The following is a 55,096-nucleotide window of genomic DNA, read 5'->3' on the forward strand; positions in this document are numbered from 1 at the left end:
GCCGGATTCCCGTCCCTCATGGGCATGGGAGGACTGGGAGCGATCGGCGGCATCGGAGCGACCGTCATGGGCGCCCGCAACCTGATCGACGCGGGCCTGGGGAAGCCCTTCGGCCTGGGCGAGCCGACGACGAAGGCCCAGGGCTTCGCCGGCCTCGCTCAGGCCGGATCCCGCGAAGCCTACTCGACGATCCTCCGAACCCGCTACGGCGGCGAGAAGGATCCTGTCGCCGAGAACACGCGGAAGGTGATGAACGAGCTGGTGGGGCTCCGGAAGGACTTCAAGCAGGGCTTCAAGATCAAGGAAGGCATGCCGACGAGCCCCGAACTCATCGAGATCTGACCCCGACGACCAGGTCGTCGACGACCACCACGGCCGGGCCCGCCTCGATGAGGCGGCCCAGCCGTTTTTGCTCGAGACGGTGTACCGCCACGATTGCGAGCAGTCCCAAGGGCTCCTAGAATGCAAGGTTGAGCCAATGCAGTCTTCTGAAAAAGGTTTGTCGATGGAGGGTGGGGTGGCGAAACGAGGTGTACGAGAGGCGGTCGTCTCCAACCTGTTGGCTCTGGTGATCGCGATCTTCATGGTCGGTCTCGGAGCCCTAGCGATCTACTCGTCATCGTTCGTGACCGAGGACGCCCACCCAGCCTGGAATGCGGTGTTGACCAACATAGGCGGCGCGATCTTCACGACTGGAGCCATCTCGATCCTCTGGGATCTTTTCTCAAAGCGAGCGTTCGTGTCCGAAGTCTTCTCGATCGCGAAGCTGTCCGAGGACATCGAGAATTCAGGCTTGTCCAGGATCACGACGAATTTTCAGCATGACATGGAGTGGCCAACACTGCTCAGGGGCGCGAAGAAGATGGCCATCTTCTTCGCCTATGCCCGGACATGGCGACAATCTAACCTGAGTTCTTTGGAGAATTTCGCAGGACAACCTGGGAATGAAATGACTATCGTCCTGCCTGACCCAGACGATGATCGGGTCATGGCGGAACTGGCGCGACGGTTCCAGACCGACGTCCAAACTGCGCGCCAGCGGATTGACGAAGCAAAGAATGAATTTATAAGAATCTTCACGCACACAAAATCAAAAGCAAAACTCAAGATCTGGTATGTCAAGACGTCTCCGCTCTTGAGTTTCTATCGGATCGACGGACGGTATGTTGTCGCGGCGTACAGGCATCGCCCAGGCCGAGGGGATATCCCGACGTTCGTGTGTGATCGGGAAGGAGACCTGACCAGGTTCGTTGACGCCGAGTTCGCGGCGATGACCGACGATAAGGAACCGTGGACGCGATGCGTCTACCCTGAGAACAAACCAAGGGCCGTAATCCCCATGGCTCCGTCGGCCTAAGTGAGCATCAACGACCAAGTCACCGTTCTCCCCGGCCGGGACCGCACCAGCTGCGACATCCGGCCGCTACCGCCCTACGAAGGGAATTCGGTCTCGACGTCGCCTGCGCTGTGCTGGGACACACCTCTCCCGTCGTGACGGAGATCTACGCCGAGATGGACCAGGCGAAGGCCCGTGAGGCGATGGAAAGGGTAATGCGGTCCGATGTCCGGTGTCACGGCCGACTAACGAATTCGTAGAGCCTCTGACCTATCCCACTTCCGCACTCACGGTCGCGAGGGCGACAGGTTGGCGCCGAAACCCTCGCGGCCCACTTCCGCCATTCAATCCGTCGCTCTCGCGTCGAGCATCCCCGGCTCGGCCTGTGGAGGATTTTTATGTCCCCAGGGCGACCGCCCTGATCGGCGTCACCGCGGCGGGGCCGGCTCGTCAAACCCCTTCGCTCGCAGATAGTCGACCAGGGCGGCGTCGATCAGCTTCGCCACGTCGGTACGGCAGTGACCTGCCCCTCGCTCGACCCACTCTTTCCACTCGGGGGTGCCCCTGAGGGTTACGGCGATCGACTTTCCACCTCGCTCGATCGGCATGGGCTTCGACTTCTTCGCCATTTTCAATCCCCGCGTGCGAGGTCGACCCGCTGTCTAGTTCCGACTAGTCTTGACTAGACAAGTCTAGCAAAGACTAGTCGGGATCGCCACGTGTGCTGCAGCACGTCTACACGTCGTCAGGACATAGGCTTGACTTGTTGTCTATACAGCGACTAGACTGCCGTTCGTCCGAGTTCGAAAGCAAATAGGCCCGGCCGGATCTAGACCATCCGACCGGGCCCAGGATGATCCCGCCGTTCTGCAACAGGAGATCTACAAACATGGTACGTCACGACCTTACACCCGACAACACCGGGCCCGCGGAGCTGCGTCACTTCCGAGCTCGGTGGGGAGGTTCTGGTTTCCCGGTGATGGAGCGGGACATCGTCGTGAGCCCGACCGATGGTGCCGACGAAGCCCTCGGCGAGTCGGGCGTGAGGCATCCGGATTCCTACTGCCGGATCAACGTGCCCACGCTGGGCGTTGTTGTCTTCGTGGAGTGTCCCTGGAGGCGAGGGGAGTTGGAATTTGCACCCGGCTATCTGGCTGGGCTGGCGGCTTTCGACCGCGCGTTCGAGTCGCTGATGGACGATGCCCAGGTAGTCGACGATGAGGGCCGATTCGATGGATGACTTCCCAGCCGACGATCGCCGTCATGAGTGTGATGTCGCAAATTTGCGACATCAAGGGGGGGGGCGGCGATCACCGCTGCGTTCGCCGAACCTCGTCGGCCCCGCAGAGCCCTCGCCCGGGATCTTCGGCCGACCGTTGACGCGACCGCGCTAGGTCGTCCATGGCGGCGACGCAGTGTGAACTGATCGACGTTCGTTTGCGTGAGTTCTTTGACAATCCGGCCGTCGAAGACCTTGCACGCCCGGGGCTTTGCGGGTAATACCCACGGCCCCGGGCGTGCTGTAGACGGATGCACTAACCTGCGGGTACTACCCGTTTCGAGCGGTTGGACCCACGTCGCGTAAGGTGTTGCGGCATGGGTTGCACCCGAATGGCTTCGGAGATGGTCCCGCAAGTCGTTTTCACAGAAGGGATTCCGCAGATATAGTGTACGTCGGAACAGAGCCTCCGGAGCTAAAGGTTACAGGTTCAAATCCTGTCGGGCGTACTGTTTAACTCTTGCCATGGCCCTCGGTGAGGGCTCTCCCGCCTGCGGGTGGCGACCTGGCCAAGAACGGTGGACTGCCGTTTCTGGAGTCGTCACCATATCCTGGAACTCTGGCCGCCCCCCTTTCGATCGCCTCCACCAGGCGTCCGGCCAAGCCGTCGTCCTCAACGGCGGCCCGATCTTCCTCGGTCGTCACAGCTCGGAAGAGAGCAGGGCCGCCTACGTCGCAGCACCGCCGAATGGCTCGCCAACGGACGGTGGATGCCCCAAACGCGAGCGTCGTCACGATTTCCGAGTCGGCGGACAGCTGCCGCTCCAGAAGCACGCCTGTCGGCGATGGTTTGCAGGGAAACGGCGTGCCAGACAAGAGGAGTCAGGTGTAGCACCCTCCTCGCTTCATTCGGGTCGCCTTGAATCGGCGTTCAAGGGCATCCATCCTTCCGCGGGACCAAATTTGGTCCGCGGGTGTTTCGATTGTCGGCGTGCAATCGTCGGGACGGAATCTCCATTATTCGCTACACCGCGAGTGACGCTCGTGTTTAATGTAGCGGCGTGGGTGTTGTTCGGATGCGACGCTTGGGAATCGAGGCTGAGAGCCAAAAGGAGACGCCGATGTCTTCCCCATGGCCGGAAACCGACGGCGAGCCGATCCTGACGGGATGCACCGTCTGGGCCGCCTGTCTCGCCGTGGCGATTACTGCCGTCCTCGTCGGCGGGGTTGCGGCCTATGCCCTGAGGAGCGATGGCCCGACCAAGCGGCCCGGCCACAAGAAATTGAGGCCGATTGGAGATCACGATCGAGGATCGAAGCGGACATGCCTCAGGACATCTAAGGCGAGGATCGAGAGCCGTCGCAATTCCGCCGTAAGACCGACAAGAGGGGGCTCCGCCGCCGGCTCATCGTCGACCTGGTCGGCGGCGAGGCGTGCCGCAGCCGATCGACCCACGAGGGATCGGCTGATTTCCCGATCCCGTCGAATGGGCATGTAGTCAGCCCCGATCACCTCCCGAAACGCCTTTGCATCGCAATCGCGACCGGCACGGCGAGGCAGGCCAACCTCAGCGGCGATGGCTCGGGGACGGCGGTGGCGGAGATCTTGAACACGGTCCCCAGGTTCGACGTCCCACCTTACGAGGTCGTGCCGTAGAAGTCGCCCTGGCCGTCGGCCAGTAGCCATGAGTTGGGCGTGAAGCCCTTCAAGCCGGGTATGTCGATCCCAGTCAAGCGTAATTCGAACCGGTGCCGGCGTAGCCCGTTCCGTAGAGATGCGGCCTCCGTGTAGGCGTCAGAGAGAGTGGGGTCGAAAGCGATGTCGTTGTTGGGGGCAGAGTCGGGGTCGAAGTATCTCAGGTCACCGTCCATGAGATCGACGGTAGCCCGCGAGGAGTCCCCCGACAACTCCGATGCCTCCCATCACGATGGAACTTGGCTCGGGCGTCACGATCGACCGGAACCGCACGGTGGACGTTGACGTGCTGAACACGCCGATGCCGCCGCCGGTCGGCCTAAGGGTAATGCCCCCGCTGGGGACGGATACGGGGCCGGCGCCGCCGTCGTAGGTGGTCTTCAACTGGTAGTTGAGGAAGGGTGGAGGCGCGATCGCCGACGTTGAGAACAAGTCTGTTCCCCCGCCGACGTTGGTGTCGACCTGGAAGACGCCCGAGTACGCCTGGTAGACGATCCTGGCGTCGTAGTAGGCCGTCCCGCTAGGCCCGCCGGCTATCGCGTAGTCCAGAGGACCCTGGAAGGAGTAGAGCGGCCCAAACCGATTGAAGGACTCCCCGACGTCGCGAGTATCGCCGCGGAGGGTCAGCGTGATCGAGCCATTGCGGAAGACCTGTGAGCCGATGCCGATGTCGACGTTGGTGTAATCGAGGACGTAGGTGATCGGCTCGGCGTGAGCGAAGGATGGAAAGAGGAGAGCGAACGCCGCAACCGCAGCGGCTAAATAAGTGCGCATGATCGTCCTTGCGGGCGTGGGGGGGAGTTCATCCCTGACGGTTCAGCCCGTCAGCCCGCGCACGCTAGCTTGAGCCCAGAGGGGCCAGAAGAAGCTGCCTGAGATTTCCGTTAATCCCGCGAGATGTGAGTTGAGCGAGGGAAACAGGCGGTGATTTGGGACAACGCACACGGTCTAACCCGTCCTGGTGCACTGTTCCGTTAGGCCGCTGCGCAAGAAAAGGCCCCGTGTTGATCGACGGGGCCGTCAGGTCACAGGAAGACGCAGGGGCGGCCGCTCAATCCGAAGATTCAACACTTGTCCACCCGTGCTTTGCTCGAACCGCCTCCAGGGCCTCGGCGCGGGCGGCCTCGGACGGGAAGGCGATGAGTCTCGCTCCCGACCTGGACCCCGCCGGAACGCCGCCGAGTCGCGTTAGGAAGAGCTCGATCTTCCAAACGTCCCCGCCCGAGCGGTCGATTTGCACGTTATAGCCGAAGCGCCCGGGATTGGCTGCCTTCGTGTAGCCCAGACCCTTGAGGACTTCAAGGATCTCGCACCACGTCGGGAACGCTCGTCCAGATCGCTCCTTGTAGAGGTTCACAGCTTGCTCGAACTCGGTGGCGTCGGATTCTTCGGCGTCGGGTGCGGGTGAACCCGTCCAGTCGGATTGCATCGTATTGGATTGCATGGCATCACCTTTCGAAGATCTGCGGCCAGGCGTGGGCTCTCTCCGTATCTGGCATGGCTTATCCAAGAAAGTTCTTCATGCGAACGATCTATCTTTGATGACGAGCAAGACTGGCGCCGGCGTGCGGCTTTCGTGGGTGCGCGGCTTCAGGGCGTCTCCAATTAACAACCGGCATCCACGAGGTCTGGATGGCACCGCCGCAGACACTTGATGGCAGGAAACCCCGTGCGATGAGAAGGGCCGACGCCGACCGAAACGTCGCCTAGGTTCTGAACGACGGCACCACGGGAAGAGCGCCGGCAGGCTTCGCGGGCGCGTCGACGCCGCTTCTCCGTGGGCCGGGCCTTCGTTCGGCAGGTCGATCTCCAGACTAAGGCCGGCGTTTAGGATACGCGCCTGAGTCGATGCATCAAGGGTGAGGTCGAAGGCCGAAACCGGCCTCTCGTCAATCGAGCAGAGGGGACGGGTCGACCTCGGCGGGATTCCAGGGCGTGGCCGCCGCCTGCCGGTACTTCTCCTTCAGCGCGGCCCAATGGGCCGCTTCTCGCTCGTGCCTCGCGGCCTCGGCCCGCTCCTGCGACTCCCATCCGCTGACATCGGTCGCCTTGTCGGACCGGAATGGGGCGTTCTCCTTGGCCGCCATGTCGGCCAGGCCGGCGTAGCATAGCGCTCGGGTCCTGGACAGCGCCTCGGCTCGGGCGTACGAGTCTGCGACCTGCAGGCGTTCCGCTGCAATCGAGGAGAGCCGTTCGGACTGCCGCCGCTCGCCCACAACGAAGATGGAGACGGCCGCCAGGATTGCCAGCGGCATGGTAATCATCCAGGCTCTCATCTCAGCGGCCCTTAGGGTCGACCCGAACCATCATCGTCTTGTGACGCCTCCCGCAGTCTACTGATTTGTCGGTCGTTCGACATCAACACTTCGCAATTTTTTGATGATTATAAAAGCGGGTGCTGCGTAATCTAATGCAGGTCGATCCAGGAGGCGCATATCTGGTCTACTGGGGCGCATGAAAAGGCCCAGCTTCCTCGGAATGGGAGCGGCGAGAAGCCAGGTCGATCACAGGATCAATTATGGATGGGTATACTCAAGCACATGGATATGCTGCCATGCGTGCGTGGCCGGCGTGGTTTGCTGAGTGGCCGGGGCGAGGTTCAATGGAACGTCGTCGATTCAGCGCATCCCTGAGTGCATCGCACTGAACTGCCATGTGATGAGACATGCCCCGCGTTAGGCCAGGAGGCCCTTTACAACCGATGCGGGCTCGACGCCGGTGAGGCGGAAGTCCAGGCCCTGGTGTCGGACGCTGAGGCGCTGGTGGTCCAGGCCGAGCTGGTTCAGGATCGTGGCGTGGACGTCGTGGACGTGGACCGGGTCTTCCACAGCGCCGAAGCCGAACTCGTCGGTCTGGCCGTGGATGTGGCCGGCCTTGAAGCCGCCGCCGGCGAACCACATCGTGAAGGCGTCGATGTGGTGGTTGCGGCCGGTCGACTCGCGGACTTCGCCCATCGGCGTGCGGCCGAACTCGCCCCCCCAGACGACGATCGTGTCCTCCAGCAGGCCGCGCTGTTCCAGGTCGCGGACGAGCGCGGCGCAGGGGCGGTCGATGTCGCGGCACTTCTCGACGAGGTGGGTTTCGAGGTTCTCGGTCGGGCCGCCGTGGTGGTCCCAGTTGGTGTCGTAGAGCTGGACGAACCGCACCCCGCGCTCGACCAGGCGACGGGCGAGGAGGCAGTTGCGGGCGAAGCTGGCCTCCTTCTCATCGCGTATGCCGTACATCTCTAGCGTCGATTTGCTCTCGCCGTGGATGTCCATCAGCTCCGGTGCGCTGGTCTGCATCCGGTAGGCCATCTCATAAGCGTTGATCCGGGTGGCGATCTCCTCGTCGCCGGTCTCTACGAGCCGCTTGAGGTTCAGCTCCCGGACGGCGTCGACGACCTTCCGCTGGCCGGGAGAGTCGATCGAGGGGGGCGTCGAGAGGTTGACGATCGGATCGCCCTGGTTGCGCAGGGGGACGCCCTGGTAGGTCGTCGGCAGGACGCCGCTCCCCCAGAGCACGGCGCCGCCGCGAGGTCCGCGGGGGCCGCTCAGCAGGACGACGAAACCGGGGAGGTCGTGGCAATCGCTGCCGAGGCCGTAGGTGACCCACGACCCCATGCTCGGGCGGCCGAACTGGCCGGTGCCCGTGTTCATGTAGAGCTTGGCGGGGGCATGGTTAAACAGGTCGGTCTTGCAGGTCTGGAGGAACGTGAGCCGGTCCACGATCCCCGACATGTTCGGCAGGAGGTCGCTGACCCAGACGCCGGTCTCGCCGTACTTCTTGAAGCTGCGCCGGGAGCCCAGCAGGTTGAAGCCGTTGCTGGTCCCCATGAAGGCGAACCGCTTGCCCTCGACGAAGCTCTGGGGGATCGGCTTGCCGTTCAGCTCGGTGAGCCGCGGCTTGTTCTCGAACATGTCGAGCTGCGACGGCCCGCCTGCCATGAACAGGTAGATGACCCGCTTGGCCTTGGCCGGGAAGTGGGGAGGCTTGGGCTCGAGCGGGTCTCGCGTCGGCGACGGTGAGCCGGCGAGGCCGTTCTCGGACATCAGCGAGGCCAGCGCGATCGAGCCCAGGCCGACCGAGCACCGGCTGAAGAAGTGTCGTCGCGAGACGTCGCGCAGCGCGTGTTCGGGATTCATGGCGGTCACTCGCGTGTGAGAGTCTCGTCGAGGTTCAGCAGGACGCGGGCGGCGGAGAGAGTGTCGAGCTTCTGGAGGACGGCGAGTTCATCGGGCGCGGCGGGGCGGGCGGTGCAGCGGCGGAAGGCGGTTTCCAGCCCGTCGCGGCGGATGATCTTCTCCAACGCGGCGGCGAACTCGAAGAACCCCGCGTCGTTCAGCAGCGTCAGCGCCTGGAGCGGCGTGTTGCTGCGGATGCGACGCGTGCAGGTGCTGAAGCCGTCGGGCGCGTCGAAGACGATCAACTCCGGCGGGGGCGAGGCGCGATAGATAAACGTGTAGAGGCCGCGACGATAACGGTCCTCGCCCTTGCTCACGGCCCAGACGCGCTTCACCTGACCCTGCCCCATAACGCCGTCGGGGATGGGCGGATAGACAGGCGGGCCGCCGATCTTGGGCGACAGCAGGCCGCTGGCGGCAAGCTCGACGTCGCGCACCAACTCGGCGTCAAGCCGCAGCCGCTGCTGGCGGCCGAGCAGGTAATTGTGCGGATCCTTCTCGTGCAGGTCGGGTCGGTCTGACGAGGACTGGCGATAGACGTGCGAGGTCACGATCTGCCGGTGCAGCGCCTTGAGGCTCCAGCCCTTCTCCATGAACTCGACGGCCAGCCAGTCGAGCAGGTCGGGGTGGGACGGTGGCGAACCCTGCATGCCGAAGTCGTTCTCGGTCTCGACGAGGCCGCGGCCGAAGTACTGCTGCCAGACTCGGTTCGCGATCACTCGCGAGGTGAGCGGGTTCTTCGGGCTGACGAGCCAACGCGCCAGGTCGAGGCGATCGGACTTCGGTCCTCGCGACTCCAGCGGCGGCAGCACGGCGAGCGTTCCCGGCGAAACCTCGTCGGCGGGGCGAGTGAAGTCCCCCTTGATGAGGATGCACGTCTTGCGGGGCTTCTCTAGCTCCTTCATCACCAGGGTGCTTACCCCCTGGTTGAGGGTCGTGTCGAGTTCGGAGTAGCGGTCGTTCAGCCTGCGGAACTCGCCCTCGGCGGCGATCCCGCCGGCGAAGAGCGCCCGTTGCTGGTCGAAGTTGCGCTTGGCTGATGCAGCCCCGAGAGCCTTCTTCACCTCGGCGGCCAGCCCCTTCTTGGCCTCGGGCGACAGGCCGGCTTCCCACTTCGCCAGATCCTCGGCGTGATCCTTCATGTAGGCCGTGATCTTCGTCTTCAGGTCGTTGAACTCGGCGGTGAGATCGCCGACGTTGAGCCCCTGGTCAAAGACCTTCAGCGTCGGCTCGTCCTGGTTGTTCAGGAAGGCGAAGAGCTGGTAGTACTCTTTCTGCGAGATCGGGTCGAACTTGTGGTCGTGGCACTGGGCGCAGCCGACGGTCAGGCCGAGCCAGACCGTCCCCGTCGTCGCCACGCGGTCGAAGACGCTGTCGATGCGGAACTGCTCGGGATCGATGCCGCCTTCCTGGTTGATCTGGGTGTTGCGGTGGAAGCCGGTGGCGACCTTCTGGCTTTGCCCGGCGTCGGGGAGGAGGTCGCCGGCGATCTGCTCGACGGTGAAGCGGTCGAACGGCATGTCGGCGTTGAGCGCCTCGATCACCCAGTCGCGGAACTTCCAGATCTGGCGAGGGGCGTCGATCGAGTAGCCGTTGCTATCGGCGTACCGGGCCTGATCGAGCCACCATCTCCCCCAGCGCTCGCCGTAGTGAGGGCTGGCGAGCAGTCTGTCCACCAGGGCTCGGTAGGCTTCGTCCGCGTCCTTCGCGGAAGCGGCGACGAACTGATCGACCTCGGCGACCGTCGGCGGCAGGCCGGTCAGGTCGAGGGAGACGCGACGGATGAGCTTCTCGGGAGTCGCTTCGGGAGAGGGCTGGAGTCCCGCTTCGGTAAGCTTCTTCTGGATGAAGAAGTCGATGGCCGAATCACATGAGCTATCGACGGCCGGACGAACGGGCAGGATGAACGCCCAGTGGGGTTCGTACTTCGCCCCTTGCTCGACCCATGCCTTGAGTTTCGCCTGCTGCTCGGCCGTGAGCCGCGGCTTGTGCGAGGAACGGGGAGGCATCACCATCTCGTCGTCGTCGCTCTCGATCCGCGCCAGCAACTCGGATTCCTCCAGTTTGCCGGGGACGACGGCTTTGACGCCGTCTTGATCGAGGGTCGCGCCTTCGAATGTGTCGAGCCTTAGGCCCGCCTTGCGATGCTTGGAGTCGAATCCGTGGCACGCGAAGCAGTTTTCCGAGAGGATCGGCCGGATGTCGCGGTTGAAGGAAACCGGGTCTGACGCCTTCACCGTACAGACGGACGTCGCGCCGGTCACGATGAGGAGGACGAGGCGCATCGTCGCCGGTCCGGGAAGCTCGGGCATGAGGAGACTCCGCACGCAAGCTGCTTCGGCACAGGCCCCGCGTCCGCAGACGTTCGCGGCCGTGAAAGTTCATCGACGCCTCATATGGTCTGAACGTCGATTCTACAGACTTTCGCACGACTTAACCAACGTCATCCAGGCGAGGAGCCGTGGTTGGGCGGCGGGTGCAGCCGGATCGACGGGGTGGTTCGAAACAAGAGAGGCCGAGACGTCTTCGGCGACGACTCGGCCCTCGGGTGACGTTCGGTTGGGATGAACCTCAGGCCGGCTGCACGCCGGGCTTGCCGGCTTCAACGGCGAAGGATTTGAGGGTCTTGACCGCGCTGCCGGGGGACTTCACCGACTCGACGATCCGGTAGTCGCTGGTCCACGACTTCGGGGTGACGTTGCAGAGGACGTAACCGCGCTGACGGTTGTGGAAGTGGACGCCCGGATTGCCGGCGAGGAGGGCGTCGAGGCCTTCGACGGTCGGCGAGCCGTCGCCGCCGCTGGTGATCGAGGTGCCGACGAACTCGGCGGCGACGATGGCGCCCTCAGGCTTGCGGTCGTCGACGCGGAGGTCGTTCACCCAGTTGGAGTGGATGTCGCCCGTCAGGACCACGGGGTTCGGGATGCGACGGTCGGCCATGAACTCCACGAGCTTCATTCGCTCGTAGGCGTATCCGGGCCACTGATCCATCGAGTACAGCTCCGGCCCTCCTTCGGTGCGACTGCGATGAACCATGCCCATCATCACCTGCTGGGCCAGCACGTTCCAGGACGAGGTCGACCTCAGGAGGGAGGCCTTCAGCCAGCCGGCCTGTTTCGCGCCCAGGATTGTGTTCTTGGGGCTGAGGGCGGCCTCGTTCAGTTCCGCGGCGTGGTCGCCGTTGGGCTGGTCGGTGCGGTACTGACGCGTGTCGAGGACCTGGAACGCGGCCAGCCGGCCGTATCGGAGGGTCCTGTAGAGTTTCATGTCAGGCCCCTGCGGCAGGGAGAAGGACCGCAGCGGCATCGCCTCGTAATAGGCCTGATAGGCCTTCGCGCGTTGCTCCAGGAACTCGATCGGGTCGATGCCCTCCTTCTCGGAGATCTCGGCCGCGTAGTTGTTTTCGAACTCGTGGTCGTCCCAGGTCACCACCCAGGGGCAGCGGGCGTGGGCGGCCTGGAGGTCGGCGTCGGTCTTGTACTGGGCGTGCCGGATGCGGTAGTCGGCCAGGGTCCTCAGCTTGGGGCCGGCGTGCTTGCGGACGAGCGCCTCGCGGCCAGGGCCCTCGTAGATGTAGTCGCCCAGGTGGAAGGCCAGGTCGAGTTCTTCCTCGGCCAGCTTGCGGTAGGCGGTGAAGTAGCCCTGCTCATAGTGCGAGCAGGAGGCGAAGGCGAACCGGAGACTCTCGGGCGAGGCGTCTGGCGCTGGGGTCGTGCGCGTGCGGCCGATCGGGCTGATGGCGTCGCCGACCTTGAAGCGATACCAGTACCAGCGGTCGGGTTGGAGGCCTTCGGCCTCGACGTGGACCGAATGCGCGAGCTGGGGCGTGGCGACGGTCTTGCCGCTGCGGACCACGTCGCGCATGCCGTCGTCGGTCGCGATCTCCCAGGCGACTTCGACGGCCTCCGGCGGCATGCCGCCGTCCGGGTCGAGCGGGCTGGGCGCCAGCCGGGTCCAGAGGACGACGCCCGATTCGGTCGGCTCGCCCGTCGCCACGCCGAGCGAGAACGGATCGGCGGAGAAGCTCACGCGTCGCGAGCGAGCCTCGGCCCGTGAGGCGAGGAGGGGCAACGAGGCCAGGGCTGATCCATAGGCCAGGAAGAGCCGACGGCTGACGCCGCCCTCGGAGCGCGCGGCAGAGCGCAGATCGGAGAGATCGATCACGTGTGAGGTCCTGGACGTACATGGAAGAGTCAGGCTGGAATTCGCCTCAAGATAGCGACCTCAGACGAAGGGATCCTGAAGAATCCTGTGAAGATTCAGCGTGCGAGTCGTCGTCGACTCTCACGTTTATGGATTCCAGCTACTGGACCGGGTCGTCCGTCTGGTCTCTAATGCGCAGCGCGTTGAGTCGTGTCGTGGGGATCGGTCGACCAATCACGGGCCGGGCCATGAATCGCAATCCATCGAGCCAGCTTTTCGGACGCGCCTGCCTCGTCCTTGCATTGACCCTCGGAGTCGTCGCATCCTCGAAGGCGGCGGAAGCACCGTCCTTCGAGGGCGAGAAGTCGACCTGGCATGGCGACTTCGACCGCTACGACTACCTGATCGACGAGCAGACGCTTCTCATCGAGCCGTTCCGCCGCGATCCGGATGAGAAGTTCGGGGTCAGGCCCCCGCCGAGGGGGAAGCGACGCTGCATCGTCGTGGCGCCGAAGACGCCCGCCCTGGGCAATCCCTGGTCCTGGCGCGGCTGCTACTGGGACCACCAGCCCCAGACCGAGGTGGAATTGCTTCGTCGCGGCTTCCACATCGTCTACGTCTCGGCCGACCAGAATCTGAAGCCCGATCGGACCTGGGACGCCTGGTACGCGTTCCTCACGGAGAAGCATGGGCTCTCGAAGAAGCCCGCGTTCATCGGCATGAGCCGGGGCGGCCAGTACGCCTACCTCTGGGCGACGGCCAATCCGGACAAGGTCTCGTGCATCTACGCCGACAATCCGGGGGGCGGCCCCGAGATCTTCGGCAAGCTAACGGGCCTTGCGGCGGCCGACGTGCCCATCCTCCACGTCTGCGGGAGCATCGACCCGCTGCTGGGACGGGTTTCGACGCCCATCGAGACGATCTACTCGCAGCTCGGCGGGCGGATCTCGGTGATGATCAAGGAAGGGGCTGCGCACCATCCCCACAGCCTCCGCGACGCCACGCCGATTGCCGACTTCATCACGCAGCAGGTGCAGCAGGTCGCCGTCGTCCCCCCGCCGTTCGTGACCGGCCGCGCGACGCACTCGACGTTCTACGGTCGTGAAAGCGACTATCGCGACTTCCCCAAGGAGGGGACCCACATCACCTGCCGAGGCCCGTGGTTCAGGCCCAATTTCGACCGCTATTCCTTCAACCTCGCCGGCGTCGAGGGGGCTGTCGACGTGATCGTCCCCAAGACCCCTGCGTCGGGGAAGCCCTGGGTCTTCAGGGCGGACTACACGTCACGCGACTCGGTCGTCGATCTGGCGCTGCTTGAGGAGGGAGTTGCCATCGTAACGGGCCCTGTGCCGTATAACGCGGACGGGCCGTCGCTCAAGGCCTGGAACACGGTCTACGACTTGCTCGTCGGCCATGGCCTGTCGAAGAAGCCCGTCATGGTCGGCGAGGGCGGGGCGGCCGGGGAGGCCTACGCGTGGGCGATCGCCAATCCCGACAAGGTCTCGCGCATCTACGGCGACAACCCCGTCTTGCGGTGCACGATGACCCAGAAACAGCCCCTCGACGACCTCACCCCGTTGGCGAAGGCCGGCGTCCCGATCCTCCACTCGTGCGGGGCCCTCGACCCCATGCTCGCCAGCCAGAGCCGCGAGGCCGAGCGGCGGTACAAGGAACTCGGGGGGACGATGACGGTCCTCGTCCGAGAAGGGGAGGGCCATCGGCCGACGTCGGCCGAGCACGTGAAGCCGGTCGTGGATTTCATCCTCGGTCGATAGATAGGGACCTTCTCTCCATGATCACGCAACGCCCCGCATTCTGGATGGTCGCGATCGCCTGGGCCTGTCTCCACGCCTCGGCTGCAGCCCACGAGCCCATGCGCAAGATTCGGGTGAGTCAGGACCGCACGCACTTCGTCCTCGAAGGGAACGAGCGGCGATTCGTCCTCTGGGGCGTGAACTATGACCACGACGACGCCGGCCGTCTTCTGGAGGACTACTGGGGCGACGAGTGGGGAAAGGTCGTCGAGGATTTCCGCGAGATCAAGGACCTGGGGGCGAATGTCGTCCGGATCCACCTTCAAACCGGACGGTTTCTGAAAGCCGCCGATCGTCCCGACGAGGACAGCCTCAAGCGGCTAGGCGACCTTGTGAAGCTGGCCGAAGAGACGGGCCTCTACCTGGACCTCACCGGCCTGGGTTGCTACCACAAGCAGGACGTCCCCGCGTGGTACGACGCGCTCGACGAATCGGCTCGATGGGACGCGCAGGCGGTCTTCTGGAAGGCCGTCGCGGGCGTGTGCAAGGACAGCCCGGCCGTCTTCTGCTACGACTTGATGAACGAGCCCGTCCTCACCGGCGGCAAGAATCCCGATCAATGGCTGGCCGGCGATCCGCTGGGCGACAAGTACTTCGTCCAGCGCATCACCCGCGACATGAAGGGCCGGAAGGATAAGGAAATCGCCAGGGCGTGGATCGAGCGACTGACCTCGGCGATCCGCACCGTCGACGGTCGTACGCTGCTGACCGTCGGGGTCATCCCCTGGGCTCAGATCTTCAAGGGGGCCAAGCCGCTCTTCCACGACCCGGACGTCGGCCGGACGCTCGACTTCGTCGCCGTCCATTTCTATCCCAAGGCCGGCAAGCTCGACGAGACCCTGGAGGCTCTTCGGGTCTACGAGGTCGGCAAACCGCTCGTCATCGAGGAGATCTTCCCCCTCGGCGCGAGCCTGGAAGAGACCGTGACGTTCATCGAGCGTTCGAAGGAGCACGTCGACGGTTGGATCAGCTTCTACTGGGGGAAGACCGACGAGGAATGCGAGAAGGCCGGCGACATGGCCCACGCTGTCACGGCCGCCTGGCTGAAGCGCTTTCGGGCCATCGTCCCCGCCGAGGCCAATCCCTGAGGCGGATTTCCGACGGCCAGCGCCTCATTCCTCGCTCGTTGCGTAGAACAGCAGGTTGGCGATCCGCCAACGGCCGCGGTCCTGCTTCAGCGTGAAGTGGTCGTAGCCCTTTTCCACCCTTGCGCCTGCGGTGAGTTTCCAGTACACCACCGCGCGGGCGAGCTGCTGTTCGAAGTGGATCTCGATCGACTCCGGGACCTCGACCATCCGGGCTGAGGAACGACGGTGGGCGTCGCGCTGGCTGGCGATGAACCGGGGACGGGTGATCGTGAAGAGCTGGCCCTGGCCGTCGATGTGCTGGATGGCGGCGTCGGTCATGAAGCAGTCGTCGTAGCCGCTCATGTCCTGGTCGGACCAGACCTTGAAATAGTGCTCGACGAAGGCTCGCACCTCTTTCTCGCGGGCTGACGCGTTCGATGCGGGCTGCTCTTCGGCTTCGACCTGAAAGGAAGCCTTGCGAACGGAGGCCTGGGGTTCCTTGACGGGTTGGGTCTCGCGCCAGGCTTCCAGGACGTCGAGGACGAACGTTTCGACGAGCGGAGCGTCCACGGCCTTTCCGCCGACCGTGGCGCCCAGCGGCGGGACGTGGCAGAAGAGGACCGAGCCCTGGATCTTGCCGGTCTTCTTCAGGTGTTCGAGGCTGTAGAGGGTTTCCTCGCAGAGGTACCGGCCGGCGTCGTCGGAGAGTCGGACGACATGACCGCGGCCGGCGAGCGTCTTGGCGATCCGAGCAGCTTCCGAGGTTGCAAGGAAAGCGACGGGGCCGTCGTCCGCGATGCTAGGCGAGGCGGGTCTGGCACCGGCGTTGTCCGGGAACGGTCCCCGCTGGTTGCGAGCCAGGGCTTCGACGGTGAACGCATCCGGCCGGCCCTGGCCGAAGGAGAAGACGGCGACCGGCTTGAACTCGGCGGCGAGCGCCTCGATCCGCTTGCCAGGCTCGCCCCAGACGACGGGAAGCTCGCGGGCGATAAGTCGATATCCGTTCCACTCGCGGCCGTCGAGCGCCTTGATCCCCTCCCACGAGGGATTGGGGGGCCGTTTCGGACCGAACGGTTCGAAGCCGGTGAGCAGGATCGTCGGCGGCTCGTCCGCGGCGGCGGCGGCGGCCGGCCGGACGCCGAGGGCTCCCAGACCCATGGCGAGTGCCGCGAAGGCGACGGCCGTCGCTGCGCGGAGGAGGATCGAAAGGCTCACGGACGGGCTCCCGGCAGGTCGTGTTTGAGAGCCCCGGCGTCCCGGCCGGGGCGGCCGTGAGTCATTGGATCAGAGCGACGGTCGGCTTGCAACCCGCGCTGAGGGGCGGTCAGTCCACAGAGGCCGAGCGGCGCATGGCGAACGAGCCCTTCACGCCGTCGATGTCCCAGGTCCCTTCCATTGACCGGCCCCCTTCGGACGCGACGACTCCCGAGTATGCGACGTTGTGAGAGACGCCCGCGGTTCCGTCGTACGTCTTGGTGAAGCGAAGCGTGTGAGTCGCCTCGTCGTAGCGGCCTTCGGCCGTGGCATGGAGCCAGGGGGACTGCTGATCTCCGAAGGTGTTGGCCTCCTTGATCATCGCCTTGATCCGATCGCCGTCCTGGAAGAGAAAGGCCGTGAATGCGACCGGCCGTTGCCCCGTGCCCTCCGCGTACCTGTATTCGCCCGTCCAGACCCCGGAGAGTCCGCCGGCCTTTGAGGAGGAACAGCAGGCGCAGCAACCCGTCGCGGTCTTCTTGCCGGCGTCGTCATCACCTGGCGCGGCCGAAGCGAGCGCCGCGATCGGGACGAGCACCAGCGCCAGACCATACCGTCCGTGTCGAGAGATGCCCATGACGTAGACCCCCTGGAAAGAGGAAGCGGTACAAGCGAGCCGAACGACATGCCGCTGAGGGGAGACACTGGGATCTTGGGCGCGGCCTCGGACGTTTGTCTAGCGAAAAGCTTAGGCCCATGGGTGGCCGTCCCGCCTTGACCGCGCGGCGGGGGCTGACCTACGATCGGGGGCCGTGCCCGATGAGACGGGCCATGTGGGGACGGATCGTCGCGGGCGAGGAGGATCGCATGTCGCTGGTCAGGATCTTGCGCAAGGCCCCGCCGTGGGCGACGACCGCCTCGGCCTTCATCCTGGCGCTCGTGGCGGCGACGTGCGTCCCCCCCGGGCTCGTCCAGGGCGCGTTGTTTCAGTCCCCCATCATCTGGGAACTTGACGAGGTGTCGAAATTCTCCCACCTCAAGGTCTCACGAACCGGCAACACTCGGACGCTCTGGTTCGTCCGCGATAACGGCGAGGAGGTCATCGAGAGCAAGATCGACCTTTCACGACGGGCCGACCTGCTGATCGAGTACACCCGCTTCATGTTCCTCAGCTACGTCTTCAATCCCCAACCCAAGCGCTCGTTGATCGTGGGGCTGGGCGGAGGGGCGATGGTCCACTTTCTCCAGGCCAAGGAGCCTGAACTGAAGGTGGACGTCGTCGAGATCGATCCGAGCATCGTGAGCGTCGCCGACCGCTTCTTCGACGTCCGGAGCAAGGGGAACGTCGACATCAAGCTGGCCGACGGCCTGACCTACCTCAAAAACGCCGACGCCAAATACGACGTCATCTACATGGACGCCTTCCTCCGCCCCTCGGCAGGGACCGACCGGGTCGGGGTGCCCAGTCATCTGAAGACCGAGCAGTTCTACGACCAGATCGTTCGTTCCCGGCTCAATCCCGACGGCGTCGTCGTCTTCAACCTCAACCCCCACCTCTCGGTTCTGGAAGACATTCGGACGATCAAGAGCGTCTTCCCGAACACCTACGTCTTCAAACTCACCGGTTATGAAGGGTATGTCGTGGTCGCGTCCACGGCCCAGAAGACGTGGGACTCGATCGCCATCAGCGCCGAGGCCACGCGACTCGATCATCGCTTCAAGGCGCCGTTCAAGTTCCGGGACATGGCGGGCCGTCTCGTCCGTCGTTGACCGGCGACGCCCATCCCGACCTCTTGAGCCTGAGAAAGCGGCTGCGCGGTTCCGTGACGGCTGCTTCTCAACCTCGGTTCTCGCCTCGATTTCTTGGTCTGTATGGGCCTTGAGGACGCGAAACGTCGCTGAAAGCAATTATGGATTGGGGGGCTTGCTCCGAGATTGCAGCGACGGCATGATGTTTGCGTGACGTCGGCGCGTGAGTTTCCTGGTTCTCTTGAAACTCGACAAGGATCAGCGGGCGACGATAGGTGACGCGTCGACGACAACAGCCGCTTACTGGCTCCCTAGTCGGCGCGGCGAGGGATCACCTGGGGTTCGGTTGCGTGATGGTTCTCATCGGGTCGCGGTTTCAACGACTCCTTAACCGAGGGGTTGATAGGCCTCCCGCCGCCGGGTCCCGTTCGCCTTCGGCGATCGGGCTGCGCCATGCGCCGGGAGTCGCGACGAACTGGTGGTGTTACCCCATCGCAATCGGGTTGGGAGGGGCTGCCGTCGCGATTCGGGCCCTTCTGAAGCCGCTCGTCGGCGACGAATTCCCGCTCTTGCTCTCAGCGCTCGTGGTGGTTCTGGCATCGTGGCTTTGCGGGGCCGTTCCTGCCTTGCTGGCCCTGGGGGTGATGCTCGCGGGGTTCTCCTGGGCTTCATCGACGCTGATGGAATCGTCCACGACGGTGGGGATGAGCCTGTACGCGTTGGGGGCCGCCGCGATCACCTGGCTTGGGGCGAGGATGCGGTCGTCCCTCATGGGCTCGGAGACGGCTCGGTGGGCTGCGACGGTCGAGGGGGAGCGATTGCTCGGCGAACAGGCCGCCCTGCTGGAGACGGCCGAGGCTCAATCGCGGCGCCTGGAGGAGTTGCTGGGAGAACTTCGCGAGAAGAACGCCTTCCTCATGGCGATCCTCAGCCAGGCGCCGTCGGGCGTCCTGGTGGTTGAGGCGGGAACCTCGCGTTTGATCCTGAGCAACGCCGAGGCTGATCGCATCAGCCGAGGGCGGCTCCGTCCCGCCGAACCGATTGAAGGGGCTCTTCGCGCGTCCGACCGGATCGCCGCCTTCCGCTCGGACGGCACGCGATACGCCCCCGAAGAGTGGCCGCTGATCCGGTCCGTGCAAACCGGCGAGGCCGTCTGCGGCGAGGAGATCGAGATCGCTTTCCCCGACGGCGAACGTCGGCGGCTCCTTGTTCGATCTGGTCCGGCGGTCGATGAGACTGGCCGCATGATCGCCGCGGTCGCCGTCTTCGACGACGTCACCGAACGTCGAGCCGCGGAGGATGCGCTGGCCGAGAGCGAGCGCCGGTTCCGCCAACTCGCCGAGCTCATCCCTCAGGTCGTCTACATCACCAGGCCCGACGACACCATCGCGTTCCTGAACCGCCGCTGGTTCGAGTACACCGGCGCGTCAAGCGACCACGTCGACATCAAGGACGCCTGGCTCGAATCAATCCATCCCGATGATCGAGCCCGTGTCCTGTCGGCCCGCGCCCGCTCCAAGGACCAGGGCGAGCCGACCGAGGTTGAGTATCGGGTCCGTGGACGCGATGGCTCGTATCGATGGTTCCTGGGACGGTCCAAGTGGATGCGAGACGAAGCCGGAGCGCTCTGGCAGCGGTTCGGCACCGCGACCGACATTGACGATCGTCGTCGCGCCGAGCAAGGGGCGCGGTTCCTGGCCGATGCCGGCGGTCGATTGGCTGAAGTGGCCGACGCCGAAACCACGCTTCGCGAGATCGCCCGCCTGGCCGTCCCCCAGTTCGCCGACTGGTGCGCCGTCGACGTGCTGGAGCAGGGGGGGGAGTTGCGCCGGGTCGCCGTGGCTCACGAAGACGACCCGACTGGTTTCGCCGAGGTGGTGTCGCATCGGTATCGTCTTCGACCCGACACTCCCGAAGGACTTTACGAGGTCATTCGGAACGGCCGCCCCTCGCTGGTTCCCGAGGTCGGCGAGGTACACCTCCGCGCCGCCGCCCAGAACGAGGAGCATCTGAAGGCGCTGCGAGCCTTTCAACCGAAGTCCTATCTGTGCGTTCCCATGAACGGTCGCGACGGCGTCCTCGGCGCGATCTCGTTCACCATCACCCGCTCCGGACGTCGTTACGATCGCGCCGACCTTGAACTGGCCGTCGACCTGGCCGGCCGGGCTGGGATCGCTCTGGAGAACGGCATGCTGTACGACCGGCTTCGCGAGGACGACCGTCGCAAGACGGACTTCCTGGCGACGCTGGCTCACGAGTTGCGCAATCCGATGGCGGCGATCAACAACGCCACGCAACTCCTCCGCCGCCCTGGAGCGACGGAGAACGATCTGGACTGGGCCGGCGGCGTCGTCGAGCGGCAGGTCCAACATCTGGTCCATCTGGTGGATGGGTTGCTGGACGTCTCGCGGCTGACTCGCGGCCGACTCGTACTGAAGCTGGAGCCGACCTCTCTATCCGCCGTCGTCGCCTCGGGGATTGAGACCAGTCGGTCGACTCTGGAAGCCCGTCGCCAGACACTGCGGGTCGACCTTCCCACCGAACCCGTTTCGCTCGTCGTCGACCCGACGCGAATCGCTCAGGCTGTAGCCTGTCTGTTGGAGAACGCCTCCAAGTTCTCCGAGGTCGGCGAGTCCATCGAACTCCACGTCGCCGTGGTCGACGGCAAGGCGGAGATCCGCGTGGCGGACCGAGGCGTCGGCCTTGACCCCAAGCACTTCGCTCACCTGTTCGAGCCGTTCATCCACTTCGCTCCGGTTCTGGAACGCGCGAAGGGCGGATTGGGCATCGGCCTGGCCCTCGTGAAAGGAATCGTCGAACTGCATGGGGGAGCCGTCGAGGCGCGCAGCGAAGGGATCGGCCGGGGAAGCGAGTTCATCCTCCGGCTCCCGCTCCCCGTCGTTGAAACTCGTCCGGCTGCCCGCCGAACTGCGGGGCCTGGTCGGCGAGTTCTGGTGGTCGACGACTCGCCCGAATCCCGGAAATCGCTGGGAGGGGTCGTGAGTCGAAGCCGCTGCGAGTTTTACGAAGCCCGCGACGGCCGCCGCGCCCTCTCGCTGGCCGCCGAGGTCCGGCCCGACTTCGCGGTCGTCGACGTCGACCTGCCCGATATGTCCGGCTATGAACTCGCCGAGGCCGTCCGTCGCGAGCCCTGGGGCCGCGACGTCGTGCTCGTCGCCGTCACGGGATGGGGCCGGCGAAACGATCGCAAGCGGTCGGTCGAGGCCGGATTCGACCACCACCTCGTCAAGCCGGTCGATTTCGACGCACTCGCCCAGATCCTCGGGGAGCCGCCTGCGACGAGCACCTGAGACGCTCGATCGCCGGTCAGTCCCCCAGGCGGATCCTCAGGTCCTCACGCTCGCGCCGGGTCGCCTCCAGATCGAACCGGACGGCCGCCAGATCGAGGCGGTAGCGTTCCAGTGCGTCTCTGGCGATCGTCATGACCCGCGAGCGGAAGAGCGCTTGCTCGACCACGTCGTTCATTAAGGGTTCCAGTTCGGCGCGGGCGTCGGACGGCAAGGCGCGAATGCGCTCGCGAAGAGCCGTCATCTCCTCGGGGACGCCGAACGCCCCTTTTCCTGTATCCTTTGTCGCGTTCATCGATGCCGCTCCCAGATGGTGTCGAACGAACTCTAACACGCGGATCTGGGAAAGTTGTTGGGTCGCGACGGTTTTTCGGTTTCGCGAAAGACTGTCGCCTGCGTAATCGGATTGGACGGCGCCTTCGGTTGCGTGGAGTCGTGAGAGGAACCTCAGGCCAATCCAGAAACGCCTCGACTTCACGCTTCGAGGGCGCCCTCGTCAATTACTCGTCGGTCGAGACCACGCGATGGGGCTTGCCGGTTTTGTACGGCATCGCAGGCGCGTTGTGATCGATGACGGCTTCGCCTGTGGCGACGTCCAGGGTCCAGGGGCGAGGCTCGGGGAGTTGCAGCTTTCCATCGCCGATCTCCATGGGCATCCAGAGGTAGCGGGAGTCCCACTGAGCCTCAGGCTTCCACATGTCGGCCATGAAGATCACAGTGGTGGTTTTGGTCCCCACCACCTTGAGCATCATGGTGGATTGGGAGTTGAACGTGTTCGATTCGGGAGGGGCGACGTCCTTGAACTTCGTCCAGGGGCCCGCCAGCGACTTGGACGTGGCATAGACGTTGTTGTTGGGCGTCCACCCCGTCAGCCACGAGCCGATCATGTAATACAGGCCGTCGTAGTGGACCAGCGCACCGCCTTCGATCGGCGCCTTGATCGTGGTGACGTCCTCGAGCACGGTGAGGTAGTCGTCCGACAGCTTTGCGATATGGAAGCCGACCGGCCTGTCCTCGTAGATGAGGTACGCAGTGCCGTCGTCGTCGATGAACTGGCCGATGTCTCGCGACTCATGCTTGAGCGGCCGGAAGTGGGTGACGAACGAGTAGGGGCCCTCGATCTTGTCGGCGACCGCGACGCCCACCCGCGCCTGCCGGTAATTGGGGCCGCCGGGCTCCTCGGCGCCGTCCAGGTGCATGTACATCACGAACTTCCCGGTCCGCGCGTTGGGGAAGACTTTGGGTCGCTCGAGGACCAGCCGCCAGTCGGGAAACCCTTTCGGACGGTTGGCGATCGGCGGAGTCGCCTCATGCCCGGTGGACATCTGGAACGCCCGGGAGCGGAACGTCCAGTGGACCAGGTCGGTCGAGGAGTAACAGGCCACCGCGCGGAGGTCGCGGGGCAGGTCGCGCGAGCGATCCTCGCCGAACCAGTAATAGGCGTCCCCATGTTTGACGACGCCTCCTCCGTGAGCCTGGATGTGTTGGCCCCGATCGTCCGGCCAGATCGCCCCGGGGGTGATCTTCGCCGGCTCGCTTCCGAGGACCGGGCTGGCGAGGGCCATTGCACTCGCGGCGACGAACCATGCAAGGGTTGAATTTCGCGGCGTTCTCATCATGACGGTCGTCCTCCTTGACGCCTAGTATAATGGGGCCGCGGTGACGAAGGACCTAACGGCAGAACTTCATGGACGCCGCCAATTCATGAGCACCCCTCATCGGTACACCTCGGTCCGAAACGGCGGTCAGGCTTTAGCCCGGCTGGCGCCGGTCGTGCAAGCCGGCGTTGCGATGCTGGGGCTGGCCTACTTCCTGAACCAGGCCCAGGTGCTTCTCTCCGATGCTCAGTTCACCTGGGCCGAGCGGCGGATCGCTGGGCTGATCGCGCTGACGACGGTGGTCGGCTTTGGCCTGGCTGGCTGGGTTCTGGGGACGACTCTGAAAGTCATCGCCGGGCTGCTCGACGTTCTTGCCGACCAGGCCGAGGCGTCCTGGCGGACCGTCGACCTTATGGAGATCCACGTCCTTCCCGCTTTGGGACGGATCGCCGCCAGGCTGGATGCCGACGGCGCTGCGGGGCAGAGCGGGGCGACCTCCACGTCGCAGCCCCGCCCGTTGAATACGGGGCGAGTCGATGCGCTTCAGAAGGACTTGGCCGCGGCGAGGGCCGACGAGGACGTTGATCGGGCCCTGGAACTTCGCGACGAACTGACACAGCACCTCCGAGGCGAAGCCCTTCGGACGCTCGACGCCGACCTGGCGGGCTGGATCAAGGGGCTGGTGGAGGCTCGAGCCAAGGCGAAGGACGTCGACTGGGAGGTGGCTCGCTGGGTCGCACACGCCGTCGACAGTCTGGGCGACGAACCCGAGGCCGCCCCCCTCCGCGCCGTGCTCCCGGAAATCCGCCGCCGCGCCGGTCTCTGCCACGTCTGCGGTCGCGCCGTCGCCGGAGGCCGTGACGTCTGCGGCCGCTGCGCCCCTGATGCTGCTTCCGGAGCCTCCCCACGCCGAACCCCCAACGGGGAGAAGGACCGACGATGAGCGTCCGAGTCCGTTGCACGAAGTGCCAGTCCGCCTTCCTCGCTTCTGAACTCCCGGGGAGCGTCGTCGCCTGCCCCAAGTGCGGAGCCAAGCTCAAATTGCCCGGCGCGACGAAGCCCGAGCCCACACTTCCTCGTATCGTCCCCGTCCGAGACGAAGCCCCGGATGAGGCGACGTCCGTCTTCCGACCCTCGCCCGAGGCCCGCGAACGAAAATCGTCTCGTCGCAAACTCTGGTTGGCCGCGCTGGGGCTGCTCCTGCTGGCGGGCGTTTCGGCGTTCCTCGTTCTTTGGCCGAGGTTCCAAAAGAAAAAGACCAACGACCCCGTCGAACGCGTCGCCCAGGCGTATCTCCAGGCCCTCGTCGACCACGACGCAGAGGCTCAGAAGCGACTGGGGGTCGTCGAGGACCCTCCCGCCATCAGCGGCTACTTCGACGCCTCCCGCGACAAATCCAAGAGTCGCACGCTCCGGGGGCCGTTCGCGCCGATCGCTGCCCTCCACCGCAAGATCGACGGCGAGTTCGCCTACGATTCGTCGATCCGTCGTTTTACGCCTCGAAACCCGCTCGGCGCGGCTGGCGAGACTCTCGACGCTCTCCACGAAGCCAAGGCCGACGCCAAGAAGTCCGGCGTTTACGAGAAGATGGCCAGCGGCGATCCAAACGACATCTTCGAAGCTGCCGAGGGGTTCGGAAAGGTCTTCGAGCAATTGGCCGAGGGGGCGCTCGCTCCGAAGAAAATCCTCCCCACCTACAAGATGCTCGTCGAGGACGCCAAACCCCCTCTGCCGGCCGAGCCGAAAACGTTGGCATTGGACGTCGGGGAGTCTCCCCCGACCTGGGAGGCGCTCCTGAAGCGGCCTTTCTTCAACCTCAAGGCCGATGGCCCGTTCATCTACGATCGCGCCGTGGTCGTCGCCCGGGCGACCGATGAACTGGGATCTCCCGGAGATCCTCCCGTCCCGTTGCGGCTCACGCTCGTACGTTTCCGCCTTGAGGGAATCGACACCGCCTGGCGTGTCGTCGAGGCTCGCCGGATTCTCCCTGAGCCGGCCCCGACCTCTGAGTCGATCGACCACGAGCCTTCGCCCTCGGCGCCGATTCTCAGATCCCCCGGCGAACATGCTCCCAGCGCCCCTCCCGCTTCTTGACCGTTCTCCTCATCATCCGCGCTCGCGCGGGACGATGGAGACGCTACAATGACGCACTGAGGGCGATTAACTCAGCGGTTAGAGTGCCTGCCTTACAAGCAGGACGTCGGGGGTTCGAATCCCTCATCGCCCACTAGGAAGACGTTGAAAACAAAAGACTTGCGGCGACAGTGTTCATGGGTTTACAATCTCCTTTTTCCGTAGACTACGGTAAAACGGAGGTCGGACCCATGGCGAAACGGCACCCGAAATACCAACTGCACAAGGCGTCGGGGCAAGCGGTCGTCAGGCTGGGCACGCACGATTTCTATCTCGGCAAGCACGGCTCTCCCGAGAGCTACGCGGCCTATGACCGGCACATCATCGAGTGGCTGGCCAACGGCCGGAGGGTTCCGACCAGCAGCGGGACGCTCGAAGTCTCCACGCTTATCCGGGGATTCCTGGAGCATGTGCGGGGGGAGTATCGGTCGAACGAGCCGGAGCTAGTCAAGGCGGCGCTCAAGCCGCTGTATGAGCTTTACGGCGACACGGCTGCGGCCGAGTTCGGACCCGTCGCGTTGAAGATCGTGCGCGAGCGGATTCGAGCGAATGGGCACGTGCGAACGCAGGTGAACAAGCGGGTTCGCATCATCGTGCGTGCGTTTCGGTGGGCGGTGTCGAACGAGATGCTGCCGGCATCCGTCTGGGAATCGTTGCGGTCGGTCGAGTCGCTGCGGAAGGGCAAGCCGGGCACGCGCGAGGGCAAGACGGTGCAACCCGTCGACGACGCCGACGTTGACGCGGTGTTGCCGCATGTCTCCCGTCAGATCGCGGCCATGATCCAGGTGCAGCGCCACACTGGAGCGCGGCCGGGTGAAGTCTGCGCCATGCGATCCTGCGACGTCGACGCGTCGGGTGAGGTCTGGATCTACCGCCCGCCCTCGCACAAGACCGACCACCTAGGCCATGGACGCGCTGTGTTCATCGGTCCCATGGCGCAGAAAGCTCTAGGATCGTTTCTGCGGGGCTCTGACGCTGCCTACGTCTTCTCGCCTAGGGATGCTGAGACGGAGCGTATGGCGGGGTTGAGGGCAGTGCGCAAGAGCAAGGTGCAGCCGTCGCAGGTGGACCGGAGCCGAGTCGACAGAATTGGACGGCTCTCCGACCACTACACGGACGCGAGCTATCGCCAAGCCGTTGAGCGTGGGATTGCCAAGGCCAATGAACAGCGGACGGCGGCGGGTTTGGAACCTGTCCGCAGGTGGACGCCCAATCAACTCCGGCACGCAACCGCGACGCGGATACGTCGCGAGCTAGGGCTTGAAGTCGCTCAAGTCGTGCTGGGGCACTCGACGCTGACGACGACGCAGGTTTATGCGAAGCGTGCGGAGGACAAGGCGCGCGACGCCATGGGGCGGATGGGGTGAGGGTTATTCAATTTTGCTACGGACGCGGAAGTCGGGGTGGTCTAACAGGAGGGCATCAATATCCTTTGGCTGGAGCTTGTATTTTTTGATGATGGGCTCCAGTTCTCTGTCCAACGTACGCCACTTGATCTTCTCCCCGGCAGTAGCGTAAAGCTTCTTTGGAACTGCTTTCCCGGCCCTTCGAGCCTTCTCGATAGCTGCGTCAACCTCGGCGCGAAACGGTTCAAGTCTGGCTCTCTCGGCCTGCATGGCCTCCGCTTGCCTCTGCGCGACGTCTCGTTCTCGGGCTATCGCCTCTTCTGACGAGACCAACAACTGTTCAACCATACTCCGAAGCGCGGACATCTGCCGCGAGTTGATCTTCCAGTTCAGGGTTCCTACCGCCATGTCGGCGTAGGATTCTCCTGACGTTGCGATCCGCTGAAGATCGCCGAACGGGACGTCCCACGTCGTGGACTCGACGCATAAAAATATGCGCCGCGACTCGGTGTATGGAAGGTTGTTCTTCGCAATCACGTAGGTTTCGATTTTGTCTTTCGTTCTTCGCTCTGGGTTCCCATTGGTGGCCTTGAGTCGGTTGTTGCCCGCGAGCATCGCCAGGTCATGTGACGGAAACCGTTCTTGGATGTAGAACCACTCTCCGGCAGTGACGTCGACCTGGATTCGCACCTTGTCGGATTGGGTAAGCGCCTTGCGATTCAGGCCGTTCCATTCGGCGTAAATGCGGGCGTCAATCTTTGCCTTGTGTGGCTCTGGGTCGGTGTACACACGACCCAGATCAAGGCACAGCTTAGATACGTCCCGGACTTGATCGTGCGACGCCTGAAGGGATGAAAGCGGCTTCGGATCTGGTTCGTCGGCGAACCAGATGGCGAGCGACGCGGCAAGGATGATAGGCGACATGGAATGCTCCCGAGGCAATGTTTAACATTTGCCCCGAAAGCCTAACGCGCGGCTTACTTGGTCGCAACCATCAAGCATGACATTAAAACCGCATCAGGCGGCTTGAATAGTGGACTGGCGTTCAGTATGGTTGGCTTAGACACAGCAGACGAAGGCAACGTGTCGGGGGTAGGGCGATGATGCTTCGCCGTGCGATTCAATTCACGTTTCACACCTATCGCGATGGTGCGATTCAAGAGCATCTATTCAGGGTGGCGGCGTCTAGGAAAATGCTTGACGTCGATGGCGAATGGTCTGTCGCCGCGTTCGGGCCTATCGCGGCTGCATTCAGACTCGGAAGGTCAATTCCGATCGATCTCCGAGGCGGTAGGTTGAATGCCGAAAATCCGAATCGCGAGTTGTGAAGCTGAAGCAGGATGAAACCCTGCCGAGACCAGCGACTTAACATAGTCGTCGATGCTGACGGCCTTATCTGGATCGGGAAGCGATTTCGTGTCGTCGAGAATCCAGTCGACGGTTGTGCCAAGAACCCTAGCGAATGCGGCCAATTGGTCGGCATAGGGGCGTCGCGTTCTGAGAAGTATTTTGCTGACGCTGGTCTGGTGAACCCCGGCGACCTTTGCCAATTCATCTTGTGTAAGACGATGTACATCCATTAATTTGTTGATCTTAGCTACTGAAACACTGGTTAGTGAGCCCTTCGCCGGGGGGACGTCTTTGGGTGGCTTTCCGCGCTTCTTCTCCACTTGACGCCCTCTCTGTTAATTTGTGAAAAACAACCCCTGAGGGCTTGTTGTTTAAGACCGTTGGGGTTAAATTGCCTGTGTCAGCGATAGGCGGGTTCTTCGAGACAATCCACTCCATCGCAGTCTATCAGACTCGATGCCGGTTGTGGATTCGTCGTTGCAGGATCGCGCTTAAGCCTTTGCTTTGACGGTTTGCATCAACTGACGACACCAGGCAAAGGGGGGGAACCATCGTGTCGATGCAAGACCCCGGCGACATCGATGATGAAGCCGATGAATTGCTCGTAATCGTGTCCACCGGCGACTGGCCGGATGACGTACCATGGGGCGACGAAGACTCTGAGGTCGTCAACGGCGAGGGAGGGGTCAATGTCGCCAATCCCTCCGCTTGAGGAACTCTTGCCGTTCTCCGAGATCGCGGCGCGGCTCGGCGTGCGGATCGAGACGGTTCACGCGTGGCGTGTCCACCGTGTGTCGCCGCTGGCCGCGTGGAAGCTTGGCGGTCAGTGGCGAACGTCTGAGGCTGCGGTGCAGGCGTTTATGACGGCCTGCACCAACGGCGTGGATTCGGCTGCGGCTCCGGCACCGACTCGGCGTCGCCGTCCGCAGGCTGACGCTGAATGGTGCGAGCGTGAGTTTCGGCCGAGCAAGACCAGGGGCAGCCGGTCATGACGTCACTTCTTCGCCTTTGCCTTCGGCTTGGCTCCGGCTTTCGCTTCGGCGGCAACCCGCCTCAGCGTGTCGTCGTCGGCCATGTCGACCGGCGTCTCAGCGTCTGCAATCCGTTTGCCGTCGAGCGTGATTCGCAGTTGCTCGGCGAGGGGCTGGGCGAGGAACCAGCGTGCGACGTAGCCCAACATCGGGCCTTTGGTAAGTTCCCGTCCCTCACGCTCAACGTACGGTTGGAGGGTGAGGGCGGCGCGGTGGAGTTCCCGAATCGTTTCCGGCGGCAGGGCGATCGGGGTTTGACGTTCGTTGGCTTTGGTGCCCATGGCTCGACTCCGTTTCGGGTGTGGGTGTAAACCTGAGTCCGGGTGTAGTTTGATTCCGGAGTGACGTAAGGTCAAGAGGGCTTTCGCTCCGGAGGCGTCTTGATTATTCGCGGGAACGCGTGATTCCTGCGGTGTACACGTTTAGACTTCTGTGGGGAGCCTAGGCTATGTCCGAATCCAAGTGCGGTTGCGGCTCGATTTTCTGCGGCACTGAAGACGTCGCCGTCGACGTCGCCAATGACGATGTGCTCGATGCGTCGCGCATGACGCCGGAGAAGCTGGCGGCGGTCAAGGCTGCGGCCGATGGCGTCGCCGCTCTTGTGTCCGCGTTCCGCGTGCTGGCCGACGAACCGGCGGGCAAGGTTCAGAACAGAGGACGGCTCGCGTTCACGAATCTTACGGGGATGCGCAACGTCATCGAGTCTGTGTTGCCTGCGGCTGCGGCCGACATCCTCAGCGGCGGTCGCTTGCAGGAAGCCGGAGACGCGTACGCGGCTTGCTTCAAGTCGGTGCTCGTCGGCGCTTGCTCGCTGGTCGTCGCCGGAGACTTCGACGCTGCGGCCGTGGCTGCCGAAGTTCTGACCATGTTCGGTTCCATCGACCCCGACAAGGCTGCGGCTGCTGAGAAGGCCGATCGCGCCAAGGCCAAGGGTCGCATCCGAGGCTGAGTCGGTAGCGGTCGTCTACTCCCACACGATCACATTTTGGAGAGGGCTGGAGCCATGTTGATAGGGGATATCAGGGTGCAGGCTACACTTACCATCGAGCGTCCCGATGAGACTGTGGCCGACCTGTTGGCCAAGCGTGAGGCGATGCTGCCGGCTTTCATGCGGGTGCGTCGTCTCATTGCCGACACAGTGAACCGCATCGACGGCATCGTTGCCGGGCTCAAGGCCGGCGTCAGCGTCCCATCGATCCTCGCAGAGTCTCACCGCTATCAAGAGCTTGAGCGAGAGAGCCAGGGGCTTTCCCTTGTTCTCGGGCCTCTTGAGGAACGGATCGAAATCGCGATGAAGACGGTCCCGTCCGGCGACGCCGTCACGTTCCGTCACGCGGGCAGGCCGTACGTTGCTTGGGTCGATCCGATCCTAGGGTTGACCAGTATGCGAACCTGGAACGCGTCGATGCTCGACGCCAACGTGCCGGACGCTGACGACGATGACGACGACGGCGAACCCGCCGACGACGCCAGCGGCGACGAAAGCGAGTCGCCGACTGAGGGCACAGTCGAAGGCGTCGCCGAGTTCACTTCTCGGGACGGCTTCCGCGCGGTTGCTATCGGCGACTCTCCCGAAGAACTCGGGTTGAATATCCAAGGCCGTCCGGAGACAATGAACCAGGTATAAACCTGGATGCCGGAGGCTTGCGGAGCCGGCTTCGGCCGGCTCCGTTCTCACCTTGATTCGAGGTCACACCATGAGCGATGAAACGTCGGCCGGAGGTCTGCCGGCTGTGGTTCCGCCTCCGGTCGTCAGCAGGCAGGCTGTGGAAGACCAGGCGAAGGCGATCAAGATGGAGTTCTTCGCCAAGCTGGCTTTCCCTTTCGACCCGGAGCAAGTCAAGACCCGTAAGCAGGGCAACATCGAACTCGCGTACGTGACGGCTCGCACGGTCATGAACCGGCTTGATGAAGTCGCGGGGCCTTGGGGCTGGGAAGACAGGTACGAACGCCACGACAACGCGTGGCTCTGCCGTCTCACGCTCTGGCTTCCGGACGGCTCGACGCTGACCAAGGAAGGCATCGGCGGCGAGAGCCGCAACATGCAAGACTCATCCGACGTCGAGAAGTCGGGAGAGTCTGACGCCTTCAAGCGAGCGGCCGTCAAGTTCGGCATCGGCCGTTACCTGTACGACGACGGCGTTCCCAAGTGGATTCGGGAGCGATTCCACCGGGGCAAGGGCGGTGCCAAATGACGCCGGCCGACGTCGCCAAGGCGAAAGAGTACGCCGAGCTATACCGGATGCGAGGGTTCAATCCCTTGCCGTCGCGGGTGGACGATAAGCGGCCGATGATCAGGTTCGCCCACATGTGGGACGGGCCGCAGTTGCCGGCTGCCGAGTTTGACGCGTGGGAGACGTCGAACCTACAGGTTATGACCGGCCGCGCGTGGGGGCTTTTGGTCATCGACCTGGACGGAGCCGAAGCCGTCGAACGCTGGGCGACCATGGGCAAGACCCCTCGCACGTGGATCTCGCACAGCGGCGGCGGCGGTCGGCATCTGTGGTTCCGGATCGCGAGGACAGGGCCGGCATTGCCGAAGGCGTTCATCTGGAAGGGGGAAGGCGGTCATTCCGGCATCGAGCGGCTATGCGATCGGTCGCTGATCATGGCACCGCCTTCGATCCACCCTAAGACCGGCCGTCGCTACACGTGGCTGGATCGCTGGAACTCTCCGGAGACGGGGCGAGGCGGGATCCCGATGCCGGCCCAATGCCCGCAATGGGTTCTGAGTCTCGCGCCTGCGGCTCCCGAGCCAACGGCGACGCCGGCGCTCGTGCGGCCGACGTCAAGGGCTCCGATGCCGAACGGCGTCGACGAACTCATTGCACGCATCGACATTCCAACGCTCGTCCGATCGTGGGGCGTCCGCACCGTGGGCAAGCCTCGCGCGTCGTCGGGTTGGCTGCCTTGTCACGCGGTTGGACGCGTGGACGAAAAGCCGTCTGCCGCGATTCATTCGACGGCTGGTGTATACGTGGATTCTGGTACAGGTTTGAGGATGGGACTGCTCGATCTGGGTGTGTCCCTGGGCGTCTACAGCGACCGCAGTGCGGCGGTTGCGGATCTAAGGAGTCGTTATGGCTGAGAAGCGATGGGCTGCGTACGGGAGGCCAGAGAACGGCGTTGCAGCGTTGCTGGGCGTCGTCGAAGCGGAGGCCGAGAAACCAGCGATCAAGGCGGCGATGTCGACGTTCGGCGTTTCGTGGCGGGGGGTGTATTCCGTGCGAGTTCTGGGCAGCGAAGAACCTGCGGCGTTCGTGGATGCGAGGAAGCCGGGAGAGTCTCGGCCGTGGGATGGATCCGACCTGGAGCCGCATGCGCTGTCTCTGCGTTATCCAGGCATGGGAGACGCAGCGTACAAAGACCTTCTGGAGAGCGTGCAAAGCGTTGGGGCCAAGGAGGACATTGTTCTGTTTGAAGGGAAGATTCTCGACGGACGGCATCGCTACAAAGCCTATCGTGAGGTGGGCGTGCCGTTTAACGTTCGCGAATGGACTCCGGAAGAATGGGGCGACCCTCTCAAATTCGTTAAGGCTAAGAACCAAGCTCGACGCGACCTGACAGTTGGGCAGCGTGCGGCGCTGGCGGTCGAGGACAGGGATAAGGACGCTGGCAAGGGCAGGGAAACAAGGCAGTCCAACCTCAAGACGGGTGTGGAGTCGCCAGATCCCCGAAGATTCAAAAATGAATCATCGGGAGGAAGGGCGACCGAGAACGTGGCGAAGGCTCACGGAGTCAGCGTCGGGTACGTCCACGAAGTGGGCAAGATCAGGGAAGCATCGCCGGAGACGTTCGAGCAGTTGAAGCGGGGAGAGGTCAGCATCCCGGAGGCAAGGGAAAAGCTCGGCCTTGCCAAGCCGAAGAAGCCCAAGCCGGAGCCGGATCCGGTTCCGTCTGATTCCGGACTCGTCACCGTCAACGGCGAACGCAAGTACGACGAAGGCGTTGAGCGTGCGAGAGCGGCTGGTGTGATCCCGGCCGGCGTCGCCGTCACCGTCGAAGATCCCGGCGACGAAGCCGGAGACGTTATCCAGGCCGTTCGCGAGGAACAGGCTGAGGAAGCGGCGAAGGTCGACGACCTGACCGACGACGAATGGATTGCACGTCTGCCGCTGGCGTCGGTTCTCACGGGCGTCTCGCTGACGCGGTTCCGGATGGACGCGCTGTTCTTCCGGGCCTTCGAGCAAAAGATGCGGGGGTCGCTCAAGGCGTTCTACGGCAAGGCGGCGAAGGCTTATTACAAGGGCTCGTTCCGTGGCGTCGTCGGCTACGGCATCGAGCGGCTGCTTAGGGTTGAGCCTCCCGACCGCTGGCGGAAGTGCCCGCCCACGGACAAGGGCGGGTGCGATGGCAAGGGGACGGTGCCCATCGTCGGCGAGTGCGGCCTGTGCCATGGAAGGGGGTATCTGTCCAAATGAGCTTGCTCATGACGCCAGAACTCGGGCCTTCGACGCTCACGCCTCGCCGCTATCAGATTGATGCGATCGACGCCGCACGCGGCTGTCTGAGAAAGGGCAGGTCCACGGTCATCATCCTACCGACAGGCACAGGCAAGACGGTGCTGTTCGCCTTGATGGTGCGAATGACGATCGAGCGTGGAGGCCGAGTTCTGGTCGTCGCGCATCGCTCTGAGTTGATCAGCCAAGCGGCCGACACCATCGAACGCGTCGGCGTCATTGCAGGCATTGAGAGGGCCGACAGCTACGCGCGTTCGGCCTTCGAGCCGCAGTGCGTCGTAGCCAGCGTTCAGACGCTCAAGGGGAAGCGGCTCCAGTCGTGGGAACGGGATTACTTCGACCTGATCGTCATCGATGAAGCTCATCACGCGGTTGCCCCAAGCTACGAACGCATCATCAACTGGTTCCACAAGGCGAAGCTGGTGGGCGTCACCGCGACGCCTGACAGGGCTGATGAAAGCCAGATCGCCGACGTGTTTGACAGCGTCGCCTATGAGATGTCGATCTGGGATGCGATGACGGCTCCGGCTCCGGAAGGTCCTTATCTGTGCCCGTTGCGCGTCGTCAGGTGCGAGACTGAGATTGACCTGCGGTCGCTCAACTCCAGGGGCGGTGACTACAGCACGGCCGACCTGGAAGCGAAGATCAAGCCGCTGGTGGAGACGTTGGCCAACGGCATTCGCGAGAAGATCGGCGACCGGCAAACCATCGTCTTTACTCCCGACTGCGGCTCTGCGTCGGCGATGGCTACGGCGTTGTCGTCGATGGGGTTGAAAGCCGATTACGTCTGGGGAGACTCGGCCGATCGCGAAACCAAGGTGAGGGCGTACAAGGACGGCGATATCCAGGTTCTCGCCAACTGCATGCTCTTTACCGAGGGCTTCGACGCACCGGCGACGTCGGCGATTGGGCTGTGTCGGCCGACGAAGTCTCGGGCTCTTTACAGCCAGATGGTGGGCAGGGGCACGCGGCTGTCGCCGAACACGGGCAAGACCGATTGCCTGCTGATCGACTTCGCATGGTTGACGTCGAGCCATGATCTCGTGCGACCGGCCGACCTGTTCGACAGAACGGATGCGAAGCCGGAAACGCTCGACGTCATGAATGAGATGCTGGCTGAGGCAGACGGCGACAAGCCGATCGACCTTGTCGAAGCCGCGAAGCGTGCCGAAGCCGAAGCGACTCGGCGTGAGGCCATACGCGTCAAGGCGAAGGCTCGGGAATCGCGGCTCAAGTGGGTGAGCTACGATGCGTCGAGTGCGGCGGAAGCTCTGGGCGTCGTCCTGCGGGGAAGCAACAACGCCGTGCATGATCCGGCTACAGCTGGACAGACTGCGGCGCTGACGAAGTTCGGAGTCGCCGACGCCGACAAGCTGAGTCGTCGGCGTGCAACGAAGATGCTCGACGTCATGATCGGCCGGGCACAAGCTGGCCTCGCATCCATGAAGCAAGTTTCGTGGATGATTGCCAAGGGCATGGAGCCGGCGACGGCTCGACGCATGACGCGGGCAGAGGCGTCGGAGTTTCTGGACCACGCGTTCCATCGCAACGCCTAGCGTTGGCCTGTGGTGTAAACCTGGATTCGAGTATGTATCCCCGGGCTCGCGACGCATGACGTCGCGGGTGCCGGGGCTTTGGGCGTTAGAGGGCAGTTACGGGTTCCCATGCTTATGCGTGGGCGTTTGTCCCGGCTTGACGCATCAATGCCGGGTGATCCTTCCCAAGCGAGAGCTACGAAGGCGGGCACGGGGTTATAACCTCCCCTAGTGACGCGAGGCAACGCAAGCGGGGTTGCCGAGTCCGAGAGACGAAAACGCCACCCCTACGGGGGTTTCCGGGCAACGGGTGGGTAGTCGATCCCACAAAGCGGCCTACGTCCCGGTCACACAGCGATGACGACTGAATGAAAAGGCGTGTATAAGTCGATCGGTAGCGTCTGAAAAGCCTTACGAACCCATAACACTAGCGCAGGAGCCTGGATCGAATACAGATCGCGGGGGAAGGCCGGGGTATGCGCTGCGAAATTCTTGATCATTTTGTGGAGCGACCTATTGCGTACAGGTATAAACCTGGAGTAGTATCCACGACGTTGAGACGCGGAAGCGGAGGGCTGGGCGATGATCGACGGCGGCAAGCGGGTGAGCATCGCGATCGAGGGCGTCGGGCCGCTCGTGATGAACGTGGTTCGCGACCAATGGGATTGGGTGGACGGACGCCTCGTGCGGACGTCGCTCCCGACTTCGGAGCGTGACCTTGCGAGGCTACGGATCTCGCGCGACGAGTACGGGCGTCCGGCTCTCCGATGGTCGCATCTGCTGTGGCTGATCGCTGGGCGACCGTGCCGGTTTGTCTCGTCGTCTGCTCGCTACGAGATGGGGCTAGACGTCGAACGCGGCGGCCTCGCGATCGAGGGCGAGTGGGAGCCGCTCCGTCGTACGACGTCGCTATTCGGCGTCCGTAGTGAGGAAGTCGTCGCCGTGTTCCCGACGTGGAAGGCGTCCGGCGTGCTGGTGTTCGAGGCGAGACTGTGGCGTGAGGACGAACTTCGGGGCCGAGTCGAAGCCGCCGGTCTCGGCATGTACGAAGTCGTCGCGTGGGAGCCTCTGTGCGAAGCCGTGGGGGCTCTCTGATGCAAGTCCAAAACACCGCCGACGCGGCGACGACGCCGTATGAGCCGTCTGAGACGACGACGCGGGCTCTTAAAGCCTACCGCCGGTCTCGCTGGCGTCGGCCGTCGCCGACGAAGTGTAAACCGTTCGTCTGCCGTCCCCGAAGGTCGACGCGGTGCGAACCCCAACATGAAGTTCACGCCGTCGAGATGATCGGCGATCGGTTCCTCACCGGCGACGCGGTGTATGCGGCGTACCTGGGCATCAGATGGGAACGATCGGAAGTCGGCGTCACGCACAGAGAGCATGTGGACGGGGATAGCCGAAGCCGCGACGCCGAGCGCTTCGGGCCTGTTGTGCCTGGCACGTTCCTCTATGCGTTCGCAGAGGCTGTGTTTGAGGCGTTCGACGTTGGGCAGCGACTCAGCGTTGCGGACGCGGCTAGGGCTGCCGGCGTTTCGGAGTCGCCGGCTTATCAAGCCATCAGCGAACTCTCGGCGTTGGGCATGTGGCCGTACCGCAAGGCAAGGTCGCGTAAGGCGGCATTGGAAGCCGTAGGGGGATGAACGTGGGTGATTGGGCGTGGGCTGCGGCATGGTTCGCGGCTGTTATCTGGGCAGCAAGACGAGAGGATAAGCGATGAGCAAGATCGTGAGCCGGTGGGATGCGTCGAAGGTTCTTTTCGAGGTCGACGGCGACATTCGGGCTACCGTCATTGCGGCGGTTGCTGCCGGGGCCAACCTCGACGGGGCCAACCTCGACGGGGCCAACCTCTACGGGGCCAACCTCGTCGGGGCCAGGCTCGACGGGGCCAACCTCGTCGGGGCCAACCTCGACGGGGCCAACCTCTACGGGGCCAACCTCGTCGGGGCCAACCTCGTCGGGGCCAACCTCGTCGGGGCCAGGCTCGACGGGGCCAGGCTCGTCGGGGCCAAGGTTTCGTGGAATTCCCACGCGATGCTTTCGGAGATTCTCCGGCGGGCTGCTGGCGAAGATGTGGAGAAGCTCAAGGTTGCCGGTTTCATCGCGATTCAGCGGTCGTGGTGTTGGGATGACTTCCTTGAGGCTGGAGACCCATCCGCGTCTTGGGCTCTCGCCGAACTGGCGAAGTGGATTCAGCCGGACGACGATCATCCGGAATGCCTCGATGACTACGTCGAGAAACACGAGCCGGCTGCTGTCGAGTCGTCGGCGTGATCGACTGGAGGCCACCGGACACTAAGCGAGGGTGGGAGGCAGACGGATCATGGACCGACCCCGACGCCCCCACCCTTGTCCGGGACGCGGTAGACGAGATACGGAGGTCACGCAATTTCTTCGCAGGGTCTCCGACCGTCGAGCACTGGCGAGAGCAACAGGCGGATGCGGCGAAGTCGAACCGGGTGGCGTTCTCAGGGAAGCATAAGGCGAAGCGATGAGGAACGACACAGAGCGTGAGATCGGGCCGGCGGCTCACGTGCCGTTGCCTGGGCAGACGACGTTTCTCGGATCTCACCTATTCGCTAGGGCCGATGCGTTGCATCTGCCGTTGCCAGACGCCAGCGTTGATCTGGTGTTGGGTTCGCCTCCGTACGTCGACGCTCGGCTCTATCTGGAGGACGGTAAGGATCTGGGCATCGCTCGCGATCAATACCAGTGGGTGGCGTGGATGCTCGACATAACGCGAGAGGCGTTGCGAGTCACGCGAGGGGCTGTGATCTGGGTGTGTGCCGGCAAGACGGAGGATCGCAATTACTGGCCGGCGTGCGAGGGGCTGCTGTGGGAGGCTCATAAGGCCGGAATCCTCAGCGAGACGCCGGTTTACTGGCATCGCAACGGCGTACCCGGCAGCGGCGGCAGCCAGTGGTTCAGGAAGGACGTTGAATACTGTCTGGCGTTCAAGCGGACTGAGGTCCTCGCGTGGAGCGACAACACGGCATGTGGCCACGCTCCGAAGTGGGCCAGCGGCGGCGAGTGCTCAAACCGGCTGTCGGACGGGAGCCGGCGTAACCAGTGGGGAGGATCGGCGAACTCGGGCCGGAGCCGTCGCCGAAACGGCTCACGCCAGACGCCTGGGCGACCCTCGCACCGGATCCCGACGCCTGGGTACGCGTCTCCGGATATCTCCAATCCTGGGAACGCCGTCGTTACCGCTGAAGACGCGTTCAACGCCGAGCGTGAGGCTGTCTCATCGTTCGTGCGGACGCTGACGGGCGGCGGGCACATGGGCCACGCTATTGCCCATGAGAATGAAGCTCCGTTTCCGGAGGACCTGGCTGAGTTCTTCCTGCGGAGCCTGTGCCCGCCGAATGGGCTTGTGCTCGATCCGTTCAGCGGCTCGGGAACGACGGTTGCAGTCGCTGAGCGGCTAGACAGGCGCGGCATCGGGCTGGACCTTCGGATGAGTCAATGCCGGCTGGGGACGGTTCGTGTGGAGCGACCGCACAAGCCGGTGGTCAAGGCGTCGAAAGCCGACGCCGAACCACGGCCGTTGTTCAGCCAATTAGGGGACGTGGTGTAAACCTGGAGTCGTATATAGGAGGTCTGTCGATGCTGGTGCTGAGTCGAAACGTGGGCGAGTGGTTCGTGATGGAGCTTGAAGACGGCAGACGCATCAACATCTACGTTGCGGCTGCCGATCGCGGCAAGGCTCGAATCGGGTTTGAGGCTCCGCAGTCCATCACCATCCACCGATTCGAGGTTATGCAGGCGGTGGACGAAGAACGCGAGCGTGCGGCTGCGGCTTTAGCCGAGTCGCGGAACACGAAGGCACTCGGGAGCAAAGGGGGGCGTCGATGACGTTTCGACAGAGTGTGCTGTGTCTGTGTCTGGTTGCCGGCTGCTTGATGGTGCGGATGACGTACAAGGCTCTGCGATCGGCGGAGGAAGCTGGGGAGCGTGCCCGCGTCGAGATGATGACGCAACCGGCTGAGATGTGGTGGTGTCGGCTCAACGGCGTGCGTACGCGGATCTTCGGCGTCGTGGACCCCTACGGAAACAAGTCGTGGTCCATGGACGCACAGACGGTCGACGTGCCTCCCGTCTGTGATTCGCCGTTCGCGTGCAGCGTGCTGCGTGAGGGCGAACGCCTCCCGTTCTCCGGACGCTGGGGATGGGTGACTTTCAACGGCGTCAAGCGTCAGGTTTACGGCCGGATCGTCAACGGCCGCTTTACGTGGGACTGGCATCATCAACGCGTCGTGGGGTGGGAGTATGGACCCGAAGATCCTCAAGGCGATCCCGGAATCGGAGGTTCAAGCAAATTGCCGGGCGTACCTGGAAGCTCACGGCTGCCGAGTCGAACGCCGGAACACGGGCATGATGTTGCTCACGGACGAGAACACGGGAAAGACCCGGCGATTTAAGGCCGGGGAGGAAGGGGCTGCGGACCTGTTCGGCGTCTTCCCCAACGGTCGACACTTTGAGCTTGAGATCAAGCGATACGGCAAGCGGCCAAGGCTTGAACAGGTTCGATGGCTCCGCGACGCGAACCGCTGGGCACCGGCGTTCTGGGTCGACGAGGTCAAGGCTTTGGAGCGGATCTTTCCGGAGTTGCTTGCCGGCGGCGTCGTTGAGTATCTGCCTGACGAGTGGATGTTCAGCGTCGAGTACAAGCTGCCGGACGGATCGACGTATCGCGATTTGATCCGGGAGAGGGGCGGCGACTTCGACATTGACGTTTCCAGGGTGAGGTAGCGACATGGCGTACAAGCCAGGCAAGCGGTCGGGATGGGGTCGGATTGCCGACGAGCGGGTTCATCAGCTCGATATCGGTTACGACGCCTGCGGCGACGATCGGTACACGTGCGACGAGTTGGTGCGGGCGGCAGACTGCTATCTGAACGCGGAAGGGCCAGACGCTCCCATGCCCGGTTCATGGCCGTGGTCATGGGAGACGTGGAACCCGCAGGATCGAATCAGCAACTTGGCCAGGGCCGGGGCCTTGATCGCTGCTGAGATCGACCGGCGGCAACGGGCCGAGCCTGAAGGCAGTGAATAGGGGAGATGGCGGCATGGCGACGACTTACGAGGTGCATGTGGCGATGTCGGATGGCCAGTCGATCCGACATCGCTATACCGAGGAACGCAAGGCGGCTGCGGCGTTGATGACGTTCCTCAACGCCGGGTTTGTGGCGGAAGCCTATTCCGTGGAACGCACGCTCTTGGTTCCGTTCAAGAGCTATACATGCGACGTTGCGTTGGTGCCGTGGACGCCGGGGTTGGCTTTCGCTGGGGAAGGGGGGAGAGATGGCGACGGTTCCCGGATTGGCGATCCTGCCGTGTCCCAACCCGGACTGTAGGCACTGGCGATGCCGGGTTCGCGGGCTCGCGTTCTATGAGATGTGGGCGCGGTGCGGCAGATGCGGAATGGAAGGGCCGCATTGCCATGGAGACGAGGCGACGCCTAGGCATGCGGCTTCCGCGTGGAATCGGCTTCCACGCAACCCGTCGCCGGGCGACTTACTCTGAAAGGCGGTGACTCGTGCTGGTGTGGTTCTACCTCGCGATGGTGTCGGGCTCGATGGCTCTGGGCTACGATCCTGCGGCCGTGTTTGGTGCGGCCGGTCTCGCGGCCGGCGTGCAATTCATGATGCTGTTCGGGCACTGGTACTTTGTCGGGCCTCCCACGACCTGGGACGACGGCGACCGCTGGGAGCTTGGGCCGGGGGAGGGGGTGGGCAATGGCCAGTGACTGGACGGAGCGCAGACTACAGAACCTCATCGCGACGCGGTTCCTGAAGACCGGCAGCCTGTGCGTCCCCAATTGCGGAGTGTGGGGCTGGGAATCGGATCTCGTGCGGGTGTCGCCTTCATACCTGGCCAGCGAGTATGAAATCAAGGTGACGCGGAAGGACTTCCACCGGGATTCGGAGAAGCTGGAGCGCGTGGCCGCTCTCTCGAATCCGGAGGGGCGGAAGCGTGTCGAGGGGCTGACGCCGTCGCGGTTCTGGTATGCCACCCCTCGCGACATGGTCAAGCCGGAGGAAGTGCCGGCGTACGCTGGTCTGATACAGCCGTCGAAGTCGGGGCGGCGTCTCGACATCATCGTGCCGGCTCCGCTGCTGCACAGGAACAAGCTCGACGCCGCACGTCTGCTGTTCCTTACGCGTGGGGTGGCGTTCCGGTATTGGGATCAGCGTCGAGCGGAAGCGATTCGCTGACGACTGGTATAAACGTGGGTTCGTGTGCGCCGAAGGAGAGACACCATGAGCGACGCCAGAACGAAGCCCGACAACACGCCGACGTTCCAGGCTCATCCCGTGAGGGCAGAGGATGCCATGCCGTCTATGACGGTGAACTACGTGCGGCCAGAGGCTATGGCCAATGCCGAGAAGCTGAGGCCGCACGCGGGCATCGCCGTTGTCGACTCAATTCCCATGAAGGTGGACCGCATGCCACGCGGTCCAAGCCGGCCGGATTGGGTGGCTCCCTACTTGCCTCCGGTCAAGGCGATGGACGCGAACCTGACCGCAGGGCTTATGGCTGCCGTGAGGCTCTCGGACGCCGTCAGACGCAGAGCAAGGCTCGACTACGTCAGGGAGTGCGAGAGAAGCTTAGACGACGTCATAGGACGACTGACGACAGAGGATGCGAACTGCGTGCTGTCCTTCCTGGTAGGGCTCAACGACATCGTCAGCTACCCGGCACCACCCCAACTGCCGTAAGTGCATGCACTCAGATAGGTGCGTGGGTGCACAAGCCATGCATGCACGCACAGTATGTTGTAGGTGCATGCATGCAGACCGCTTCACCAAGGGCGACCATGTTTTCGGACGGCAAATCGACCCCAAAAAGCGACAAGGATCCCACCAATGAAGAAAGCATCACAATTCGCAGATGAGCGGATTATCGAGGAGAAGCGACGGGATGGGTTAGTCCGCACGGAGGAGGTCAGCATGAAAGCTGTCGACGCGGACACTCGTTTTCAGGCTCGCGTGGAACACTTGGACCTGGGCCATGTCGCCTACCTGGAGAGCGTAGTTCGCGACGGCCGCGAGTTGACGCCGATCTCCCTGTTTGATCTAGGGAAAGCCAAGATGGTTATCGGCGACGGCATTCACCGGCATGATGCCTATCGCAGGGCTGGAAGGCCCAGCATTCCGGCCATGGTGATCCATGGCACGGAACAGGATGCATTGGAGTTTGCGGCTGCCGCGAACCAGCGAGCCAGCTTAAGACGTAAGCGGGAGGATATCCGCAAGGCTGCGTTCATGCTGTTCGGCAATGGGTGGCTTAACAGGACGACAGGAGTGATAGCAGATCACATCGGAACCACTCCGGGGTCGGTTCTCAAATGGCGAGCCGAATACGCAAGCCAGACTGGAGAGGCGATCCCCGATGTGGTCGAAGGTTTCAACGGCATGCAGCGAAAGACGTCGAACACCAAGAAAAAGGCAAATATCAACTTCGGGAGCGTCAGCGCCTTTAAGGCGTTCCTGGCTCCATACGGGATTGCGATCGACACGGTGAACAGCGGCTATCTCTTAAAGTTCCCGATCTACCACGCGTGCGGAATCGCCTTCGTGCCGGTTCGCGTTACAGACGGAACATGTGAGGTATCGCCATGGGTGGCGGCGGTGGGAAACGCGATTCTCGCCAGGTTGTATTGGAACGCTAGCCGGGTGATTGCGATAGTCCCTGATGATGTCGAACCGCATCCAGAACTAGCGAAGCTTACAGGACGCGCCGGCGTTGAGTTCATGACGGCTCACGCGTTAGCCATGGAGTTGGCGGCAGCCAAGGTGCACGCCAGATCGAGGGAGTAACGACAACGGCTCGTGAGGTGCGGTCCTGAAAGCACGGCTCCCCGATGATTCATTTTTGAATCATCGGGGAGCCGTGCCGCTTATCTCGATGCACTGGAAAAACGTCCGCACGCTTGGTATAAACCTATATACGTGGACGACAACGACTTGCATTGCGGGAATGCGAGTCTCCCGGACGCGGTGACCCCATAGGGTAGAAATCATGTTCGTGAACGCGAATGGTGAGGGCGTCATGCCCCTGCGGCCAGTGGAGTTCAAAGACGATGAGGCGATAGAGAGGGCGAGGGATCTGATGATGTTGGCGTTGAGCCGCAAGCGGATACCGCTGCGAGTCATCGCCAGAATCTTCGGCGTCTCCAAGTCAACGGCCGGCGAACGCATCCGGGCGATCCCGGAGAAAGCGAGGGCACACTATGCCGCGCGATCGCTGGTCTGATCTCGACATCATCCTGGGGTACGGGTTTGTGCCCCTGTTTCCGATCGACTCGTTCACGCCGTTGAGCGGATGTCCGCACAAACGGCCGATCGATGAGGACTCGGCGTTCGTGTGCATGGTCTGTAGCGGCAGCGGCGTCGACAAGCACCCTGTAATGAAGATGCGGGCGACCGACCCGCAACCAGATACACCTGCGATCCCCGTAGCTTCGGCGTCGTCTGCGGATGACGTCGAAGGCGACCGGCCGGCAGCGTCCCCGTCCGCTCCGGCCGGTCGCGGTAAATCCAAGTCTCCAACCCGACGCGAGAAGCGAGCGGCCAAGTACGGCCGTAAACCAGCGGAGGTGTAGACGTGTTCGCTCGAATCCTGTTCATGCTGGCGACCGTCGCCGCGACGGCTCTGCCGGCGTGGGCAGGAACCGAGGTCTGGACGAATGAGCCTGTCTACCAGGGCGTGAAGGCGAACGCTCCGATACCGACCTGGCAGCACATTCTCAACGAAGGCGGCATCGACAGGGCCGGTCTGTGCGTCATCGCCAGCAACACGGCCAACGGTCTGTATCAGGACGTTCCCGAGTTCCGCGACGGCAAGGGCTCGGCGGTATGGAAGCTGGCGAAGTCGCGAGAGGGCGGCTACTACCCGGAGAAGCTGGAAAAGCTGTTCCGGGATGCGGGGCTGAAAACGGCATGGTTCCAGGCTGAGGGCGACGCCAAGAGCCTGTGCGCCGTCATCGAGAAGTACAACGCCGCTGGGCTGCCGGTCGGCGTCACGATGAACTACGGCGAGAAGTACGGGCAGGCGATTCACCACATGGTGTCGCTGATCCACATCGATAAATCGCTTGTCTGCATCGTCGACAACAACTTTCCCGGTCAATACATGTGGATTAGCCGAGCCGAATTCGAGCGGCGGCTTATCGACGGTCCAACGGGCTGGGTTGTGGCGTTGCTCTGGGTGAAGACGGCCGTCAAGTGGGCTGTGATTGCGGCGGCATTGGTTATCGCTGCCGGCGGTGCGGCGCTCATGTTCGCTGCCGTCGTGGCGTTCGTTGGCCTTGCGTTGAGGCGCGAGCTATGAAGACGTGGCTAATAGCTGCGGGGGGCGGTTACATGTTGGGCTTGAGCGTCGGCGTTCTCGCGGTTGTGCTGGCGTCTCAGGTTGCCGAGCCTTCGGCTTCCGTGCCTCCGGCTCCCGTCGAGACGAAGGCGGAGGTTTACCGGACGTTCGACGTCAACGGCTTCAAGGTGCCGTTTCTCGGCGTTGAGACGTCGGACAAGTTAGGGCCGATCTTCCGGTGGGACCCCGCTAGGCAACGATACAACTGCACGTCGCCGATCATGGGCACGTGCCCCACCGGAGCCGACCGGTTCAAGAAGCTGTACGCGGTCAAGATCAACGGTGCGACGGCTCACGTCGTCGGCTGGGTTCACGCTGACGGCTCGTTCAACTGGTGTTGGGATGACCAGGATTCCAAGCTCGTGCCAGGCCGTGGCGCGACGATCAACCCGGCTGGAGCCATGGCCAACGGCGTGGACGTCGACAAGCTCGACGGTCCCGGAACCGTGAGGGCCTCAGATCCCGAGACAGCGGCCGACGTCCGCATCGCAATGGAAGCCGGCAACCCAGCGTCGCCGACTTCGGCACAGTGTGGGCCATCGGATGACGCATCCTGCATTAGGGCTCCAGACGTTCCGACGTCTGGGGTGTCGCTCTGGCTGGTATTCGGCGTCATCGCCGCACTCGCCGTCGTGTTCGGCGTTCCAGCGTTTTTCGCGATCGTCGCCTTTGTCATCTGGTTGATGAGGCGAAAGGCGAAAACATGAGCTTCGAGTACATCGTCTTGATCGCGGCCGTCGTCTTCTCTGTCGGCTGCCTGGGCGTGCTATGCCTCGCGACCGCGTTTCTCGCGTGGTCCATCTTCCGGCCGCGTGCGGCGTCGTCCCCGCAACCGGCGACCGCACCGGCCGGAACGTCGCCGATGGAGGCGTCGACGGAGGAAGCAACCGCCGCTCTCTTGCTGGCTGCCTACCAGTCGGCGAAACGGGGCTCAGAAGCCAAGGCATCTCGCGACCTGGCCGTTGACATGCACGCGGCTGAGGCTGAGACGGTCAAAGCGAGCATGGGCCAGACGCTAGGCCCAAAAGGCGGCAGCGTCGGATAACGAGAGTCCGACGCTCGAATACGTGGTTCATATTGACACCCAAGCAACCGTCTGAGGGCAAAGCCGATGAGGTACGTTAAAGGGCCGACGTTCGGGGTTCCGGCGATCATTCCGCCCGTGAATCAAGACGGCAAGACCGACGTCGAGCCGGAACCGTTTTGGGACGACAACGCGCGTCAGCTTACGGTTGTGACGCCGAAGTACGATCCCGAAAAGGAGACGGCTCCGGCTCAGGCTCTCGTCTTCCTGATCCTTCCCGGCAGCGCTCTGTTGAAGGCGTCGGCCGACGACATCGTCAACGCCACGCTGCCGCGCACGACGACGGACATCAACAGCGATCCGGCCGGCGGCGTCACCGTGCCGCTGCCGCTGCCTCCCTATGACGAGAAGCTGGCGTACGTGGGTCAGCTCGTCTACGGCTACCAGGACACGGACGTAGCCTAAACCGCCTACAGCGTCTTTCCGTGCCTCTGACTCCGGCTCCCGGTTCCGGCTAATTGCCGGCAGGGCTTGGCTCCTCCCTGGGGAGGCTGGGAGCCGGAGTCAGGGGCATGGACAAGACGCCGCAGTTTCGAGTCGGGGCCGACCCCGACCTAGTGTTCCGACCGATCCAGCGGCGACCGCTGACGGACGCGGGAAGGATCAAGCGGAAGAAGTTTTACAACTCGGCTGCGTGGCAGCGATGCCGCAGGCTGAAACTTCTACGCGATCCGATGTGCGCAAGCTGTGCGAAAGAGGGGAGGCACGTTGCCGCCGCTCACGTTCACCACATGATCGACCTGGCGGATGCCCCTGAACTCGCACTCACGTACTCCAATCTTGAGTCGCTCTGCCATCCGTGCCACTCACGCGAGACGCTCAAGAGGCTGAGGGAAGAACGCCATGAGCGTGATAGCTTGCCGGGTATACGCTGACCGAATCGAGATGGCTGCGGATTCGATTCTCGTTTCCGGCTGGTCTCAGCGGACGGACGCCAAGCACACGAAGCTTGTGAAGGTTCGTGACGTCGTCGTCGGATCGTGCGGTCTCGCTTCCGAATCCGGGTTGATGCAACTGTTCCTCATGACGCATCGACCAAAGTTCGCGGACGTTGACTCCGTTCTGGAGTTCATGGGCGAGTTCGCGACCTGGAAAGGGAAACGTATCAACGATTCGACAACGACGAATCAATATATTCTTGCGTTCGACGGCAAGGCGTTCGTCACGCAAGAGTACTTCGTTGATGAGGTCGTCAACTACTACGCGATCGGGGCTGGGCAGGATTTCGCTACGGCTGTCCTTCACTTGGGTGGGAACCCGAGCGACGCCGTAGACACCGCCATAGCGTTGTCGGTGTTCTGTGCGGCTCCAAGGGTCAATCTAACTGTGGGGAAGTAGACGCATGCAGGTGTACAACGTCGCTGCCATCGCTCACGTGTTCGCGGTCGTCGCCGGGATCATCTTCGCACTCGTGGTTCTGTGGCGGATACGGGACATCGAGCGGAGCGTTAAGCAGATCGCGGATAACGGAAACGCAACCTGGGTTCGGCTCGTCGGCGTCAACCAGCGGCTACGCAACATCGACGGCCGGTTTGTCAGCGTGAGCCGGTATCTCGACGCGATCCGGGAATTCTTGCTGACTGACGCAAAACGCGTCGACGTCGGGCATGTGTTCTGGGCTCAAGGCGACGGCGACGGGTTCGTGGGCGCGGCCTGCTACTGCGACGGCAAGGATATCCGGTTCGTGGGCGTGCATCGCGATCGGGCGTTGTCGCCGCAGGAAATCGAGTTCGTCAACGCCAACGATCAACGCATCTGGAACGTGCTCAAGTGGAAGCTGGCGACCCGAGAAACCTCGGTCGTCTGCTTTGACGAACTGATGGCGGCTGTGGAGGGCTCCGACGATGCCAGCGAGGGGGAGGAAACCGAAGAGGAAGACGGGAGCAAGCAACCGGCCGTTCAGCGGTGTTGACGCCGTAGGCGCTCCACCCAAACCGGCGATCATCGCTGACGACGTAGACGCGTCGGGGGAATGGGACCGGGTTTGCCAACTGCTGACGGACAATCAGGTGTTGAGCCCGGCTGATCTCGGCATCCTCGTGGCCTACTGCTCGGCTTACTCGACGGTGGCGCGGTGTCGACGCGAACTCGCGTTTGAACCGATGCTTGTTCACAACTCCAAGACTGGAGCCATCAAGACGCATCCGCTCTACAACACGTTGAGCGCGGCCGAAGGGGCTCTAGCACGCTACGCGGGTGTTCTCGGGCTGACGCCTGCGGATCGTGGGAGGGTCGAAGCTCTGGATAATTCCGATGCGGAGGCATCCAAGCTCGACAAGCTCAATGCAGCAACCGCGAAGGCTCGACATAGCGTCGTTCGATCCGTTCCGCTGCAAGGCTGACGATCTGGCGGCAGCGGACGGGTACATCTGGGACCCGTCCGTTGCCCTGGGCGTCCAGAACTGGATAGAGAACCTTTGCAAGCTCAGAGTAGGTGACTGGCGTGGTCAGAATATCACGTTGCAATGGTGGCAACAGGACTGGATCTGGAGGTTGTACGGCTGGGTTCACAAGGATACCGGACTTCGCCGCTTCCTTGAAGGCTACCTAGAGGTCGCGAAGAAGAACGGTAAGACGCCTCTGGTCGCTGCCCAAAGCCTGTATCACCTGCTCGGCGACGGCGAACCCGCACCCGAAGTATACATTAACGCGTGCTCGCGCGAGCAGGCCGGCATTCTTTACCGAGACGCTTCCGTCATGGTGAAGATGGAGCCGGAGTTTAACGGCCGACTGGAGCTTGTGTCGTCGAGCAAGCGGATCGTCGACGAAGACGCGGACGGCTTTCTAGTCGCAAACTCATTCGAGAGCGAGAACAAAGACGGCGTGCAGTCGTCGTTCACCATCTTCGACGAACTCCACCGGCAACCGAACGACGAACTGTGGAACGTCTTCCAGTACGCTGGCGACTCGCGATCACAGCCGTTGCTCGTGTCCATCACGACGGCAGGCAGCGACATCACCAGCGTTTGCGGCCGGCAGCATGAACGGGCTCTAGCTCTGGAGACGGGTGCGAACCGGGAAACGCAGTTTCTGGGCGTCGTCTACGCGTCCCGAGACAAGAATCCCGACATCAACGATCGCAAGGTGTGGTATGCCGCAAACCCGTCGATGGGCGTCATCATCGATGAAGCGAAGTTCGCCAAGCAGGTGGAATCGGTCCAGAACCAGGGACCTGCGGCCGTAGCCAACTTCAAGCGATTGAAGCTGAACCTATGGACCAACGAAGATAAGAAATTTATCAACCTGGCCAAATGGAACATTCAGCCGGCGCGTAGGACGCTTGAAGAGATCGCCGAAGCCGGAGACGTCTGGGCTGCTGGGCTCGACATGGCGATTAAGACCGACCTTAACGCCTACGTGCGAGTGACGGGGAATCTTGTCAAAGGCATCGACGTATTCACCAAGGTTTGGATACCCGAGGATACGGCGATACGGCGATCGAGGGAGGAAAACCTTCCGTACATGGAGTACGCGGACAGAGGATTCGTGGAGCTTGTTCCCGGCAGCGTCATGAATCCGCAGATCGTGCAGGATTTCATCGAGGAAGAACACGCCAAATTCCGGCTCAAGTACGTGCTCTCCGACCATGTGAATACGGGTGCGATGGCTCCGTATCTGGTCAAACGCGGCGTTCCATTCCAGCACCTGAAGCCGAGCAACTTCTACCACAACTTTCCCACCAAAACGGTGGAGTCGCTGTACCTCCAAAACAAGCTGAGACACGGCGACGACCCCATGTTGGCTTACTGCGCCGGCAACGCGTGCGTCGACATCGACGATCGCAACGACAACATGCGGTTGGTCAAGGGCAAGTCGACGGCTCGCATCGACGCGATGATTGCTCTCGTCTCGGCAGTCGCCGGGCTGCTGCGTGCTATCGGGCTCGACGGCTTCGGCGGCGACGCTGCGAAGAAACCGCCGCGCCCCGATGTCGCGAATCAACTGATTTGGATCTGAGGTGGGTAAATGGCAACCGCACTCCCTCGCAAGCGTCTGACGACGCCGAATCGGCTGCGCGCAGATGGCGGCGTCATCGACCTGCGGAAGATCCGAAACGACTTGTACGGCTGGTCTGAGGGCATCCCCGACGCTCCGAAGGTCAACGTATGGGGAATGATGGGGCTGTCGGCGGCTCGGCGTTGCATCGAGGCGATAGCCGGCGACCTGGCGTCGCTGCCGCTGAATCTCGTTAAGGTGCGAGACGACGACTCGATAGTTCACATGAAGCGGCACGCGCTCTATGACTTGTTCCGCTGGTCTCCCGATGGCGGCTTGTCGACGCCGAGCGGTTTCCGCCGGTCGCTGCTGGCCAACACGCTGGCTTGGGGCAACGGCTATGCGGAGATAGCGAAGGCGAACGACAAGACCTATCTCCGCATCCTGGAGCCGGCGTTTACCTCTATCGACTTCGGCGAGAACGGAAGCTGGTTCTACAGCTCTCCGGCCGGTCGCTTGCCCGGATACAACGTCGTTCACGTCGCGGGTCTGGGCTCCAACGGCTTCCAAGGCTTCTCGCCGGTCAAGACGCATCCGGTTGCCCTAGGGCTGACGGTGACGGCGGAACGCTTCGGCTCGGCGTTCCTGGCTAATGGGGCCTTTCCGAGCGGCTATATCAAGGCTGACGCCGCACTCGGCGACGATACCGAGGCGTATGTCCGCCTACGCGACGCGTTCATCGCCAGGCATGCAGAGGGCACGCACAAGGCCGGTCGCGTCGGCGTTCTGCCTCCCGGCTTCGACTTCACCAAGGCCAGCGTTGATCCCGAAGTAGCGCAATTCCTGGAGACGCGGCTTTTTCAGATCCTCGAAATCTGCCGCATCTTCGGAGTGCCTCCGTACCGCGTCATGCAGTACGAGAACATGCACTACTCGACGGTGGAAGCCGTCAAGGCCGAGTTCGCGACCACGACGCTGATGCCGTGGTCGATCGTCTTTGAAGAGTCGTTGAATCTTCGGCTGCTGACTGAGGCCGAAGTCGCCAAGGGATTGACGTTCAAGCATGACTTTACGGCGTTTCTCAAGGCCGACACTCAGGGCCGGGCGCTGATGATTCGCACGATGTACGACTGCGACGCGCTCGTGCCGAACGAGATTCGGGCCGGCGAGAACTACGGGCCAATTGATGGCGGCGACAAGGTCAAGAGTGCGACGGCTGCCGCTGCCAACGCGGCCAAATCACCAGCGTTGCCGGCTCCGGCTCCGGAGCCTGCGGCAGACGCCCAACCACCGGAGGCGCAAGCGTGAGCAACACGGTTCGGCGTCGCAATCAAGATGCGGCGTTGCTCCAGTATCGAGCGGCAGAGGGCGAAAGCACCAAGCCGCAATTCCGGGGCTACGCCGTCGTCTTCAATGAGTGGACAACGCTTCTCTCCTACCGCAATTGGGAGATTCGCGAGGTCATCCGACCTGGAGCCTTCCGCAACGCTCTGGCCGCGTCTCAGGACGTTCGGGCGCTGATCAACCACGATTCCACCCTTGTTCTCGGCCGTACGCGTGCCGGGACTCTCAGGCTGCGAGAAGACGACAAGGGCCTGGCCGTCGAGATCGACCCGCCGAATACGCAGCCGGCTCGTGACATCGCCGTGAGCATGGAGCGCGGCGACGTCAATCAAATGTCGTTCGCCTTCCTGCCGCGTAAGGGCGGTGAAGTCACCACCATCCGCATGGTGGACGACGTTGAAGTCACGGAAATCGAGATCGTCGACGCCGACTTGTTCGACGTTGCGGTGGTGACGTACCCGGCCTATGAGGGGACGTCGATTGGTGTGCGAGGCCGGGACATCGAGGAAGCGGCAGCGGCTGCCAAGCGCCGTTGGCTGGCTGAACGCCTCGCGAAGCTGGACAGCTTGAACAAGCGTTGACCGGCGTTCGGCAACGTGTAGCGGTTTGCTCTGATTACGATATAAGAGGAATTCGATATGCCGACCGTGCGAGAAATTCGCGAGCGGGCCGACGCCGCGCGTGCCCGCGCAAACGAACTCCGTTCCACGATCCAGGCTGCGGCCGAGCCCAACCAGGCCGACGTTGAGGCCATGGACACGGCCATGAGCGAGGCCAACACGCTCTATGACCAGGCCGACGCCCAAGAGCAGCGAGAGCAGCGGTGGACGGATCTTGAGAATCGCGGCCGTCCGCTGCCGCCGTTCAAGAACGCTCCCGCGACCGGCGGCGACAGCGGCAACGCTGGCGAGTTCGGCAACGGCGACCGTGAGCGTGCGGCGATGCTGGCTCGCTACAGTATCCGCCGGGCGTTGCTGGGCGCTGCCGACATTCGCGAGGGCAGGCCGTTCACCGGCGTCGAGGCCGAAATCCACCAGCACACCGGCGGCATGGCTGTCGGTCGTCGCGACGGCGGGCCGTGCGTCCGCATTCCCTGGGATGCTCCAGTTTCCCGGTCGCTGTTTCCGCGTGGATGGCAGTTTCGCGACGTGACGACGTCCACGATCGGCTCGACGGTGCCGACGCTCGTGCAGCCGACGCTCATCGAGTTGCTTCGGGCTCGCATGGTGTTGACCACGCTCGGCGTGCGGACCATCACCGGGTTCACGCAGCCTTTCACCATTCCCCGGCAGAACGCCGGTGCGTCTGGCGAGTGGGTTGGTGAGCAGGGCTCGGCGACCAAGAGCAACGCGACCACGAACGCTGCCGCCTTCGCTCCGAAGACGGCGACCGGAAACACCATCCTTTCGCGGCGGTCGCTTCTTCAGTCGAACATCGACGCCGAGAACTTCGCCGTCGAAGACCTGATCAACACCATCGCTCAGATGGTGGAAATCGCGGCGATCAATGGGGCGGGTTCGTCCACGGTGCCGCGTGGCATCTTCCAGACCAGCGGCGTCGGATCCGTCGCCGTGGGGACGGATGGCGGCGCGCTGACCTGGGCTCACCTGACCAGCATGGTCGGAGCCGTGAGCGCGGCCAACGCTCCGGCCGGTTCCCGCATGTGGCTTCTCCACCCGCTGATGACGGCGTGGATGGCGCGAACGGTTCGCGTCGCCAACTACCCCAAGTACCTGTTCGACATCGACACGCCCAACGCTCCCATCGCCGGATTCGGCTATGCGGAGACGACCAACGTGCCGAGCAATTTCGTCAAGGGCGCGTCGAGCGACTGCTACGGCATCGCCTTCGGGCTGTGGTCGGAACTGATGCTGGCGCTCATGTCGACGCTCGACATCCTCGCCGATCCCTACTCGCTGGCTCACACCGGCGACGTGCGGTATGCGGCATTTCAGGACGTCGACGTGAACGTGCGGCACGCGGCTTCGTTCGCGATCTGTGCTGACGCTCGTCTGGTGTAAACCTGGACGAAGGCGTACGACAACAGGTGGAAACAAATAGGGTTCCGTCGACGTCGGCCGTAGCGTCTACTGCGGCCGGCGTCGAGTGTTTCGAGAGGGGACGCGATGAAGATCAAGCTGCTCAAGCCGGCGATTATCGGCAGGTTCCATCACGACGCTGACGCCGTCGTCGACGTCGAGGAGTACCAGGCCGATTACCTGGAGAATGAGGGTGCGGCCACGGTTCTGGACCGCACCAACCTGACTCCGGTTCAGAACCCGACGATCCAGGTGCCGGAGGCTTCGACTGAGGCCGTCGAGCCTGTGGCTGAGACCGAACCCGTAACCGAGACCGAACCCACCAGGGGCGGCGCTCGACGCATCGGCCGGTAATCCGTCTGTGATTCCCCGATGATTCAAAAATGAATCATCGGGATTCTCGCATCCGTGGTCCTGAACGCAGGGGAATCCCATGGCGAAGGTCTTGATTACGAACACGTGTCACGTTCGGCGTCGGCTCATGCGAAAGGGCGCGACCGTCGAACTCGCCGATGACGAGGCGGCGTCCGTCGTCGCCAGCGGCTGCGGCAAGCTCATGACGCCGACGCCGGCCGAGACCACGGCGACGGCTGCTGTCGTCGTTCCTCGCACGGCCGTCAAACTCGGGGGCTGAGATGACCTATCAAACGATCGTGCTGGAGCAGCCTGCGGAACTGCCGGTCACGCTGACGGAGGTCAAGACGCACGTCAGGATGCCGCTGGACCTAGACGACGACGACGCCTTGATTATGTCGTACGTGGCTTCGGCCACGAAGTACGTCGAGAGGCGATGCGCTCAGCGGTTCGTTACGCAGACGCTCCGCACGACGTTTGAGGGATGGACGCCACGCATCAAGAGCGTGTACCTGCCGTGGGCTCCTGTAGCGTCCGTAGTGCGTATGGCGAACGTGGTTGATGGATCTGAGGTTGACGTCGACTTGGACGCGTACGGCGTCACGCTGGGAGTTCCCGGGGCCATCGCAAGGCGAGTGTTCGGGTGCGTGCCCGTTGACGCCGTCGTCGTCGATTACGTCGTCGGCTACGGGCTGGCTGCCTCCGTGCCGGCAGAGGTCAAGTTGCCGGTCATGATCCTTGCCGGGCACTGGTACGCGAGGCGTGAGCCGGTCATCACCGGAACCATCGTCAGCGAGTGCCCCATGCACGTCAACGATCTGATTGGCGGGCTCAGATGGGGGGCTTATCCCGCATGATGGACCCCGGACAGATGAAATCCCGGCTCGTTTATGAGGAGCCGGTGGAGGTCGACAACGACGAACACGGACGGCCGATCATCGAGTGGCGACCGAGATTCGAGATATGGGCCGACGTCCGTCCGATCTCGGCTCGTGAAGCATCGTACGCCGAACAGACGAAGTCGCTCAGGACTCACGTCGTCATCTGCCGCTGGCGAGCGGATCTCAACGAACTCGGCCGGCTCCGGTTCAAGGGCCGGGAACGCGTCATGTCTATCGAGTCGATAACCAACGACTCCGAAGACAACTTGCAGGCGAACATTGACGCCATCGAAGAATCGAAGCCTGCTTGACATACATCGGAGATTGCTGAAATGCCAACGGCATCGATCGCGAACAGCAACGACGCGACGAAGTTCCTATTCCGCTCTGGCTCGGATTTCAACTCCGGCGGCGGCGGTGAGGTTAAGTTCAACGGCACGCAGTTGGACATTCGGCCGTACGTCTTCACGCCGAACGCCAACCCGGCGAACACGGATCCGGTCGTCACCGTCTCCATCGACGGCGGCGAGGCCGTGGACGTGCCGATCGAGATGCTGGGCGAGTACACGACGGTCACGCTCGCGAGCGGCTTGACCGATGGGCCGCACGTCGCAGTTATCTCCTATGAATGGAGCGGGGCGCTGGACACGCCTTGCCTCATCGCCACGGGCTCGGCTCCGGGATTCTGGAGCATCGCCAGCATTCCGGCCGGCGGCGTCTCGACGGCACTCTCTGTGTTTGGTGATTGGGACTGGCCGGCGACGGGTTCATGGAACGCGCTTACGGGCGAGATCTGCGGAACGCTCAACGGCTCCGGCGACGTCTGGCTCTGGGTGCAGAACTTCGGCTCTCCGGCCAATCCGTTGTACGTATCCGTGGACGGCTCGGAATCGGCTCTGACGCCTACCGGCTACACTTGGCTGCCGATCGCTTCCAATCTTGCC

Annotated in this window: 62 protein-coding genes and 1 tRNA gene (1 of these 63 cut by a window edge); 49 read left to right on the top strand and 14 right to left on the bottom strand. The window is 63.3% G+C overall.

Translation table 11 applies throughout. The features are described 5' to 3' along the window. The coding region (locus G5C50_RS22735) for a hypothetical protein (protein ID WP_206107811.1) at window positions 1–342 on the top strand (342 nt) is incomplete at its 5' end. A 136-nt stretch (window positions 343–478) separates the two neighbouring features. Beyond that, window positions 479–1,357: a hypothetical protein gene (locus G5C50_RS22740; RefSeq protein WP_165073261.1), complete on the top strand. Its 879-nt coding sequence runs from the start codon at window positions 479–481 to the stop codon at window positions 1,355–1,357. Between the two features lie 407 nt (window positions 1,358–1,764). Here the strand turns inward: G5C50_RS22740 and G5C50_RS22750 are convergent, their stop codons facing one another. Further along, window positions 1,765–1,965: a hypothetical protein gene (locus G5C50_RS22750; RefSeq protein ID WP_165073262.1), complete on the bottom strand. Its 201-nt coding sequence runs from the start codon at window positions 1,963–1,965 to the stop codon at window positions 1,765–1,767. Window positions 1,966–2,225: 260 nt separating this feature from the next. On the opposite strand from G5C50_RS22750, the gene G5C50_RS22755 reads away from it, so the two are divergent. Further along, window positions 2,226–2,576: a hypothetical protein gene (locus G5C50_RS22755; RefSeq protein WP_165073263.1), complete on the top strand. Its 351-nt coding sequence runs from the start codon at window positions 2,226–2,228 to the stop codon at window positions 2,574–2,576. Window positions 2,577–4,416: 1,840 nt separating this feature from the next. Here G5C50_RS22755 and G5C50_RS22760 read toward each other — a convergent pair. The 6 genes from G5C50_RS22760 to G5C50_RS22785 all read right to left on the bottom strand — a co-directional run bounded on the left by G5C50_RS22760 (window position 4,417) and on the right by G5C50_RS22785 (window position 12,578). Further along, a complete protein-coding gene (locus G5C50_RS22760) occupies window positions 4,417–5,025 on the bottom strand; it encodes a hypothetical protein (RefSeq protein WP_165073264.1) in 609 nt (202 codons plus the stop codon). 277 nt (window positions 5,026–5,302) lie between these two features. Beyond that, window positions 5,303–5,695: a hypothetical protein gene (locus G5C50_RS22765; RefSeq protein ID WP_165073265.1), complete on the bottom strand. Its 393-nt coding sequence runs from the start codon at window positions 5,693–5,695 to the stop codon at window positions 5,303–5,305. A gap of 445 nt (window positions 5,696–6,140) precedes the next feature. Continuing rightward, a complete protein-coding gene (locus tag G5C50_RS22770) occupies window positions 6,141–6,506 on the bottom strand; it encodes a hypothetical protein (RefSeq protein WP_165073266.1) in 366 nt (121 codons plus the stop codon). Between the two features lie 420 nt (window positions 6,507–6,926). Beyond that, window positions 6,927–8,375: a DUF1501 domain-containing protein gene (locus G5C50_RS22775; protein ID WP_165073267.1), complete on the bottom strand. Its 1,449-nt coding sequence runs from the start codon at window positions 8,373–8,375 to the stop codon at window positions 6,927–6,929. A 5-nt stretch (window positions 8,376–8,380) separates the two neighbouring features. Next, window positions 8,381–10,726: a PSD1 and planctomycete cytochrome C domain-containing protein gene (locus G5C50_RS22780; RefSeq protein WP_240907323.1), complete on the bottom strand. Its 2,346-nt coding sequence runs from the start codon at window positions 10,724–10,726 to the stop codon at window positions 8,381–8,383. Between the two features lie 259 nt (window positions 10,727–10,985). Further along, window positions 10,986–12,578: an alkaline phosphatase D family protein gene (locus G5C50_RS22785; RefSeq protein ID WP_165073268.1), complete on the bottom strand. Its 1,593-nt coding sequence runs from the start codon at window positions 12,576–12,578 to the stop codon at window positions 10,986–10,988. A 227-nt stretch (window positions 12,579–12,805) separates the two neighbouring features. On the opposite strand from G5C50_RS22785, the gene G5C50_RS22790 reads away from it, so the two are divergent. Together G5C50_RS22790 and G5C50_RS22795 are read left to right on the top strand one after the other, a co-directional pair. Beyond that, window positions 12,806–14,332, top strand: a complete 1,527-nt coding sequence (locus G5C50_RS22790) for an alpha/beta hydrolase (RefSeq protein ID WP_206107812.1) — start codon at window positions 12,806–12,808, stop codon at window positions 14,330–14,332. 17 nt (window positions 14,333–14,349) lie between these two features. After that, window positions 14,350–15,459: a cellulase family glycosylhydrolase gene (locus tag G5C50_RS22795; RefSeq protein ID WP_206107813.1), complete on the top strand. Its 1,110-nt coding sequence runs from the start codon at window positions 14,350–14,352 to the stop codon at window positions 15,457–15,459. A gap of 24 nt (window positions 15,460–15,483) precedes the next feature. Here G5C50_RS22795 and G5C50_RS22800 read toward each other — a convergent pair whose 3' ends face one another. Further along, the gene (locus G5C50_RS22800; RefSeq protein ID WP_165073269.1) at window positions 15,484–16,653 is read right to left on the bottom strand and encodes a pyroglutamyl-peptidase I family protein; all 1,170 of its coding nucleotides are present in this window, start codon (window positions 16,651–16,653) and stop codon (window positions 15,484–15,486) included. Window positions 16,654–16,762: 109 nt separating this feature from the next. Continuing rightward, on the bottom strand, window positions 16,763–17,269 hold the full coding sequence (locus G5C50_RS22805; RefSeq protein ID WP_165073270.1) for a hypothetical protein: 507 nt from the start codon (window positions 17,267–17,269) through the stop codon (window positions 16,763–16,765). A gap of 230 nt (window positions 17,270–17,499) precedes the next feature. Here G5C50_RS22805 and G5C50_RS22810 point away from each other — a divergent pair, with 230 nt between their 5' ends. Both G5C50_RS22810 and G5C50_RS22815 read left to right on the top strand, forming a co-directional pair. Next, on the top strand, window positions 17,500–18,402 hold the full coding sequence (locus G5C50_RS22810) for a spermidine synthase (RefSeq protein ID WP_165073271.1): 903 nt from the start codon (window positions 17,500–17,502) through the stop codon (window positions 18,400–18,402). Between the two features lie 548 nt (window positions 18,403–18,950). Next, on the top strand, window positions 18,951–21,692 hold the full coding sequence (locus G5C50_RS22815) for a hybrid sensor histidine kinase/response regulator (protein WP_165073272.1): 2,742 nt from the start codon (window positions 18,951–18,953) through the stop codon (window positions 21,690–21,692). A gap of 16 nt (window positions 21,693–21,708) precedes the next feature. Here G5C50_RS22815 and G5C50_RS22820 read toward each other — a convergent pair whose 3' ends face one another. Then, complete coding sequence (locus tag G5C50_RS22820; protein WP_165073273.1) at window positions 21,709–21,984, bottom strand: hypothetical protein; 276 nt, start codon at window positions 21,982–21,984, stop codon at window positions 21,709–21,711. A 205-nt stretch (window positions 21,985–22,189) separates the two neighbouring features. Next, entirely contained in the window at window positions 22,190–23,308 is a 1,119-nt protein-coding gene (locus G5C50_RS22825; RefSeq protein ID WP_206107814.1) for a family 43 glycosylhydrolase, read from the bottom strand. 85 nt (window positions 23,309–23,393) lie between these two features. On the opposite strand from G5C50_RS22825, the gene G5C50_RS22830 reads away from it, so the two are divergent. From G5C50_RS22830 to G5C50_RS22845, 4 genes are all read left to right on the top strand, one after another. After that, on the top strand, window positions 23,394–24,230 hold the full coding sequence (locus G5C50_RS22830) for a hypothetical protein (RefSeq protein ID WP_165073274.1): 837 nt from the start codon (window positions 23,394–23,396) through the stop codon (window positions 24,228–24,230). Then, window positions 24,227–25,381, top strand: coding sequence for a zinc ribbon domain-containing protein (locus tag G5C50_RS22835; protein WP_165073275.1), 1,155 nt, complete (start codon window positions 24,227–24,229; stop codon window positions 25,379–25,381). The genes G5C50_RS22830 and G5C50_RS22835 overlap by 4 nt, the downstream gene beginning before the upstream one ends. A gap of 60 nt (window positions 25,382–25,441) precedes the next feature. Beyond that, window positions 25,442–25,514 (top strand) — tRNA-Val (locus G5C50_RS22840). A gap of 97 nt (window positions 25,515–25,611) precedes the next feature. Continuing rightward, the gene (locus G5C50_RS22845) at window positions 25,612–26,787 is read left to right on the top strand and encodes a tyrosine-type recombinase/integrase (RefSeq protein WP_165073276.1); all 1,176 of its coding nucleotides are present in this window, start codon (window positions 25,612–25,614) and stop codon (window positions 26,785–26,787) included. Window positions 26,788–26,790: 3 nt separating this feature from the next. Here the strand turns inward: G5C50_RS22845 and G5C50_RS22850 are convergent, their stop codons facing one another. Together G5C50_RS22850 and G5C50_RS22855 are read right to left on the bottom strand one after the other, a co-directional pair. Further along, window positions 26,791–27,690 (bottom strand): hypothetical protein, encoded by a 900-nt coding sequence (locus tag G5C50_RS22850; protein ID WP_165073277.1) that lies wholly within the window; start codon window positions 27,688–27,690, stop codon window positions 26,791–26,793. Window positions 27,691–28,031: 341 nt separating this feature from the next. Continuing rightward, complete coding sequence (locus G5C50_RS22855; protein WP_165073278.1) at window positions 28,032–28,436, bottom strand: helix-turn-helix domain-containing protein; 405 nt, start codon at window positions 28,434–28,436, stop codon at window positions 28,032–28,034. 233 nt (window positions 28,437–28,669) lie between these two features. Here G5C50_RS22855 and G5C50_RS22860 point away from each other — a divergent pair, with 233 nt between their 5' ends. Both G5C50_RS22860 and G5C50_RS22865 read left to right on the top strand, forming a co-directional pair. Then, entirely contained in the window at window positions 28,670–28,828 is a 159-nt protein-coding gene (locus G5C50_RS22860) for a hypothetical protein (RefSeq protein ID WP_206107815.1), read from the top strand. After that, window positions 28,806–29,108 (top strand): helix-turn-helix domain-containing protein, encoded by a 303-nt coding sequence (locus tag G5C50_RS22865; RefSeq protein ID WP_165073280.1) that lies wholly within the window; start codon window positions 28,806–28,808, stop codon window positions 29,106–29,108. Before G5C50_RS22860 ends, G5C50_RS22865 begins: the two co-directional genes overlap by 23 nt. A gap of 2 nt (window positions 29,109–29,110) precedes the next feature. On the opposite strand, the gene G5C50_RS22870 is transcribed toward G5C50_RS22865, so the two are convergent. Continuing rightward, window positions 29,111–29,428: a ubiquitin family protein gene (locus G5C50_RS22870; protein ID WP_165073281.1), complete on the bottom strand. Its 318-nt coding sequence runs from the start codon at window positions 29,426–29,428 to the stop codon at window positions 29,111–29,113. A gap of 167 nt (window positions 29,429–29,595) precedes the next feature. Between G5C50_RS22870 and G5C50_RS22875 the strand changes: the two genes are divergently transcribed. The 36 genes from G5C50_RS22875 to G5C50_RS23050 form a co-directional block, all read left to right on the top strand. Next, window positions 29,596–30,096 carry a hypothetical protein gene (locus G5C50_RS22875; RefSeq protein ID WP_165073282.1) on the top strand — a complete coding sequence of 167 codons (501 nt, stop codon included), beginning with the start codon at window positions 29,596–29,598 and terminating at the stop codon, window positions 30,094–30,096. A gap of 54 nt (window positions 30,097–30,150) precedes the next feature. Further along, on the top strand, window positions 30,151–30,774 hold the full coding sequence (locus G5C50_RS22880) for a hypothetical protein (protein ID WP_165073283.1): 624 nt from the start codon (window positions 30,151–30,153) through the stop codon (window positions 30,772–30,774). A gap of 70 nt (window positions 30,775–30,844) precedes the next feature. Continuing rightward, window positions 30,845–31,342 carry a Rad52/Rad22 family DNA repair protein gene (locus tag G5C50_RS22885; RefSeq protein ID WP_240907324.1) on the top strand — a complete coding sequence of 166 codons (498 nt, stop codon included), beginning with the start codon at window positions 30,845–30,847 and terminating at the stop codon, window positions 31,340–31,342. Continuing rightward, on the top strand, window positions 31,339–32,235 hold the full coding sequence (locus tag G5C50_RS22890; RefSeq protein WP_165073284.1) for a bifunctional DNA primase/polymerase: 897 nt from the start codon (window positions 31,339–31,341) through the stop codon (window positions 32,233–32,235). The genes G5C50_RS22885 and G5C50_RS22890 overlap by 4 nt, the downstream gene beginning before the upstream one ends. After that, window positions 32,228–33,568, top strand: coding sequence for a ParB N-terminal domain-containing protein (locus G5C50_RS22895; protein ID WP_165073285.1), 1,341 nt, complete (start codon window positions 32,228–32,230; stop codon window positions 33,566–33,568). Before G5C50_RS22890 ends, G5C50_RS22895 begins: the two co-directional genes overlap by 8 nt. After that, on the top strand, window positions 33,538–35,163 hold the full coding sequence (locus G5C50_RS22900) for a DEAD/DEAH box helicase (RefSeq protein WP_165073286.1): 1,626 nt from the start codon (window positions 33,538–33,540) through the stop codon (window positions 35,161–35,163). Before G5C50_RS22895 ends, G5C50_RS22900 begins: the two co-directional genes overlap by 31 nt. A gap of 561 nt (window positions 35,164–35,724) precedes the next feature. Next, a complete protein-coding gene (locus G5C50_RS22905) occupies window positions 35,725–36,237 on the top strand; it encodes a hypothetical protein (protein ID WP_165073287.1) in 513 nt (170 codons plus the stop codon). Continuing rightward, on the top strand, window positions 36,237–36,782 hold the full coding sequence (locus G5C50_RS22910; protein ID WP_165073288.1) for a hypothetical protein: 546 nt from the start codon (window positions 36,237–36,239) through the stop codon (window positions 36,780–36,782). The genes G5C50_RS22905 and G5C50_RS22910 overlap by 1 nt, the downstream gene beginning before the upstream one ends. Before the next feature lie 73 nt (window positions 36,783–36,855). Beyond that, window positions 36,856–37,413 carry a pentapeptide repeat-containing protein gene (locus tag G5C50_RS22915; RefSeq protein WP_165073289.1) on the top strand — a complete coding sequence of 186 codons (558 nt, stop codon included), beginning with the start codon at window positions 36,856–36,858 and terminating at the stop codon, window positions 37,411–37,413. Between the two features lie 217 nt (window positions 37,414–37,630). Further along, on the top strand, window positions 37,631–38,716 hold the full coding sequence (locus tag G5C50_RS22920) for a site-specific DNA-methyltransferase (protein WP_165073290.1): 1,086 nt from the start codon (window positions 37,631–37,633) through the stop codon (window positions 38,714–38,716). Between the two features lie 29 nt (window positions 38,717–38,745). Beyond that, window positions 38,746–38,994, top strand: coding sequence for a carbon storage regulator (locus tag G5C50_RS22925; protein WP_165073291.1), 249 nt, complete (start codon window positions 38,746–38,748; stop codon window positions 38,992–38,994). Between the two features lie 414 nt (window positions 38,995–39,408). Further along, window positions 39,409–39,891, top strand: a complete 483-nt coding sequence (locus tag G5C50_RS22930; RefSeq protein WP_165073292.1) for a hypothetical protein — start codon at window positions 39,409–39,411, stop codon at window positions 39,889–39,891. A 4-nt stretch (window positions 39,892–39,895) separates the two neighbouring features. Continuing rightward, a complete protein-coding gene (locus G5C50_RS22935) occupies window positions 39,896–40,195 on the top strand; it encodes a hypothetical protein (protein ID WP_165073293.1) in 300 nt (99 codons plus the stop codon). Between the two features lie 13 nt (window positions 40,196–40,208). Next, entirely contained in the window at window positions 40,209–40,496 is a 288-nt protein-coding gene (locus G5C50_RS22940) for a hypothetical protein (protein WP_165073294.1), read from the top strand. A gap of 182 nt (window positions 40,497–40,678) precedes the next feature. Continuing rightward, window positions 40,679–40,888 (top strand): hypothetical protein, encoded by a 210-nt coding sequence (locus G5C50_RS22945; protein ID WP_165073295.1) that lies wholly within the window; start codon window positions 40,679–40,681, stop codon window positions 40,886–40,888. Beyond that, complete coding sequence (locus G5C50_RS22950) at window positions 40,878–41,357, top strand: hypothetical protein (RefSeq protein WP_165073296.1); 480 nt, start codon at window positions 40,878–40,880, stop codon at window positions 41,355–41,357. The genes G5C50_RS22945 and G5C50_RS22950 overlap by 11 nt, the downstream gene beginning before the upstream one ends. Window positions 41,358–41,402: 45 nt before the next feature. Beyond that, complete coding sequence (locus G5C50_RS22955; protein ID WP_165073297.1) at window positions 41,403–41,861, top strand: hypothetical protein; 459 nt, start codon at window positions 41,403–41,405, stop codon at window positions 41,859–41,861. A gap of 147 nt (window positions 41,862–42,008) precedes the next feature. After that, window positions 42,009–42,962, top strand: a complete 954-nt coding sequence (locus G5C50_RS22960; protein WP_165073298.1) for a ParB N-terminal domain-containing protein — start codon at window positions 42,009–42,011, stop codon at window positions 42,960–42,962. A gap of 202 nt (window positions 42,963–43,164) precedes the next feature. Beyond that, window positions 43,165–43,398 carry a helix-turn-helix domain-containing protein gene (locus tag G5C50_RS22965; protein WP_165073299.1) on the top strand — a complete coding sequence of 78 codons (234 nt, stop codon included), beginning with the start codon at window positions 43,165–43,167 and terminating at the stop codon, window positions 43,396–43,398. Between the two features lie 351 nt (window positions 43,399–43,749). Further along, window positions 43,750–44,475, top strand: coding sequence for a hypothetical protein (locus G5C50_RS22970; protein WP_165073300.1), 726 nt, complete (start codon window positions 43,750–43,752; stop codon window positions 44,473–44,475). Between the two features lie 32 nt (window positions 44,476–44,507). Beyond that, window positions 44,508–45,221, top strand: a complete 714-nt coding sequence (locus tag G5C50_RS22975) for a hypothetical protein (RefSeq protein WP_165073301.1) — start codon at window positions 44,508–44,510, stop codon at window positions 45,219–45,221. Further along, window positions 45,218–45,559, top strand: coding sequence for a hypothetical protein (locus tag G5C50_RS22980; protein WP_165073302.1), 342 nt, complete (start codon window positions 45,218–45,220; stop codon window positions 45,557–45,559). The genes G5C50_RS22975 and G5C50_RS22980 overlap by 4 nt, the downstream gene beginning before the upstream one ends. A 66-nt stretch (window positions 45,560–45,625) precedes the next feature. Continuing rightward, window positions 45,626–46,003, top strand: coding sequence for a hypothetical protein (locus G5C50_RS22985; protein ID WP_165073303.1), 378 nt, complete (start codon window positions 45,626–45,628; stop codon window positions 46,001–46,003). A 269-nt stretch (window positions 46,004–46,272) separates the two neighbouring features. Then, on the top strand, window positions 46,273–46,473 hold the full coding sequence (locus G5C50_RS33305; RefSeq protein WP_407673585.1) for an HNH endonuclease: 201 nt from the start codon (window positions 46,273–46,275) through the stop codon (window positions 46,471–46,473). Next, entirely contained in the window at window positions 46,442–46,936 is a 495-nt protein-coding gene (locus G5C50_RS22995; RefSeq protein ID WP_165073305.1) for a hypothetical protein, read from the top strand. The genes G5C50_RS33305 and G5C50_RS22995 overlap by 32 nt, the downstream gene beginning before the upstream one ends. A 4-nt stretch (window positions 46,937–46,940) precedes the next feature. Further along, window positions 46,941–47,510 (top strand): hypothetical protein, encoded by a 570-nt coding sequence (locus G5C50_RS23000; protein WP_165073306.1) that lies wholly within the window; start codon window positions 46,941–46,943, stop codon window positions 47,508–47,510. Continuing rightward, complete coding sequence (locus G5C50_RS23005; protein WP_165073307.1) at window positions 47,443–47,940, top strand: phage terminase small subunit P27 family; 498 nt, start codon at window positions 47,443–47,445, stop codon at window positions 47,938–47,940. The genes G5C50_RS23000 and G5C50_RS23005 overlap by 68 nt, the downstream gene beginning before the upstream one ends. Next, entirely contained in the window at window positions 47,882–49,555 is a 1,674-nt protein-coding gene (locus G5C50_RS23010) for a terminase large subunit (protein ID WP_165073308.1), read from the top strand. The genes G5C50_RS23005 and G5C50_RS23010 overlap by 59 nt, the downstream gene beginning before the upstream one ends. A gap of 9 nt (window positions 49,556–49,564) precedes the next feature. After that, entirely contained in the window at window positions 49,565–50,842 is a 1,278-nt protein-coding gene (locus G5C50_RS23015; RefSeq protein WP_165073309.1) for a phage portal protein, read from the top strand. Further along, window positions 50,839–51,459 (top strand): HK97 family phage prohead protease, encoded by a 621-nt coding sequence (locus G5C50_RS23020; RefSeq protein WP_165073310.1) that lies wholly within the window; start codon window positions 50,839–50,841, stop codon window positions 51,457–51,459. The genes G5C50_RS23015 and G5C50_RS23020 overlap by 4 nt, the downstream gene beginning before the upstream one ends. Before the next feature lie 57 nt (window positions 51,460–51,516). After that, entirely contained in the window at window positions 51,517–52,899 is a 1,383-nt protein-coding gene (locus G5C50_RS23025) for a phage major capsid protein (RefSeq protein WP_165073311.1), read from the top strand. A gap of 105 nt (window positions 52,900–53,004) precedes the next feature. Further along, window positions 53,005–53,271 (top strand): hypothetical protein, encoded by a 267-nt coding sequence (locus G5C50_RS23030; protein ID WP_165073312.1) that lies wholly within the window; start codon window positions 53,005–53,007, stop codon window positions 53,269–53,271. Window positions 53,272–53,350: 79 nt separating this feature from the next. Continuing rightward, a complete protein-coding gene (locus G5C50_RS23035; RefSeq protein WP_165073313.1) occupies window positions 53,351–53,551 on the top strand; it encodes a hypothetical protein in 201 nt (66 codons plus the stop codon). A gap of 1 nt (window position 53,552) precedes the next feature. Continuing rightward, window positions 53,553–54,128 (top strand): head-tail connector protein, encoded by a 576-nt coding sequence (locus tag G5C50_RS23040; protein WP_165073314.1) that lies wholly within the window; start codon window positions 53,553–53,555, stop codon window positions 54,126–54,128. Then, entirely contained in the window at window positions 54,128–54,463 is a 336-nt protein-coding gene (locus tag G5C50_RS23045; RefSeq protein ID WP_456093844.1) for a phage head closure protein, read from the top strand. Before G5C50_RS23040 ends, G5C50_RS23045 begins: the two co-directional genes overlap by 1 nt. A gap of 21 nt (window positions 54,464–54,484) precedes the next feature. Beyond that, on the top strand, window positions 54,485–55,096 hold the 5' portion of the coding sequence (locus G5C50_RS23050; RefSeq protein WP_165073316.1) for a GDSL-type esterase/lipase family protein. It continues 2,178 nt past the right edge of the window; the window shows 612 of its 2,790 coding nt (coding positions 1–612); the start codon lies at window positions 54,485–54,487; the stop codon falls past the right edge of the window.

This window comes from Paludisphaera rhizosphaerae, from assembly GCF_011065895.1.
GTDB classification, from domain to species: Bacteria; Planctomycetota; Planctomycetia; order Isosphaerales; family Isosphaeraceae; genus Paludisphaera; species Paludisphaera rhizosphaerae.

Coding starts and splice junctions, on each gene's coding strand:
- G5C50_RS22740 (WP_165073261.1), top strand. CDS start 479: ATGCAGTCTTCTGAAAAAGGTTTGTCGATGGAGGGTGGGGTGGCGAAA.
- G5C50_RS22750 (WP_165073262.1), bottom strand. CDS start 1,965: ATGGCGAAGAAGTCGAAGCCCATGCCGATCGAGCGAGGTGGAAAGTCG.
- G5C50_RS22755 (WP_165073263.1), top strand. CDS start 2,226: ATGGTACGTCACGACCTTACACCCGACAACACCGGGCCCGCGGAGCTG.
- G5C50_RS22760 (WP_165073264.1), bottom strand. CDS start 5,025: ATGCGCACTTATTTAGCCGCTGCGGTTGCGGCGTTCGCTCTCCTCTTT.
- G5C50_RS22765 (WP_165073265.1), bottom strand. CDS start 5,695: ATGCAATCCAATACGATGCAATCCGACTGGACGGGTTCACCCGCACCC.
- G5C50_RS22770 (WP_165073266.1), bottom strand. CDS start 6,506: ATGCCGCTGGCAATCCTGGCGGCCGTCTCCATCTTCGTTGTGGGCGAG.
- G5C50_RS22775 (WP_165073267.1), bottom strand. CDS start 8,375: ATGAATCCCGAACACGCGCTGCGCGACGTCTCGCGACGACACTTCTTC.
- G5C50_RS22780 (WP_240907323.1), bottom strand. CDS start 10,726: ATGCCCGAGCTTCCCGGACCGGCGACGATGCGCCTCGTCCTCCTCATC.
- G5C50_RS22790 (WP_206107812.1), top strand. CDS start 12,806: ATGAATCGCAATCCATCGAGCCAGCTTTTCGGACGCGCCTGCCTCGTC.
- G5C50_RS22795 (WP_206107813.1), top strand. CDS start 14,350: ATGATCACGCAACGCCCCGCATTCTGGATGGTCGCGATCGCCTGGGCC.
- G5C50_RS22805 (WP_165073270.1), bottom strand. CDS start 17,269: ATGGGCATCTCTCGACACGGACGGTATGGTCTGGCGCTGGTGCTCGTC.
- G5C50_RS22810 (WP_165073271.1), top strand. CDS start 17,500: ATGTCGCTGGTCAGGATCTTGCGCAAGGCCCCGCCGTGGGCGACGACC.
- G5C50_RS22820 (WP_165073273.1), bottom strand. CDS start 21,984: ATGAACGCGACAAAGGATACAGGAAAAGGGGCGTTCGGCGTCCCCGAG.
- G5C50_RS22825 (WP_206107814.1), bottom strand. CDS start 23,308: ATGATGAGAACGCCGCGAAATTCAACCCTTGCATGGTTCGTCGCCGCG.
- G5C50_RS22830 (WP_165073274.1), top strand. CDS start 23,394: ATGAGCACCCCTCATCGGTACACCTCGGTCCGAAACGGCGGTCAGGCT.
- G5C50_RS22835 (WP_165073275.1), top strand. CDS start 24,227: ATGAGCGTCCGAGTCCGTTGCACGAAGTGCCAGTCCGCCTTCCTCGCT.
- G5C50_RS22845 (WP_165073276.1), top strand. CDS start 25,612: ATGGCGAAACGGCACCCGAAATACCAACTGCACAAGGCGTCGGGGCAA.
- G5C50_RS22850 (WP_165073277.1), bottom strand. CDS start 27,690: ATGTCGCCTATCATCCTTGCCGCGTCGCTCGCCATCTGGTTCGCCGAC.
- G5C50_RS22865 (WP_165073280.1), top strand. CDS start 28,806: ATGTCGCCAATCCCTCCGCTTGAGGAACTCTTGCCGTTCTCCGAGATC.
- G5C50_RS22870 (WP_165073281.1), bottom strand. CDS start 29,428: ATGGGCACCAAAGCCAACGAACGTCAAACCCCGATCGCCCTGCCGCCG.
- G5C50_RS22875 (WP_165073282.1), top strand. CDS start 29,596: ATGTCCGAATCCAAGTGCGGTTGCGGCTCGATTTTCTGCGGCACTGAA.
- G5C50_RS22880 (WP_165073283.1), top strand. CDS start 30,151: ATGTTGATAGGGGATATCAGGGTGCAGGCTACACTTACCATCGAGCGT.
- G5C50_RS22885 (WP_240907324.1), top strand. CDS start 30,845: ATGAGCGATGAAACGTCGGCCGGAGGTCTGCCGGCTGTGGTTCCGCCT.
- G5C50_RS22890 (WP_165073284.1), top strand. CDS start 31,339: ATGACGCCGGCCGACGTCGCCAAGGCGAAAGAGTACGCCGAGCTATAC.
- G5C50_RS22895 (WP_165073285.1), top strand. CDS start 32,228: ATGGCTGAGAAGCGATGGGCTGCGTACGGGAGGCCAGAGAACGGCGTT.
- G5C50_RS22905 (WP_165073287.1), top strand. CDS start 35,725: ATGATCGACGGCGGCAAGCGGGTGAGCATCGCGATCGAGGGCGTCGGG.
- G5C50_RS22910 (WP_165073288.1), top strand. CDS start 36,237: ATGCAAGTCCAAAACACCGCCGACGCGGCGACGACGCCGTATGAGCCG.
- G5C50_RS22915 (WP_165073289.1), top strand. CDS start 36,856: ATGAGCAAGATCGTGAGCCGGTGGGATGCGTCGAAGGTTCTTTTCGAG.
- G5C50_RS22920 (WP_165073290.1), top strand. CDS start 37,631: ATGAGGAACGACACAGAGCGTGAGATCGGGCCGGCGGCTCACGTGCCG.
- G5C50_RS22925 (WP_165073291.1), top strand. CDS start 38,746: ATGCTGGTGCTGAGTCGAAACGTGGGCGAGTGGTTCGTGATGGAGCTT.
- G5C50_RS22930 (WP_165073292.1), top strand. CDS start 39,409: ATGGACCCGAAGATCCTCAAGGCGATCCCGGAATCGGAGGTTCAAGCA.
- G5C50_RS22935 (WP_165073293.1), top strand. CDS start 39,896: ATGGCGTACAAGCCAGGCAAGCGGTCGGGATGGGGTCGGATTGCCGAC.
- G5C50_RS22940 (WP_165073294.1), top strand. CDS start 40,209: ATGGCGACGACTTACGAGGTGCATGTGGCGATGTCGGATGGCCAGTCG.
- G5C50_RS22950 (WP_165073296.1), top strand. CDS start 40,878: ATGGCCAGTGACTGGACGGAGCGCAGACTACAGAACCTCATCGCGACG.
- G5C50_RS22955 (WP_165073297.1), top strand. CDS start 41,403: ATGAGCGACGCCAGAACGAAGCCCGACAACACGCCGACGTTCCAGGCT.
- G5C50_RS22960 (WP_165073298.1), top strand. CDS start 42,009: ATGAAGAAAGCATCACAATTCGCAGATGAGCGGATTATCGAGGAGAAG.
- G5C50_RS22965 (WP_165073299.1), top strand. CDS start 43,165: ATGTTCGTGAACGCGAATGGTGAGGGCGTCATGCCCCTGCGGCCAGTG.
- G5C50_RS22975 (WP_165073301.1), top strand. CDS start 44,508: ATGTTGGGCTTGAGCGTCGGCGTTCTCGCGGTTGTGCTGGCGTCTCAG.
- G5C50_RS22980 (WP_165073302.1), top strand. CDS start 45,218: ATGAGCTTCGAGTACATCGTCTTGATCGCGGCCGTCGTCTTCTCTGTC.
- G5C50_RS22985 (WP_165073303.1), top strand. CDS start 45,626: ATGAGGTACGTTAAAGGGCCGACGTTCGGGGTTCCGGCGATCATTCCG.
- G5C50_RS33305 (WP_407673585.1), top strand. CDS start 46,273: ATGTGCGCAAGCTGTGCGAAAGAGGGGAGGCACGTTGCCGCCGCTCAC.
- G5C50_RS22995 (WP_165073305.1), top strand. CDS start 46,442: ATGAGCGTGATAGCTTGCCGGGTATACGCTGACCGAATCGAGATGGCT.
- G5C50_RS23000 (WP_165073306.1), top strand. CDS start 46,941: ATGCAGGTGTACAACGTCGCTGCCATCGCTCACGTGTTCGCGGTCGTC.
- G5C50_RS23005 (WP_165073307.1), top strand. CDS start 47,443: ATGCCAGCGAGGGGGAGGAAACCGAAGAGGAAGACGGGAGCAAGCAAC.
- G5C50_RS23010 (WP_165073308.1), top strand. CDS start 47,882: ATGCAGCAACCGCGAAGGCTCGACATAGCGTCGTTCGATCCGTTCCGC.
- G5C50_RS23015 (WP_165073309.1), top strand. CDS start 49,565: ATGGCAACCGCACTCCCTCGCAAGCGTCTGACGACGCCGAATCGGCTG.
- G5C50_RS23025 (WP_165073311.1), top strand. CDS start 51,517: ATGCCGACCGTGCGAGAAATTCGCGAGCGGGCCGACGCCGCGCGTGCC.
- G5C50_RS23030 (WP_165073312.1), top strand. CDS start 53,005: ATGAAGATCAAGCTGCTCAAGCCGGCGATTATCGGCAGGTTCCATCAC.
- G5C50_RS23035 (WP_165073313.1), top strand. CDS start 53,351: ATGGCGAAGGTCTTGATTACGAACACGTGTCACGTTCGGCGTCGGCTC.
- G5C50_RS23040 (WP_165073314.1), top strand. CDS start 53,553: ATGACCTATCAAACGATCGTGCTGGAGCAGCCTGCGGAACTGCCGGTC.
- G5C50_RS23045 (WP_456093844.1), top strand. CDS start 54,128: ATGGACCCCGGACAGATGAAATCCCGGCTCGTTTATGAGGAGCCGGTG.